This window comes from Streptomyces sp. NPDC018045 (assembly GCF_044327445.1).
Classification (GTDB): domain Bacteria; phylum Actinomycetota; class Actinomycetes; order Streptomycetales; family Streptomycetaceae; genus Streptomyces.
In genome coordinates this window covers 1-46,772 of sequence record NZ_JBIRFL010000039.1, presented here as the reverse complement: position 1 = coordinate 46,772, position 46,772 = coordinate 1, and the positions used below count along the sequence as shown (strand labels likewise).

Genomic DNA, 46,772 nt, shown 5'->3' with positions numbered 1-46,772 from the left:
GGGGGGTGGGTGGGGTTAGGCCTGGGCCCCGGCGAGTGCCTGGATCGCCCCACCCTGGGGTGATCCAGGCACTCGCCGGGGCCCTGAGAGTCACCAGGACAGGGCCGCTGCCGACCGGGCACTGTCACTGATCGGTGTGTCAGAGCCGTCCAGCTACCCCGAAGGGCCTGCCATGGTGGCAGCCGTTCAGCAAAGCCCCGAGGCGGTCGAGCCCCCTCTCGATCTGTTGCGGTGTCACCTGGCTGTACGATAGGCGTATCTGGTTCAGGCCGCCACCGTCACCGTAGAAATAGGCCATCGGCGTCCACAGCAGTCCGTGTTCACGAGCGGAGTGTTCCAGGACTTCGTCGGTCGCCTCGAACGGAACAGTGAGGGTGAGGAAGAATCCTCCGTCAGGGCTGTTCCAACTGACTTCATTACCCTCCCCGAAGCGGCGGGAAAGCCCTTCCAGCATCAGCTGGCGATTGCGGTCGTAGAGTGCAATCTCCCGGTGATTCCTGGCACGCAGACTCAACCCGTGATCCAACAAGGATCCGCCGACAACGGCTTGGGCGATCGGTGACGTGTTGACCGTGAGCATGCTCTTGAGCACCGAGAGGTGATCGGCAAGCAGGCCCGTGGCGCCGTCGGGCCCGGAGGAGGTCAGCTGGTCTGCGACGACATAGCCAACACGGGCCCCCGCGATCGACGTCTTTGCGAACGACCCCAGTTGGATGACGGTCCGACCGGTGTCCAGCGACTTCAGCGAGGGAGCCAGAGTCGGTCCCGCGTAGACGCTGTACGCACTGTCCTCGAGTACCAGCAACCCATGCTGTGACGCCCTGGTGAGCAGGGCGCGGCGGGTACGGGCGTCCATGCTGATACCTGTCGGGTTTGCCGAGTCCGGGATCACGTACAGAGCCCTGGGACGAAGTCCGTCGTGGCGTGCCGTCGCCACTTGCCGGTCCAGATCATCGAGGTCGATGCCGAGCGGTCCGCTGCGCACGGGCCACACGGGCATTTCCGAGAGACGAGCGGCACCAGCAAGGCCAACATAGGTCGGCGACACTGCGAGAACAATGTCCTCGGACGTTGCTTTGAGCGCCCGTAGGGCCAGGAACAGTGCCTCCTGGCAACCGGCGGTGATGACAATCGACTGGATGGGCACCTCGATGCACTGATCCTTTGCCAGGTGACCGCACACCAGTTCGGCGATGATGCCCTTGGTCGGGCCGTACTGAAGCAGCGCTCGCCGGACTTCATCAGGCCTCATGCCCCTGTCGTCCCGCAGATAGGTGGTGTATCGGTCGAGGTAGAGATGGACGTCCTCTGTGTCGAAGAACGCCTCGGTCGGGCGTCCTGCCGCGAAGGAAATCGCCTTCGGGTACCGCTCAGCGATCTCATTGAGGAAGTTCATCGAATTCATCGCCGGATCGCACAACGAACCGTGCAGATCGACCAGGAGCAGGTCGGGTGTCTGGGGCGTCGGCATCAGGTATCACTCCCGTACGAACGAGGAATCTGCACCGTACGCAGTTGGCGTGCGGCCTGTGCGGTCGGGCAGCCCGCCAGCTGCATGGCGTGACGGAGCTCGGTGCCAAAGAGCCCGAGGACTTCCCGGCACCCCTGCTCGCCGTCCACGGCCAGGCCCCAGATCATCGGCCGACCGAGCAGCACCGCACGGGCGCCGAGCGCGAGAAGCGTGAGCGTGTCGGAGCCGCTTCGCACGCCGCTGTCGGCGAGAACCTGACAGTGGTCCGCCTTCATGGCGGCGAGCCGCTTCACGATGCGCGGAAGCGCGACGGCGGTCGGCACGGCGCCGTCGAGCTGGCGTCCGCCGTGGTTGGACACCACCACCGCGCTCGCCCCCGTTTCGGCGGCGAGCGCGGCGTCTTCGGGGTCCAGGACGCCTTTGACCACCAGGGGAAGGCGTGTCTGCTGCCGCAGCCACGCGAGATCCGCCCAGGTGACGGACTGGGAGAAGGTGACGGAGGTGTGCACGGCGACAGCCGACGCGCCCGCCGTACGCCGGTGGGCCAGGGGAGGCCCCGTCTCGTCGAGAAGCACGGCACGCACGGAGGGCGGCAGGGCGAAGGCGTTCCTGGCGTCCCGCAAACGCCGTCCCATGACGGGCACATCCACCGTGACCACGAGTGCGTGACAGCCGGCTTCCTCGGCCCTGCGGACCAGTCGCAGGACCCTGCCCCGGTCCTTGAGCCAGTACAGCTGAAACCACAACTCGGCCCCTGTCTCGCTCAGTTCGTCGAGTGATGTGCTGCTCAGGGTGCTGACGATGAACGGCACGCCGGCCGCCGCGGCCGCGCGCGCGGCCGCGCCTTCGCCCGCTGGGTGGAAGAGCCGCTGGTAGGCCACCGGCGCCACGGCCACCGGAAGGGCGGAAGGCCTGCCGAGCAGCGAGGCCGCGGTGTCACAGAGCGCTACATCGGTGAGCACGCGAGGGACGACGGCGGTCTGGTCGAGCGCCACGCGGTTGGCTGCCAGCGTTCGCTCCCGCTCGGCGCCCCCGGCGAGCCAGTCCCAGACCTCACCGTCCAGAGCGTTACGCGCCCGCCCTTCGAAGTCGGCTACGGAAAGGGCCTCCGACGGCGTGCACAAGGCGTGCTGGGCAGCCGAGGTCATCGGGCCGCCGCTTCGAGAGCCCGCTGGTGTTCGACCGCTTCATACAGCGCGCGAATGTTGTTGCTGCCGAAAGTGCGCGCCCCGAGCCGTTCGATCACCTCGAAGAAGAGCGTGTTACGCGGGTGTTCGGAAGCGGTGAAGATCTGGAAGAGCTGACCGTCGTGGTCTTCGTCCACAAGGATGTTCCCTTCCCGCAGCTGGTCCACCGAGTGGATCCGAGGGGTGAGCCGCTCGGCCAGCAGCGCGTAGTACGACGTGGGGGTCGTGAGGAACGCCGTGCCCGCCGCCTTCATGTCGCGTACGGACCGAACGATGTCGTCCGAGGTGAAGGCGATGTGCTGGACGCCTGCGCCCCCGTGGCGTATCAGGAACGCCTCGATCTGCCCGGCTTCGGCCTGCGGCGCCGGCTCGATCAAGGTGAGGGTGAGGCTGTGCGACACGTTCTGTACCACGCCGGAGTTCATCCCCATCGGGCCGACGCTGATGTTCTCCTCGAAGACCACGTTCATGCCGAACACGTCGGTGTAGTAGTGGACGCAGTCGGCGAGCTGCCCCTCCGGTAGGCACACGGCGAAGTGGTCGACCTCCTTCAGCCCGGCGAAGCCGACGTCCCGCAGCGCGCTGCCGACATGTTCGTCACGCTCCACGAGCCGGTGGGTCACGTTCCCGAAGGCGACCACGGCGGCGGTGGTGCGGCCATCGTCCTCGGTGGGCTCCTGCGCCGAGACCGCCCCGCGGATCATGAGGTGTGAGTACACCGAGGGGACATCCGTCACACCTAGGGCGACGGAGGCGACGCCGTCTCCATGGACCTCGGTGAACGCCCGGGCAGGATGCTCCGCCGTAAGGGCCTGGACGACACGGAACCTGATGCGGCCCTGGCGCAGCATCGCGAAGAGATGGTCGCCGCCGCTGCTGCGCGTGACGGGCACGGCGACGTGGAATCCGTAGCCCTCGACGAAACGGCTGACGGCTTCGGTGATGTCCTCGACGTGGAATTCGACGTGATCGAGCGAGGCATCGGCGATCGGCGACGACTGGGTCGTGAGCCCAGCGAAAGAAGAAGTCATGAGGTAGTGCTCCACTTACTGTGTCGAAAGGTTCCCTCGGCCTGCGGCGTGAGGGAGGTGAATCTCCGGAGAATGCTTCCGGCGCGGCGCCTAGTGCGGCGACAAGTTCGAGCGGTCGGTCTTTCCGTTCGGAGTCAGCGGCAACTCGTCGAGGAGGACGATGACGCCGGGGACCATGTACGCCGGGAGTTCCGCGGAGATCATCCGGTGCACGTCGTCGTCGGACAGGGCACTGCCCGCATCCAAGACGATGTAGGCGACCAAGTCCTTGCCGCCGTGCGGATCCGGTGTGGCGACGACGGCGGCCCGGCTCACTCCGGGCAGGCGGACGAAGGCCGACTCGGCTTCGCCGAGTTCCACCCGGTACCCACGGATCTTGACCTGGTTGTCTTGGCGACCGAGGAATGCGAGCCGGCCGCCGGGATCGATCCGCACCATGTCGCCGGTGCGGTACATACGACTGCCGGGAGGACCGTACGGGTCGGGGAGGAAGCGTTCAGCCGTCAAACCTGGCTTTCCGAGATATCCGCGGGCCACGCCGCTGCCGCCGATGAACAGTTCGCCGGATGCCCCGTCCGGCACCGCCTCAAGACGTTCGTCCAGGACGTGGATCCGCACCCCCTCGCGGGGCGTCCCCAACGGCAGCGGACCGTCCGCGTGCCGGGCCTCGGTCAGCACGCAGTGCGTCGCGAACAAAGTGGTCTCCGTCGGCCCGTACAGATGCCGGACGCGAGTTGCGGGGCAGCTCTCCAGCACACGGCGGACACCGCTGGGCGCCACCACGTCGCCTCCGGTGAGAACTTCGCGCACGGAGGAGAAGCACTCGGGCAACTGGTCGGCGACGGCTCCGAAGAAGCCCGCTGTCAGGTGAACTGCGGTCACGGAGTGCTGCTCCAGAAGTTCGTACAGGCGCGGCCCGTCGAGGGGCTCGGGCGGAGCTACGACGATCCTGCCGCCGTTCAGCAGGGGAATCCACAACTCGTACGTCGAGATGTCGAAGGCGTACGGGGCGTGGAACAGGACGGACCGGTGGGCGCCATCGGCCCAGCAGCTGTCCGTGGCGAAGTCGACCACCGAGCGGTGCGTCACGGCGACACCTTTCGGTGTGCCGGTCGAGCCGGAAGTGTGGATGACGTACGCCAGTGCCGTACCGTCACTCGGAACGCCGGGTGCCGTCTCCGGCTCGGCGGCCAGTCCACTTGCGGGGTCGTCGACCACGACCACCTGGGCTTCGTGTGCGAAGCCGAGCTCTTGGGAAGCCCTGTCCACCAAGACGACAGAGGCGGCCGAATCGTCCATGACCAGCGCCATGCGGTTGACGGGATAGCCGGAGTGGAGGGGCACGTATGCGGCGCCGGCCTTCAGCACGGCCAGTAGTGAGACGATGAGGTCGGCGGAACGCTCTTGAAGCACGGCGACCCGCGACTCAGGATGTACGCCAAGGCCGAGCAGCCGGTGAGCGAGCTGGTTGGCGCGGCGATCCAGATCCGCATAGGTGAGCCGGCGGCCCCGGAATTCCACCGCAACGGCGTCGGGGAACCGAGCCGCCCAGGCGGCGAAGCAATCGTGCACGGAGAGTGGCCCCGTCGGGGGATTGGCTGCGACCGTCGGACGTATGTCCTTCCAGACGCGGTCGACGAACGCCACGCATTCGTCCGGCGTGCCGTGCGCACCGACGGCGTGCCAGCCGGCCGGGACGGTGCGTTCGGCGGGCCACAGCGCATGCTGACCTGCAGCGTTGACGACGACCGTGTGGTGAGTTCCTGCCGCCATGCCGGTACTCCTCCTGGTATGGGAATTGCGGTGGTGGAAGTAGAGAAGCGATGCTGCGCGGGGCGGGGTCAGCCGCCGGCCGGTGGCTTGTCGAATGTCACCAGTGACCGCAAGTCCGATACGCACTGGGTCAGGAACCGACGCGCGGTCGCTTCGTGCCACAGATCGGTGGCGTAGGCGAGCTCCAGCCGGTAGGTGCCGCTCGGCGCCCGGTGTACGTACAGGCCGAGGTCGAAGAGGGACCAGCGGACGCGGGGCGTGACGGCCCTGGACTGGTGCGCGCCGAACGAGGTGCGGGACGCTGCCTGGGTCACATCGTTGAACCAGACCTGGAACAGGGGGTTACGGGCCAGATCACGCGGAGCGCCGACTGCGGCGACGATCTCGTCGAAGGGGACGGAGCTGTGTTCCACCGCGGACAGTAGCGCGTCGGCCACCGTTTCCACGAGTTCCGCGTCCAAAGGGCCGGCCGGTACCCGAAGGCGCAGGGGTACCGTGCGCATGAAGAATCCGACGGTCTCCTGGGCATCCTCGCTCTCACGGCCCGAGACAGGAACGCCGATCACGACATCGGATTGCTGCCCCCACCGCGCGAGGACGTGCGCGTAGGACGCCAGAACCGGCATGGCCGGGCTAACCCTCCTCGCCTTGCCGAGCTGTCTCAACTGCCGTGAAACGTCGTCCGGAAGCTCTTCGGTGACAGCCGCGCCCCGGAAAGAGGGACGTTCGGGCCGAGCGGCCTGAAAGGGCAGCCGGAATTCCGAAGCCGCACCCGACAGGGTGGAGCGCCAGAAAGCGAGAGACCGCGCGCGGTGCCCGGGGTCGTCTTCGATGGCGGCTATGAGGTCACCGTACTGGATCGGTTGAAGCACCTCGCCGCTTGCCTGGCGGGCCCCGCTCTCCACGGCGTAATGCTCGCCCAGTGCGTCCCACATCAGATCCAACGAGGCCATGTCGGAGATCAGATGGTCCATGACCAGCACCACAGCGAATCGTTCGGCGCCGGTCTCCGTCAGCAGGCCCAGTACCGCGCGCGGGAGCTGGCCGGAGTCGAAGGGGAGGTCTGCGAGGTCACCTGCGAAGGAGCTGACCTGCTCGTCCCAGCCGTTGCCGGCGGGCGGCACCGTGCGATGCCGGAAAGTCCCCGGCGACGGTGTCATATCGTCGTGAACGCACTGATACAGGCCACCGCCGTCGTCCTCGACCGTCGTCCGCAGGACTTCGTACTGCGTGACGAGCCGGTGCCACGCCTTCTCCAGGGCCGTCGGGTCGACCCCTCCCCGGCAGTCGAGGGCGCCGATGACGTTGTAGGCAGGGGAGTCCGGGAAGATCAGCTGGGTCATCCAGATACGGCGCTGATCCGGCGACAGTGCGGCCCGCGAGGGGTCGGGGCGGCGCGCCACCGCGGCGCGCGCGTGCGGCGCTCCGGCGGGCAGGTGCCGACGCAACTCCGTCAAGGAAATGTCGTCACGGAGGAAGGCGGTCAGGGGGATGCGTACTCCCCAGCGGCGCGCGATGCTTCCCGACAGCCGAATCGCTGCCAGACTGTGCCCACCGGCCTGCAGGAAGCCGACGTCAGCTCCGGGCGGAGGGGCGCCCAATGCCTCGACCCAGCAACGCACCAGATCGTCAGCGGGCACGTCCTCGACGGGCGTCAAGGCGTGCAACGGCACCTTGCGCATCAGCTCCAGCGGGTCGGCTGCCCCGTCGGCGTTGCGGGGAACCTGCTCCAGGAAGTGGAAGAACCCGGGCAACGGCTCGGCGGGAAGTTCCGCACGAAGGGCACACAGCAGTGCCTCCGGCCGCAGGAGGGCGCCGGCTGGGGGATCGGCGTCGGGCACGACGCAGGCGATCATTTCGGCCTTTCCCCGGAGCCGGAGCGGGACGACAACGGCGTCCCGCACGCCGGGGTGGGCTCTGAGGCACTTCTCGATGCGGCCGCGCTCCGTGGGGCCGGCGGAAACCGGAGATGCATGCTTGTCGCCGTTCATCGGATAACACTCCATTGCTGTTGTTGAGGAGCCCACCTCATCCGGCGGTCCCGGCCAGCGCCGGAACCGCTCCGGTCGCCTTCTGCCGCCACCATGCGCGGCCTTCCTCCGGCAGCAGGTGCAGCGGGTCGTAATAGCGGAACTCGTCGCCGCGCTCGCCGGCCCAGGACGAGATGCCCGTCGTCTCGTCGTAGCGGCGGTACTGGTGGACCCAGCGTTTACCAAGCAGCGGTACGTCACAGACAATCCGGGGCGTGGCGAAGCCGGGCAGGTAGCCCATGATTCGATCCTGTAGGTCGACCGCCTGCCGCAGGCTCGTACGCCAGTGCTCCGCGGCCGGAATCATGTCGCACAGATACATGTAGTACGGCGTGATGCCGGCGCGGTCCAGCAGACCGAAACTCAGATCGAGGACGGCGTCCCGCGAGTCGTTCACCCCGGCCAGGAGCACCGCCTGGTTCCGCACGTCGCGCAGGCCCGCGTTCAACAGGGCGTGGGATGCCTCGGCGACCAGGCGTGAGACGGACTGGGCCGCGTTGGCATGGGTGTGCAGCGCCAAGGACACGTGCCGCTCCCGGGCCAGGCGCGCCAGGCGCTCCACTCCGCGCAGCACCTGCGGTTGTAGCCAGTGCTGCGGCATGCCCACCAGGGACTTGGAGGCCAGCCGTATGTCCTTGACCGAATCGATGGCGATGCAATCGGCCACGAACTGTTCCAGACGCGGCCAGGGCACGTTGGCGACATCCCCACCGGAGACGACGACATCGCGGATGCGGGGGTTGCTGCGGAGCTCCTGGAGCATCCGTGTAAGCCTGAGGCCGGAACGCTCGGCGAAGGGCCGCTTCTCGACCTGCTGCGTCGAGGCACCTACCAGGTCCATGCGGGTGCAGTGTCCGCAGTACTGCGGACATGTGCTGGTCAGTTCGGCGAGCACCTTCGTCGGATAGCGGTGGGTCATGCCCTCCACCACCCACATCTTCGCCTCGTGCAGGGAGTCGCGCTGAGCCATGGGGTGCGACATCCGCTCCTTCACCCGGTCCGAACTGAGGACCAGCATGTAGCGCCGCACGGGATCGGTGCGGAAACGCTCCCGGAACTCCGGTGAGTGTGGCGCAAGGTCCGGAACCATGGTGTTCAGCATGTGGGGGGTGATGCGCAGCGGCATCGTCGCATTCAGCTCCTGGTCTTCGGTGATTTCCCGATAGATGCCGTCGCTCAGAAGGCCGCCCAGGACCTCGTGGAGCCGCTTGACACTGAACACCGTGTTGGCGCGCTGCCAACGGGCGGAACGCCACTGGGACGTGTCCACATCGCGCCACCCGGGGAACCGGGTCCAGTCCGGCTCGAAGGCTTCGGTCGAGCAGTACTCGTATTCCTTCATGCTGATTCTCCGTACTGTGCTCGGCGCGGCTCCCCGGTCCCGGCCCAGGTCCGGGCCTGCGAGACGGCACGCATGACGGCGCCGGGCCCGTCGTCGATCAGGTTGTGTCCCCCTGACACGCGGACCAGCGCGAACGGTGCTGTGGTGCACTGCTGCCACGCCGCCACGTCCTCGGCCGCCACGGCCTCGTCCTGTTCGCCCAGGAGGGCGAGGACCGGGCAGTCGAGCCGGGGCAGGCTGCTGACATGCGTTTCGATGGCCTCGTAGTCGGCACGCAGGGCCGGCAGGACGAGTTCGCGCAACTCCGGGTCGTCCATCACCTCGGCGGGCAGGTACCCGTCGTCGGCGACCCGGCGCAGGAACGCGTCGTCGGGCCATGTCCATGCCATCGATACGGGGATCCGGTCGGGTGCCTCGTGCGCGGAGACAACCAGGGCGGTGACGGCCTCCACGGGAAGGACGCCGCAGACCTCGTAGGCGATGATCGCCCCGGCGCAGTGGCCGTAGAGCAGGGGCGGCGGCCGGCCGGCCGAGTCGGACTCGATCTGCAGGCAGAGGTCTGCCGCGATCACGTCGATGTCGCGTAGCGGCTCCAGATGGGCCAGCTTCTCCCGCCCCGGCAGCCTGACCGCGACGATGCGCAGGTCGGGAGGCGCGGTATCGGCAAACCCTCGCACGGCGGCCGCACCGCTGCCGCCGGGAGGGAAGACGTAGAGCGTGGCTCGTGCCTCCGCGTTAGCCACCGGCACCAGCCATGCAGTGGTGTCCTCGTCGTCAGCCATGGATCAGCTCCCGCAGCCGGGCCCGGTCCACCTTGCCGTTGGACGTCAGCGGTACGACCTCAAGGGGGACGATCTTCGTCGGGATCATGTACGCGGGCAGGACCCGCGACAGCTCCCGGTGCAGACGTGCGGTGTCGGGCTCCGCGTCCGGTACGTAGCACAAGGCCAGGTCGAGGGCGCCGGCCACCCGGAAAGTGACGGGGACCGCGTCCTTGACGCCGTCGGCCCGCAGGGCGGCCGCCTGGATCTCCCCCAGTTCGATCCGGTAACCGCGGACCTTGACCTGGTCGTCGGTCCGACCGAGGAACTGCAGCTGTCCTTCGGGTAGCCAGCGCGCCCGGTCGCCGGTGCGGTACATCCGGGACCCGGGTTCACCGAACGGATCCGGCAGGAACTTGGACGCCGTCAGATCGGGAGATCCCGCGTATCCACGTGCCAGGCAGACCCCGGCGATGTAGAGGTCGCCCTCGACGCCGGCGTCACATAGGTGCAGGCCCTCGTCGAGCACGACGTACCGGGCGTTGGCCATGGCGGTGCCGTAGGGGATGCTCGGCCAGTCCCGCCCGACCGTGCCGACGCGGTACGAGTTCGACCACACGGTGCACTCGGTGGCACCGCCCAGGGAAAAGACGGTGCAGCCGGGAAAGGGTTCGCGCAGAAGGCCCGGCAGGGGCACCGGAATCCAGTCGCCGCTCAGCAGTACGGTCGTCAACCGGTCGCTCACGGGGCCGGCTTCGAGCTCCATGAAGGGAACCAGCATTTGCAGAGCGGCGGGAGCGGAGTCCCAGACCGTGATCGGCTCGTCTCGCAGGATGTCGATGAGCGTCTGCGGTTCGTCGAGCTCATGGGCTCCGGCCACCCGTACGTGGCCACCCAGCGCGAGCATGCCTATGGTGTCGAACACCGAGAGGTCGAAGCAGAACGAGGTGGTGAACAGCAGGGTGTCCGCGGCGCCGATGCCGATGTGGTCGCGCATCCAGGTCACCAGGTTCACCAGGGAGCGGTGGCGCACCTCGACGGCCTTCGGGGCTCCGGTCGAGCCTGAGGTGTAGATGGCGTAGGCGAGCGAGTCCGGCCCGCCGGGCAGCAGACGCGCGGGCGGTACGGCAGTGCCGAACGTCCACAAGGTCCGCTCTCGCGGCGCCGGCGGAGCGGTGTCATCACGCGCGATCTCAAGCACCGCGTCATAACGGTCGATGAGCGGGGCCGGACCGGCGGCGCGCCGGTGGATCTGCACGGTGTGGATCCCGGGGATCAACTCGGGCAGCCTGGACAGGAGAGCGGGCGGGATGGCCAGCAGCCCGCCCGGCCCCTCGGCCGCGTCCGGGACGAGGTCGGCGAGCACGATGTGGCCCTCGGGGTGCATGGCGGCGACGATCGAGCCGATCGTGTCGAGGAAGTACTCGATGCCGGGGAAGAACTGGACGGCGCTCGCCAGGAGCACGAGGTCCCGGTCGCCCAGGACACCGGTGCCGACCTGGTCGGCGGTCGCGACCTCACTGGTCACTGGGTGTCCGGACGCCCGCAGAGACCGGACCGCCCGGGACACGCTGGCGGGGGACGGGTCGACGCAGAGCGTGCTCTCCACCGATCCGGCGAGGCGCTGCACCAGTGTGCCGATGCCGCAGCCCAGGTCCGCGAGCCGGGTGGCCGGGGAGGCGAGCGACCCGACCAGGTCTGTCACATGTCCGACGTACCACTGCAGGTCTTCGTGTGCGAAGTTCTCGTCGCCGCGGACCACGAAGCCGTTGGCGGCCAGCAGGTCGTCCTCCTCGGCCAAGGAGTCGAAGAGGTCCACCACGGCCTGTTCGTGCCCTTCGGCGGGGGTCTCGCCCTCGGGGCAGACGACGCCCGGATGTGTGGACACGGCCCAGCGGACCGCCTGTACCACGGGCAGCGCCTCCCGGTCGCAGGCGACTGTGACCACATCCATCCGGTCCATCAGCTCGACCAGGCGGGCGGCGGGCCAACGCGGATCGAGCGGGACATACTGGCCGCCGGCCTTGAGAATCGCCACGATCAGTGCCACGCCCTCGCAGCTCCGGCCGCACACCAGGGCGACGCAGTCACCCGCCCGTACACCGTCCGCCCTCAGGAGGGCGGCCGCCGCGGTGCTCCACTCGTCGAGTTTCCGGTAGCTCCAGGTACGGCCGTCCGGCCCCGTGAGAGCGGAAGCGTCGGGGCGCTCGGCGACGTTGCCCAGGAAGAGGTCAAGGACGGTGAGGTGGCCGGGGAACGGTCGCTGTGTCCGGTTCAGTTCCAGCTGCCAGAGGCTCACTGCACTGCCTCCGCGGCGGCGATGCGTTCCGAGACCGTGGCCGCCACTCCGGCGACGGTGGGAGCGGCGAAGAAGGCACGCAGGGGCACACGGACACCGCCCGCCCGCTTCGAGACCTCCGCCGTCACCTTTGCGGCGAGCAGGGAATTTCCGCCGACCGCGAAGAAGTCGTCTTCATCGCCGAAGGACTCGTGCCCGAGAACCTGCTGCCATGCTTGACGGACGGTTTCGCGGGTGACGACGGTATGCCGGGTGTCGGTGTTCACGGTTCTCCAGTAGGTGTTGACGAGAGCGACGACGCGCTCGGGCTGGTCGAAGACGAAGGTGTGCTCGCCGGGGAGTGCCGAGAACCGGAAGGGGCCGTGTGTGAAGCGGGACCAGCCCAGTACCTCGGAAGCGGGCGCGACGGCGTCCTGTTCGCCGTGCAGCACCGTGATGGGCACCTGGCAGCCGGGTTGCGGTGCCGCCTCGTACTCCTCGGCTGCTGTGAAGTCCGCTCGCATGACGGGAAGAAGGAGCTGCGTCAGGTCGTCATCGGCGAACACTCGGCGGGCCTCGGGCGTGAGGCGGGAGACGGCCGCGCGCAGCTCATCGTCGGGCAGGTTCATAAAGCCGAGTTCCGCGGTGGGCCGGTCCGGGGCGCGGGACCCGGCGAGGAAGAGGTGGACGGCCGGCTGGTCCGCGGGCAGCTGCACCGCTGCCTCATAGGCCACGAGGGCTCCCAAGCTGAAGCCGAAGAACGCGGTGGCCGCCGGCCGGGTGGGCAACTGCGCGAGCACCTCCGCGGCCAGTTCCTCGACCGAAGCCAGCGGCGGCTCGTCCAGGGAACGGCGCTTGCCGGGAAGCTCGGGTGTGATCAGCTCCATGCCGGTCGGCAGAAGCGGGGCCCAGCTGCGGAACACGTCAGCGTCCATGCCGGCGCCCGGAAGGCAGACGAGCCGTCGCGGCGGTGCCGCAGTCATGACCGCCACTCCGCCGGCGTCTCGTCGGTGACCAGGATCTCCAGGGCCGGATCGAGTGCGCCCAGCCCTTCGTGCAGCGCCTGCGTGAGCACCGCGGTCAGGCGCTGCGTGGCCCGTGGAGGCAGAGCGGGCGTGATCGCGTCGCAGGCATGTAGCCGGGGCAGTGTCCAGCCACACCGCCGGGAACACGATTCGGGGGACCAGGCGATGTCGAAGGTGCCTTCGCTGCTGTCGTCAGCGAAACGCACCGCGAGCGTTCCTCTGGACTCGGCAGCGGCCCGGCGCAGGACGCCCGGGTCTACCGCGTGCGGCGCGGTCACGAGCCGGGCGTTGGGTACGCCGATAAACCGGAACGGACCGACGCCGAGCCTGATCCGCTCGTCCAAGGCAGGCCCGTCGAGGGCGGCCGCATCCCGGGCGGTTGCGGTCGGCGCGGGTACGGTCGGGCAGCCGAAGTGCAGCACGGCATCGAAGCGGAACCGCGTCATCTCGGTGGCTGCAGTTCCGAGCCGGGGGCTGGTGTCGACGGCCGTCACACCGGGAATGCGCTGCGCGAGCCGTTCGCACCAGCCCGGGTGCAGTGCGAGCTCGGTCACGTTGTGCAGGATGTCCTGTGCGACCCGGTCGAGTTCGGCGGGGTCCGCGTCGGGACGGTGCAGCCGTGCACGCTCCGCGGCGAGCCTCGGTTCGAGCCCCGCGTGCCGGAGGTCTCCCAGCACCACGTGTCCGCCCGGCGCCATACGCGGGGCGAGGTGGGCCAGCACCTCGGTCAGGTAGCGGGTCGAGGGGAAGTACTGGCATACGGAGTTGAGCACCACCAGATCAAAGGTCTCGTTGAGTTCGTGCGTGATTCCCAGTGCGTCGCCGACCCGGTACTCGACCACGCCGGACATCGGGAGGACGTTGCGCAGGTTTTGCACGGCGGACTCCGAGACGTCCGTCGCGACATAGCGTTCGACGTCTTCGAGCGCCAGCACCGAGCGGGCAATCAGCCCCGTGCCACTGCCGATCTCCAGGACACGGCCATGTGGCAGGGGCGTGATCCGCTCGACCGTGGCTTGTACCCAGTTCTTCATGTCCTGCGGACCGACCGGCTCGCCGGTGGTCGAGTCGACCCAGCCGGCCAACCGGTCACCGGGCTCATCAGCGTACATTTCGTCGAAGATCAGCTGCCAGGCTTCCAGCACGCCGTCCTGGTCCGCGGTGGACTGCTCGGCGAAGTCGGGTACGACGACCAGAGTGGTGTCCCTGCGCATCGGGTGCACCCAGGCGCTGTGCACCAGCGGATGCCGGCTGAGGACCTCGGCGCACTGCTCGGGCGCCGGTAGGGCGCGCAGCGCCGTTAGGCAGCCTTCTTCGGTGTCCGGCGCCCCTATGGGCTCCCAGCCAGCAGGAAGGGGAACATGGGTCGGCCAGACGGCCTTCTCCCGCCGTCGGTTGACGACGGTGCGGTGGGTGGGAAGCGTGGTCACAATTGCCTTTCCTCGGGGTCACGGACGGGAGCGACAGGAACGGCTCAGCCTCTGCAGGTACTCCAAGCACGCGGTACCGAGGCCGGTAATCGTGCTCTCGTCGTGGCGCAGGCTTCCGTAGGTGAGAGAGATCCGCAGGGCGTCATCGACGACCAGGGCGTCGATCTCAAGATCATGCCGCCGGGCCATGTCCGGGTGTCGCGCCCCTTCGGGCGCGACATCGTCGTAGGCGAACAATTCGGACTCGTTGTGGCGTGCGGAGCTCATGGAACCCATGTAGCTGAAGGCCACCGCGCGCTCGCGCCAGCCGAGGCCGCGGCTCGCCTCCGCCAACAGCCCGTAGCCCAGGCCGTTTCCGGGCAGCTGCGCGTAGCGGTCCGCCAGGCGGTTCAGCCCCTGGATGCCTTCCACAACCGCCCCAGTGGGCAGGGCGAAGGGGTAGATGGAGGTGAGCCAGCCGACGGTCCGTGAGGGGTCCACTTCGGTGAACAGGTCTTCCCGGCCGTGGCCTTCCAGGTCGATGACGAGCCCCCGCGAGCCGATACGTGATCCCAGCGCCCAGCCCGCAGCTGCCAGCAGAGCGGTGAACAGACTCTGCCCGGGGCGGCCGGGGAGCAGCCGGCGCAACGCCCTCACGCCGTCAGGTGGGAGACGGAAGACGGCGGTGCGCTGGTGGCGCACCGTGTTCGGCGCGTCCGGGTGGTCGACAGGAAAGTCCGTTGGGCAGGCACTTTCCACGTCGCGCCAGTAGGGGAGTTCAGCCGCGAGTTCGGCGCTGTCGTGCGCGTGGTGGCGCAGCGCCTCGGCCCACTCCTGGACTGTCGCCGTGACAGGGGGCAGCTCGATACGACGCCGCTCGACCAGGCTCCGGTAGGCCGCCGCGATGTCCTCCAGGACCACCTGCATGCCGGCAACGTCCATGACCAAGTGGCTGGCGGCGATGAGGAGCTTGGTGCCACCATCGGGCATGCGGAACAGAACGCAGCGGATCAGTGGCCCGTCGCCGAAAACGCGCAGGGACTGCTGGACATCGAGAGCGATCTCCTCCAGCGTGTCGCGCGCCTGCTGTGCGCTCGGCCGGTCGGTGAGGTCTTGCACGGCCAGCGGTACGTGGCCGGGCCCGTCGAGGTAGTGCTGCTGCACAGTCCCGTCGCCGGCCTTGCGAAACCGGATGCGGCTGGCATCGTGGCGCTTGAGCGTGACGGCGACCGCACGCCGCATCGCATGGACGTCCAGTTCACCGGGATGGGTGCACAGAACGGTGAAGTTGTAGTGAGCGTCGTCGCGCTGGCCGGCGAAGAACCAGGACTGGATGGGCAACAGCGGCATCGTTCCGGTCGGCCGCGGCCGTACCCGCGGTGCTTCCGGAGCCGGCGGGGTTTGCGCCGAGGCGCTGCCGGCCAGGGCACGGAGCGTCTGGTGGGCGAACAGGTCGCGGACCCTGACTTCGACGCCCGCAGCCCGGGCGCGGTTGGCCAGGTGGAGTGCCAGGATGGAGTCGCCGCCCACTTCGAAGAAGTTGTCCTGGTCAGCGATGGGCCGGCCGAGCAGTGCGGTCCATACGGCCCGCAGCCGTTCGAGCACATCCGCGTCGGGCTCGGGGGCGCCCGCACCGGCGGCCGAGACCGAGCCGGCCGGTATCGCTGGCGTCCGCACCCAGTCCTCGACCAGGTCGAGGTCCTCGACCTTGGCCTCGGTGTCTGTGGTCATCGCCGTGAGAGTGCGTCGGAAGTTCTCGACGAGCAGCTCCACCGATCCCTCGTCCCAGAGGTCGGTGCTGAAGTCGGCGGTGCAGTGCAGGCCGTCGTCCTCGTAGTGGATGCTCATTGCGAGGTCCAGTGCGCTGCCCTCGGCGAGGGTGGTGAACGGCTCCGTGCGGACGCCGGTCAGGGCGAAGCCGGAGTCCTCGGCGGTGCGGGGCTGCAGCGCGAGCGCGTGCTGGAACAATGGGTGACGGTTGACCTGCCGGCGCGGGCGCACCAGTTCGACGACGCGCTGCAACGGCAACTTCTGATGCCGGTAGCCGTCGAGTGCGGTCTTCTTCACGGCGCTCAGCAGTTCGCCGAGGGTCTGCCCGGGCGCACAGTCCGACCGGTAGGCGATGTCATTGACGAACAGGCCGATCAGGCCCTGAGCGTCCGGATCGTGTCGGCCGGATGTCGCCGCACCGACACAGAAGTCGGTCTGGCCGGAGGCGCGCCACAGCGTCGCCTCGAAGGCGGCGAGCAGCGCCATGTACACCGTGCAGCGCTGTCGTCGGGCCGCCTGCTCCAGAGCGGCGGTGAGGTCGGGGCCGAGTGGTGCCCAGACGCGGCCGGCGTTCCCGGACAGCAGCGGGGGGCGCGGCCGGTCGGTGGGCAGGGGCAAGTCAGGCGCGTGCGGCGTCAGGTGGCGAGTCCAGTACTCCTCTTCCTTGACGAACGCGCGTTCCGCGATCTGCTGCCGTTCACGGGCGGCGATGTCCCCGACCTGAGCAGTCAGGGGCTCGAGACGGGGCGTGGTGTCGGCTGCAGCGCAGTCGTAGAGGGTGCTCAGCTCCCGGGTCAGAACACCTCGGGACCAGCCGTCGAACGCGATGTGGTGGATACTCAGAAGCAGCACATGGTCGTCGTCGGCGATGCGCAGCAAGCAGCCTCGTATCCACGCCTGTTCGAGATCGAAGGGTTGCTCCGCCTCTTGGCGCGCCCGCTCCTCGGCCACCTCCAGGGCGCGCTCGGTGCCCAGCTGCCGCAGGTCCTCGACGAGCAGGTCCAGCGGCTCCGAATTCACTTCCTGGAAGTATGCACCGCCCACGCACACCACTCGGGAGCGCAACACAGCATGGCGCATCACTAGATGTGTGTAGGCGGTGCACAGGGCGCTTACGTCGAGCGGGCCGCGGAAGCGGACATTGACGGGGAAGAGGTAGCCGTTGTTGGACTCGGTCACCTCGCGGACGAACAGCAGCTGCTCCTGAGCCAGGGACAAGGGCCGGCGTCCGGCGGGGCGCGTGGGAGATCCGATGGCGCCGAGCTGGAGCGTCACAGCGCACCTCCGGTGACTCGTGCGACTTCGCTTTCACCGAGGCCCTTGGCCAAAAGGGCTTCGCGCAGTAGCCGGTCCACGCGATCTGTGCCGGCGCCCGTGCCCGACGGGTCGTCGTCGAGCGAGTCCAAGAGGTCCCGCAGCTGCGTGTAGGCGGCCTTGGTCCGCCGGCGCTGCTCCGGTGACTGGTCGAGGCAAGGTGTGCCGATGACCAAGCGCATGGCGCGCAGGGTGTAGTCGCGCACACTGGCGCAGCCGGGCTTCCCGGCGAGCAGGGCTACGCCGTCGGGGTCGGTGACGGCGTACGCCTGCACTCCGGGCCACATGGACCGGGTCAGGTCGCGCAGCACCGTCTTCGGGCCGCACTCCAAGACCAGGTCCGGGTGCACGGCGCGGACACCAGAGGTGACCGCCACCCAGTCCACACAACTGGTCAGTGTCGCCGACAGGTTGCCGCGCACTTGGTCTGCCGTATCGAGCCGTTCACCGGTGAGGGTGGAGAGTACGGGCACGAGCGGTGCCGTCACCGGTGTGTCGGCCGCGGCCTGCACCATTCGGTCCGCGGCGTAAGTCCCCAGCGGGCAGTGCACCGGCGTACCGATGCCCAAGGCTTTGACGGTGGCACCGATCGCCTGGAGTGGTTCGCGCACGGCCTCGAGGCCGGCGGCCGTACCGCTGACGACGGACTGGTCGGGCATGTTCCGGTTGGCCAGCCAGACCTCGCCGCTTGGTGAATTGTCGCAGGCCTCGCGCACCTGATCGCCCGAAGGCCCGAAGACCAGCCAGGCGTCGCCGTCCGGGCACTCGCTCATCCAAGTGCCGCGCAGCCGCGCAAGACGCACCGCGTCGGTAGTGCTCAGGGCGCCCGCGGCGGCGAGCGCGGTGATCTCTCCCAGGCTGTGGCCGGCCATTACGCACGGTTCCACGCCGCACTTGGCGGCCGCCGCCCATGCGGCGAGACCGTAGGCCACCAGTAGTGGCTGGACGATGTCGTGCCTGGCCGACAAGACCCCCAGGCGCTCCCCTGCGGCGATCAGGTCGTACCCCAGCTCGGCCGCCGCCTCGTCGTACACGTCCCTGCACGCCTGGTGGCTGCGGTAGAGGTCCTTGCCGAGGTGCGCGCGCTGGAACCCCTGTCCGGGGAAGAGAACGGCGGTTCTCATGCGCCGCCCCCACGCGTCAGCAGTTCGGCAGCGGCGTCGGCCGATACCTCGCCGCGTTCGACCCGGGCGAGCAATGCGTCGACGTCGTCGGCCTGTGTCTCGGGTTCTGCTTCGGCAACTGCGGGGGCACCGTCGGTCATGAGCGTCACCAGGGCTTCGTAGGCGGGGTACGCGTACACGTCCGCGACGGTGATGCGTTGCTCGCCCGCGGACTTGGAGAGGAGGTGGACGAAGCGCAGCACGCTGAGCGATGAACCGCCTGCGGCGAAGAAGTGGTCGTTCCCGGACGGCCGAGTGCCGAGCGCACCCTGCCATGCCTCGCGTACGGCCTCCGCGGGATCCACCCCGACGGACGGCTGCCCGGGGGCGGCGTGGACGTCTGTCGTCGCCCCGTTCTTCTGGTGGGCCGCGGCCTTCGCCTCTTCCCACAGGGCGTCCGACAGCGGAATCCGGAGCACGGGGCGCAGATAGTGCGCCTCCGCGAGGTCCAAGCGCATGACGATGTCGAGACCGTGCGGAGCGTCGAGGAACCGGGTGAGAGCCGCGTGGAAGTCCGCGTGGTCGATGGGCGGTATCGGTGTGCGGGCACCGGAGCCGGAACGGTCGTGGAGGATCAGCGGCCAGTTGACGGTGTACGTTGGCAGCCCGCGCCGGGTGAAGTAGGGCGCCGCGCTGTCCAGGAACTGGTTGACCGCGGCGCATTCGCCAGCGCCCTTGGTGCCGCTCATCGAGGAGATCGAGGAGAAGAGGACGAGGTGGCCGGCGCCGGCCTTGCGCAGCGCCTCGCTGAGCAGCCAGGTGCCCACCACACGGTTCTCGATGCCGGTGCGGAAGTCGTCGGCGTCCAGGTCGCGGATCCACAGGTGGAAGAGCTGTTTGGTCAGCATGTAGCCACCGTCGACGCGTCCGTATTCCGTGGTGATGTGCTCGAAGGTGCTCGCCACTGCCGCGGGGTCGGTGATGTCGCACGTCAGGTCGATCACCGAGCAGCCCCGGGCCTCGGCCTGCTCGATCGCTTCGAGGCGTACGCGCCACGGACCGCTGTCCGAGGTCTTCAGAATGGGCCACTGCCGGCGTGCGGGCAGTCCTGTGCGGGACAGGAGGACCACCGTTCCCGCGCCACGCTCGGCGAGCGCGCGGGTCAGCTGCGGACCGAGGTTGCCGGTGCCGCCTGCGATCACGTACAGCCCCCCGGGGCGGAATGCCAGCGGTTTGGCGTCCGTGGGGCGGGTCTCCTGCCGCTGTACGGTCCGTGCGAGACGCTCGCCCGCCCGGTACGCGATCTGCGACTGGGCTTGCGAGGGAGATACCGTGAGTTCCTCGACGACGTGCCGGGCCACCTCGTCGGGATCGGCCGCGTCGTGGTCGATACACAGCTCACGGATGTGCGGTATCTCCTGCGACACGACCCGGAGCAGGCCGAACTGGGTAGTGCGCTCGGGGCGGTGGCCAGCCGGGTCGCCCACCGGATGGGCCTCGCGGGTGAGTGAGGCGACCGTGATGTGGTGGTCGAACTCAAGGTCGGCGAGGCTCTTGGCCAGCGCGTACAGGGAGAGAACTCCGCTGCGCTGGCTCTCCCGGACGGAGTCGAGATCCGTCGCTGTGGTGCCGGCACCACAGTCGGCCGCGAAGACGATGCCAGTGAGTGATGCGGTACGGGCTTCGCCGAGCGCCTGCCACAGGGCGCGGTAGCCGGCCGGATCGTCCAAGGGGGCGCGGAACCGGTTCGGGGCCTCCCAGTCGCACAGGGGGCCGGGCCGTAGCTGGACCACCTCGTCGCTTGCCTTGGCGAGGCGGATGCACAAGGCCTCCATGAGCCCTGGGGCGTCCCCGATCACCAAGACGGTGCCGTGGGTCACCGTGTCCTCGGGAAGCGGGCAGTGGTTCCAGACCGGTTCGAAGAACAGATCACTGACGTCGTGTGCGGACTCGACCCCGTGCGGCCAGATGCGCCGAGGGGCGAACGGCGCCGTGGGCAGCAGCGCCGCGGGAGCAGTGCCGGTGAGGGCCCGGTAGTCGCCGGAGACGTCGGCTCCGTCAAGGAAGTCGCGTACCAGGCCGCGCAGGCGGTCGGGCAGGCGGTGGACCTCGTCGATGCTGCGAGCGGTGGCGTCGGAGTGGTCCGCGATGAAGATGCCATCGGCGTAGAAGGTGTCCGGTACCTGCTCGAAGTCGCGGACAACGGTGAGTCGTTGGAGTTTGGCCGCGAGTTCGTCGTGCGTGGTGGCGAGGACGGCGAGGCGGACCGGGCCGTGGGAGCGACGCGAGAAGGCGGCGGCGGCCGCCTCGGGCGTCAGGCCAGCCGGCAGATCACTGGCCAGCCGGTTCACCAGGCCCCACAGGGACCAGCGGCTCGACGCGCTGAGCAGGACGGGCACCGGCTCGTCGTGGCAGTCGGCTCCCCCGTGACGCGGCTGGTACTCCTCAAGAATCACATGTGCGTTGGTGCCGCTGATACCCAGCGAGGAGACACCGGCGCGGCGTGGGCCGTCGGAGTCCCAGGTGCGGGCGGTGGTGTCGAGTCTGAAAGGACTGGTTTCCCAGGTGACGTCGGGGGCCGGTGTCGTGAGTGAGGCCAGTGGGGGCAGTGCTCGGTGCTGGATGCGCAACAGGGCCGACAGGAGTCCGGCCAGGCCGGAGGCGTCTTTGAGGTGGCCGAGGACCGTCTTCACGGAGCCCAGGCTGCAGAAACCACTGAGGCCGGAGTCCTGGCGGAACGAGTCCGTGAGGGCGTCCAGTTCGACCTGGTCGCCGAGGACGGTTCCGGCGCCGTGGCCCTCCAGGTAGCCGATGTCGGATGCGCTCAGCCCGGCCTCCGCGAGTGCCTGGCGTACCACGGCGGAGTGCGCGGCGGGGCTGGGGGCGGCCATGCCGTTGGTGGTGCCGTCGCTGGCGACGGCCGAGCCGACGATGCCGGCCGCGATGGGGTTGCCGTCGCGCTCGGCGTCGTCGCGTCGCTTGAGGATGATGGCGAGGCCGCCCTCACCCCAGACCGTGCCGTCTGCGGCGCCGTCGTAGGCGTTGCACAGGTGACGCGGGCTCAGGGGGAAACTCGTCGAGTTCGCGAACCGGAACGGCAGCATGTTGAGGCTGAGCCCAGCCACGATGGCCATGTCGCATTCGCCCAGTTGTAGGGCGCGGCGTGCCAGGTGCACGGCGACCAACGAGGATGAGCAGGTGGTGTCGACATTCATGACCGGACCGCTCAGGTCGTACGTGTACGCGATGCGGTAGGCGACATTGGCGGGAATTCCGGAGAGGAACGTGCGGTCATCGGGGTCGTCGAAGAGGTTGGCGTAGGGGAAGGCGCTGTCGGGCTGATGTGCGAGGAAGACACCGGTGCGTGAACCGCGCAGCTCGTCCTCGGTGATGCAGGACGCCTGCACGGCTTCCGTGGAGAGTTCGAGCAGCATGCGTTCCACGGGCCCGAGCAGCCCCGCCTCGAAATCGGTCATCCCGAACGCCGCCGGCTCGAACTCCTCGATACCGGTCAGCCACCCGCCGTGGGCCCGGTCGTCGCTCTCCAGGCTGTCGCGTAGGTGCCCGTATTCGTCGTGCAGCCGCTGCGTGGCGTTGAGGACCAGGTCGAGGCGCTGGGAAGGGAAGACAGAGGTGACAGGCCGGGCGTTGCACAGCAGCCGCCACATGTCCTCGGGCGTCTTCGCGCCGGGCAGACGCACCGCGCTGCCCAGAACCGCGACCTCGGGAAGGCTTTGCCGGGACGAGCCGAGCGCGTCGAGCAGTTCCTCCGCCAGGTTGGGATCGATGGTTCCTTGTGCCACGAGACGCAGCACTTTTTCGTCAGCGGTCATGACGCATCCTTCTGGATGAGTTCGGCGAGGTCGGAAAGGCAGTCGGCGGCGAGGATGTCGGCCATGGACAGCTCCACGGCGTAGCGCTGCTGCAGCGCCGACTGGATTTGCAGAGCGGCCAGCGAGCTGCCACCGAGGGCGAGGAACGAGTCCTCAGCCGTCACATCGTCGTAGCCGAGGACCTCTTGAACGAGTGAGATGCAGATCTGTAGGACGGTGACGTCGTCCCCGAGGCGTTCGACGCCGGACTGTGGCGGGGCGGCCGGGGTGGCGTTCGGGGGAGTGGGCCGGGCGGCCGGCCAGAAGCGGGTTGGGGCGAAGGGGTAACCAGGGGCGGTCACGAGCCGCGGCTGGAGGCCCTCGAAAAGTGCCGCCGTGTCCAGGGCCCCGCCCCGCACCCAGTCCAGGCCGATCCGCCGCCGGCGGTTCGGGGTGGCCTCCGCGTGCGTCGCGGCGGTCAGCACACCGGGGATCTCGGCCCACTTCTCCCGGTCGAGATCTGCGAGCTGACCGCACACAGCGCGGAATTCGTCCAGCGTCGAGGCGAGCACCGCGACGCGGTGGGTGAAGTGCTCCCGGCCGATCGCCAGGGACCAGGCGAGGTCGGCCAAAGGGGTGCCGACGGTGCGGCTTGCGCCGTGGATACGCAGCAGTTCGGTGAGGCGCTCCGGTGTGCGCGCGGAGAGTGGAAGGAGAAGCGGTCCTGAGGCGGACGCTGTCGGTTGTGGCTGAGCCGGCGGCGACTCCACCAGAACGTGGGCGTTGGTGCCGTTGAAGCCGAAGCAGCTCACTCCCGCCCGCAGCGGTGCGCCGGTCTCCTTGCGCAGCGGCCAGGGCTCGGTCGGTACGAACACCGCGCTGCCGAGGAAATCGATGTGCCTGCTGGGCTCGGTCAGATTGACTGTCGGGGGCACTTCTTGGTGCTCTAGGACCAGCATGGTCTTGACCAGGCCTGCGAGCCCTGCGGCGCCGTCGAGCAGGTGGCCGATGTTCCCCTTGAGGGTGCCGAAGGCGATCTGCTGTACATCGGAGCTGACTGCGCCCACGGCGTCGTTGACGGCCTTGATCTCGATAGGATCGCCGAGCGCCGTGCCTGTGCCGTGCGCTTCGATGTAATCGATGTCCGCGGGGCTCCAGCCCGCCCTGCGCCAGGCCTCCCGCAGCAGCAGCGCCTGCGCTGCGGGGTTCGGGGCGGTGAGCATCGCGGACGTGCCGTCGTTGTTGACGCTGCTCGCCGTGATGACGGCGCGTATCCGGTCGCGGTCGCGCACGGCTGCCTTAAAAGGCTTGAGCAACAGAGCGATGACGCCTTCGCCGCGGCCGACGCCGTCTGCCGCGGTGTCGAAAGGCTGGGATTTGCCCGCGGGCGACATGATGCCCGAGGCGTCGGCGAGGCGGGAGTCACGGATCACCGGGAAGCTGAGGATGTTCGCACCGCCGACGAGGGCCATATCGCAGTCGCCACTGCGCAGCGCCTGGCACGCGAGGTGGAGCGCCACCAGGGACGACGAGCACGTGCAGCTGACGTTGAACGCAGGGCCCCGCAGGTCCAGCCAGTGCGAGAGCCGGCTCAGCCCGAAGGAGCCGATGCGCCCGGGAACGTCGGCAGGCGAGGTGAGCGGGGCGACGTGCTGGTAGTCGCCGTCCGGGACCGACCCGAAAGCACCCGTTCGCGACCCGCGGATCCTGCCCGCCCAGCCCGCGTCCTCCAGGCAGTGGTAGGCCACTTGGAGGAAACGCCGCTGCATCGGGTCCATTCCGCGGGCGTCCGCCGGGGTGATGGAGAAGAACTCGTTGTCGAAGTGGTCGATGTCGTCAAGCCAACCGCCCGTCAGGAAATGGGGGTTCGTGCCCGGTTCGATGACTGGAGCGCACAACTCCTGTCGGGGCCCGGGGAGGCCGCCCACGCGGTCCCTACCGTGGATCAGGACGTCCCAGAAGTTCTCGTAGCAGTCCGCGCCCGGGAGCGTGGCGGCCACGCCGATCACGGCGATCGGTGCGTCGGCCGACGGTTCGGTGCGTTGCTGCAAAGCCCCGACCAGCGTGCGAGCCTCGGCCCGGTCGAGGGCACCCTGGCCGAGCAACGACAGAACTTTGTTGACGAGTTGGGTCATCGGACGTCCTCACGCATGCTCGTACGGGATGGCGGCTTCGGTGCGGGCGAGGTCCCTGAGCAACTGGCCCGGCCGTGTGCTCTGGTCGAGGTAGAAGTGCCCGCCGGGAAAGACGGCGACGTCGGCGGTCGGTGCGCCGGTCCGCTCGGCCCAGACCTCGGCCGTGTCCCGGACGACCGTCTCGTCGCTGTCGCCATACCAGAGGCTGTAGGGCACGTTGCGGCGGGACAGGACGGGGCGCGGGCGGTAGCTGTCGACGAGGATCATGTCGTCGCCCAGCGTCGCCAGCGCCGCGTCCAGCAGATGGGGGGAGCGGAAGACCTCGGCGGGCGTGCCGCCGTGCCGCTGCATCTCCTCGGTCAGTTCGCTCCGGTCCCGGCGAGTGGGGGCCCCGGAGGCCGGTGGCCGCGTCCCCGCGCGCAGCGAGCAGGAGGACAGTACGACCCGCCGCGGCCGGGCCCGGCCGGCCGACTCGTTCGACAGCCCCACCTCATGGGCGAAGGCGCCGCCGAGGCTGTGACCGAAGAGGATGTGCGGGCCAGCGGTGTATTCGCTGGTGTTCTCCAGGCAGTCGTGCAGAGCCCTGTCGAAATCTTCCGCTGGACGCTCCGTGCTCCGAATTCCTCGGCCAGGTAATTCGATGATACGGGCCCTGATGTGCTCCGGCAGATCAATGACGAGAGGAACCAAGGAGAGGGCGGACCCGCCGGCGTGATGAAACAGAACGAGGGTCAGGGCACGGGCATCCGGGTTGACGGTTATTCCTGCACTGTCGAATATCATGCCGGAACTCTTGTTCCTCATGAAGTGTGAATCCTTTCCAGCACCTCTTCGACGGATGCGTTTCCCTGGGCCAGCGCCTGCAGCATCTCCCGACGCTCCGGGGCGCTGCCGGCCCGCTGCCCCCCACCGTGCGGCTCGGCGCGTAGGTGCAGCGCGGACGCGAAGGTGTCGATCGTCGGCCAGCGGAACAGGTCCGCGACAGAGAACTCGTACTCCGGCCCCAACGTTTCGCGCAGCAGTTCGGCCAGCGTGATGACGAGGAGAGAAGTGCCGCCCTGGTCGAAAAATGTGGATCCGGTGGCGACCGGTCGCCCGAGTACGGACTCCCAGCAGTAACGGATGCGTCCCGGGAGGTCTTCCGGAATCTCCGAAAAATTCTCGTTCTGCTGATTCTGCACCTTCATCGCTCTTCTGTCGAGCTTTCCGTTGGGTAGTCGAGGAAGCGCTTGGCTGAGATGGAACCTCACTGGGACAATGGCCGCGGGAATGTACGCGAGCAGCTCCGAACGTACGAATGCCTCGGTCATTTCCGCGGGGGATGCCACGAAGGCTGCCAGTTCGGTCACGCTGGACCGCTCGAAAGGGGAGACGTAGGCCTCGGCGACCCCGGGAACACGTAGCAGGGCGTTCTCGACGTCACCGAGCTCCACGCGATGGCCCCGAACCTTCACCCGGGAGTCGGACCGGCCGTGGAAGTGCATCAGGCCATCGGCGTCCAGCGAGACCTGATCGCCCGTACGGAAGCCCTCGCCGGCGAAGCCGCCCTCGGCGACCGGCCCGTCCGCACCGACATAGCCGAGGCCCACTCCGGGGCTGTCGATCACCAACTCGCCCACGACGCCCCGGGGGAGCACCCGACCGGTCTCCGGGTGCACGACACGGACGGCTGTGCCGGGCAGTGGTGCGCCGAGAGGACACAGGCCGTCCTCCAGGCCCGGCGTGCGCATCAGCGCGGCACAGTCGTAGACCACCGACTCGATCATGCACTCGGTCAGGCCGTACCCGTTGACGAGCCGGGTCCCGGCAGGGACGAGCCGGCTCAGTTCCCGTGCTTCCTCCATGCGGAAGGTGTCCGAACCGACCACGGCCACCCGAAGGCCGCACTTTCGCCTTCCCAGGGCGCGCATCAGGGCGCGCATCAGGGTCGGCGTGGTTTCGGCGAAGGAGATGTCCTGCTCCACGACCGTGCGGGCCAGGAACTCGGGATCGGAGCGGCGCTGCTGCGGGCAGATGACGAGCGTCCCACCCGATTCGAGCGCTTTCAGCAGATCGCCCAGGAAGACGTCCCCCTCCCAGCTGCCGATTTGCAGCACCCGGTGCGGCTCGTTCAGACCGTAGTAGGCGGACCAGCCGTCCAGCAGAGGACGCAGTCCCCCTGCCGGCAGAGCGGAGAGTTTGGGTGTGCCGGTGCTGCCCGAGGTGGCTACGAAATATGCCACCGCGTCTGCCGCGAGGACCGTGCGGGCCGGGGCGTCCTTCGCGGAGCTGGCGGGCACCGAGGCGGTGTCCAGCACCGTCTGGGGCAGCAGGGCGCCGAGAACCGACTCACGACGGGGCCTCGGCAGTTCGCGGTCGACGGCACACCAAGCCGCTCCGGCCAGCCAGGCTCCCAGAATGCAGGTGGCCGTCGCAGCATCACGGCCGCCCACCAGGGCGATACGGTCGCCGGGGCGAACACCGTGGTCGTCCTTGAGGTGCCGGGCGACGGCGAAGGCTCCCGCGCGCAGTTCGCCGTAGGTCAGAGCGCCGTGCTCGTCGGTGACCGCGTGCCGGTCGTCCGGTGCCGAGGTGAGCAGTCGCAGCACGTCCCAGTCCGCCGGCTCGGCCTTGCGCCCCGCGACACTGCCGGCCTCCTCCAGTGACACAGGCGACCACCACGACGAGCCCACCGCGGGGGCCCGAGCGACGGGGCTATCGCACTCCAGCAGACGTCGTGCCTGCTCACGGCCGGTGATCAGCGCCAGCGCAAATCCGCGCTCGGCGGTGCTCCAGAGGGCTTCCTCGACCATCAGAGCATCGGTACCGTGACCGGCGCGTCGGGCGGTGAGCCGGTCACGACACCAGGCGGCGGCCGGTTCGGCGCCGCGCAGGTCCGCTCGCGGACTGTAGGTGAACACCGGGCCGACGGCCGTGTCGCACGTCGGCCCCGACGCTTCGGGAACGCCGTGCAGCAGGGCCGCACCCATCCGCTGGGCCTGGTGGTAGCTGGTCGCACCGTCGAGCCGGTGCAGCAACACCACATCTCTTCCTGCAGGAGAGGTTGCGCCGTCGTCGGTGAGCTTGTTCTCACGCATCAATTCATCGCTTCCGGGTGGCCATTGGTCGCTCGTTCACAGGTGACATCCGCCGGTGCCGACGGCGGCCGCACGGCGCGTATCGATCATGTCCATGAGGTCCTCCAACGGGGAACGGCCTTCCATGACGGTGAAGAACTCCTTCTCCAACCCGCAGGCCACCACCTGGCGCAGCAACTCCCGTCGCTGCTCGGTCAGCTGAAGTGAGGCCATGGAGGCAGCGGCCGTGCCGTGGGCCATGAGGACGTCACACTGGTCGGCCCAGCACTGCTCCAGCGCCTTGTCGAGAAGCCCGGGGTCGTGCAGGGTGTCGCTCACCACTTCGCCGACCGCCGCAGCCTGGGCGAACGCGTCGCTCATTCCCAGAGCGGTGATGCTGTCCTTGTGGTGGGCCGCATCCCCCAGCAGCGACCATCCGGGCCCCGACGCCCGCCGCAGAAAGTTCTGCTGGTCGCCGGTGCCGGTGAAGCCCTCGGCCTCGCCGCCTGTCTTCGCCAGGTGGGCGCATACCTCAGGGAAGGCCGCGAGCGCCGCAGCATAGTGGCGGCGGGCGTCCCTGCGCACCTCGGGAAAGCGGGACTGCGGGAAGTAGGCGGCGATAACTGCTTGGTCGCCGGCGGTCGGGATGTGCGAGACGTATACGCCGTCGTCCTCGAACAGCCGGACCGTGTGGTCGATCGCGGGGTGCAGTGCGTAGTAGACGCAGCTTGCCGGGGCCGCCCGGTGCAGATCGGCGGTGCCCGCGAGGCGGGCCACGGTCGACCGCATGCCGTCCGCCCCGATCACCAGGGAGCAACGGACCTCGACGGAGGCTGCCGAACCCGCCACACGGTAGCGCAACCCGCAGACGCGTCCGTCCGCCTCGACCAGTTCGTGGACCCGGGCACGGTCATGGAACTCGACTCCGTAGGAGAGGGCGCCCTCCACGAGGATCCGGTCGAGGTCCGTACGGGCGGGAGCGCACCCGAACTCGTCTGCGTCGCCCAGCGCGCCGCGCAGGACGGTGTCACCGGCCCGGTAGACGATGTCGCGCAACGGGGGGCAACCGGTGCCCAGCGCGTCCGGGACGAACCCCCACTCCCGCAGCAGTGAAACGCCTTGAGGCTGGAGGAACAGGGTCGACATGGTCCCGGAGGGGAACGCCGCCGCGTCGAGCATCAGCACCGAAAGACCGGACTGGGCCAGCAGGAAGGAGACGGAGGCGCCGGCACAGCGTGCGCCCACCACCACAATGTCGTAGTGCTTCGCTGTGGTCATCCGGCCCTCCGAACGTCCACCGTGGGGGAGCCCGCCATGCCGAGCAGCAGGTCCACGTACTCCGTGGTGAGCCGGTCGGCAAAGGAGGCGTCGAAATCCTGGGACGACACGTCGAACTCCAGGCGGATCGAGCCGCCGGCTTCCTCGACCATCGCGAGACCCAGCGGAGTCTCGGAGTTGCCGGCTGTCAGGGCGGCCCTCGGTGCGGGCCGTCCGGCCCAGGACAGAACGGCTTCGTGGTTGTGGGTGAACATCACCTGGTACAGCGGATCGGTCTCCAGGGACCGCCCAGGCCGTACCTCCCGCGCGAGCCGTAGCAGCGGGACGTGACGGTGGCGAAGACAGAACAGAAAGCGTCGTCGCACCGTGCGCAGGGCCTCGGCCGGGTCGCCGTCCAGCGCTGGTACATGCACCGGCACGGTGTTCATCACCAGACCCACCAGCGTTTCCTTGTCATGGGTCTCTCGGCTCGATACCGGCACGCCGAGCACCAGCTCACGCACGCCGCCCACGCGTTGCAGCAGCATGGCCCAGCAGGTCATCAGCACGATGTTGGTGCTCATGTGCTGCGCCTGGGCGAAAGCCCGGACGTGTCCGGACCGGTCCGGGTCGAGGCGGACGGTTCGACTGTGTGTGGCGAATCCTCCGGCGCCCGACGACGTGCGCAACGGATAGCGGGCGCCCCCAGCCGCGAGGGTCTCCCGCCAGAAGGCGATCGCGGCATCCCAGGAGCCGTCACTGGCCGCCGCGCGTTCGGCGGCTGCGACCTGGCTGTAGGTGACCGGCAGCGGCTGGGGTTCCCATGCGCGGCCCGATGTGTACGCGGCGATGGCGTCGCTGAGCTCGTCGGAGACGACGCCGAGGCTCGGGCCGTCCAGTGTCACGTGATGCGCGCCGAGAAGCAGGAGGTGCGCGTCCTCACGCCATGACACGAGGGCGACGCGCAACTGCGGTGCGCGGGTGAGGTCGAACGGTTTGAGCGCCAGGGACTCGACGAGCTCCATGGCCGAGGCCCGGCAGTCGGCGTGGGCGGTCAGCAGCTCTGCTTCCGCGTGGTCGTGGACCCGCGCGGCCGGCCGGCCGCCAACAGCGTGGTAGCTGGTACGGAGCACCTCGTGGCGTGCGACGACGTCCTCTGCCGCGCGGAGCAGCGCTCCGGGGGCGACGGGCTGGTCGATCTCGTAGCACACGGCGACGTTCACCAACGGTTCCTCCGGGTGGAGCTGTTCGAAGGTCCAGAACTGCTCTTCACCTGATGTGAGGTCACGGGCCCGGCTCATGCGTCAGCATCCTTTCGTGGCACCGCGAGCATCCTCAGCTCGCACGTGCGCGCCCGGCCCTCACCGTCCCGCAGCCATAGCTGGGAGGGGTCGGGCAGCATTTCGCTCAGGGAGATCTCGCCGTTCACATCGCCGGTCTGCCGGACGGCCTTCGCCAGCGCGTTGACGTAGACGATGCTGGTGAAGTCGACGTGGACCGGCTTGTCGTCGATCGGGACCACGTAGAAGGCTCGTTCCGGCAGACCTGTGTCACGGCGCCAGGCACGCGCGGCGAGGAAGCGTTCTCGTTCGTCGCGGACCCGGGACCAGGCCAGATCTCGGGCGGTGAACCGCCAGGCGCGGCGGGCGACGACGAGCGTGCCGATCTGCACCCTGGGGCGTCGCGCCATGGCAGGTATCATGGCGAACGCGTTCACGGAGGAGGCCGAGAGGAATTCGCCCAACACCTGAGTGAGCGGGCCGAATGTACGCCCGGCCCCGTCGTGGACGAGCAATCGCCCGTCGGTGCCGGGCCGCACGTACAGGTCGGCGGCCGGCCACACCGGTCCAGGGGCATCGATCGACGGCCGATGCATTGTCCAGTACCGGAATTCCGGAGAGAGCAATGCCGAGGGAGGAGCGAGCCGGGAGCTCACGGCATGCCATTCCTTCGCGGGAATCGCATAGATCCGCTCGTCGCCCAGTTCGTCGGCCGCTGCTTTGCGCAACGCCTGCGGGTCGTCGTGCTGCTCGACGAACACCCTGCCCTCAAGGGAGTTGAGCGCCACGTGGATCTCGCCCATCACCGCGACGAAATCACCACGGTTGACGGCCTCGACGCTCTCGGCGGCGATCAGCAGGTCAGGGGAGTGATAGCGCCCCGTGGCCCACGGCGCTGCCCCGTCGGTCGCGAACGCACGCAAAGCCGCGTCCTTGACGGCGTCCACGGACAGGACGACGTCGTCACCACCGTCCTGCACCCCGAGGATCTCGCTCCAGCGTCGCTGGAATTCGGAGATCGCCCGCCGCACGGGATCGGGCAGTGCGCGCAGGGAGTGGAAGAAGTAGGGCGTGGCCAGGCTGAGCAGGGCCGTGAGCGGCACCTCGGACTGCTCGGCCTGCGCGCTGCGGCGCTCGTACAGCGCAGTGAAAAGCTGTTCGTACTCCCCGGCGATCCGGTGCACGAGCCAGGCCGCGGACTGCAGCAGCAGGCTTAGCGGCTCACCGACGGCCCGCCGGAACTCTTCGCCGAGCCACACCCGCGTCGACCCCACGGTGTCCTCGTACACGAGAGTGCGGCCGGCGTACGTCTGCCCCTCCCTGCGTTGTTCACGCTCGCCGGTGATCTCGGTGAAGAGGGCACCGAGATCCCGTAGCGCCTCGTACAGGGCCTCCGGGTCCCCGGCACTACGCTGCACCCGGCCCGCCGCCTCCAGATACCGCTCCAGGACGCGGGCCGGCTTCTCCCGAACCGAAGGGTCCTTGACAGCGCCGATGCGGGCGGCGAGTGACTCCTCGGGGCGGGTTTCGACCGGTCCCGTCCAGTCCAGGTGCAATACGCCGTCCTCGGCGAGTGCCGACAGCGCGGACCATGCCGTCTCCCGGTCGCCGAGATCCGGATACTCCGACCACGCCAGCTCCTCAGCGATGTCGCCGACGGTGCGGACACCGTCCACGAGATCGAGAAGCGCTTCCTGTTCCGGTGTGAGCAGCAGAACCGGACGACCGGACCGTCGGACCTGGCCGCCCAGCCGATGGTGGGCAGGGTTGGGACGGGGCACCGTCCACGCCCGGAGCTCGGGCGAATCCCCGAGGGCGGCGGCAATCGCATCGACGGCCCAGCTCTCGTGGTACAGCGTGCGGTGGTCCAGCTCCCGCTGGTGCACGTCGACGCCGATCGCCTCGTCGAGGTCTTCCCGCCAGTGGGCCCAGCTCACCGGACCGAAGTAGCCGATGGTGTCGTTCTTGAGGCAGTAACGCTGGAGGTAGGCGGCGACTGTGGCCTCGTGGTTGCGGCCCTTCACGTTGCGCCGCTCACCGCGCGCCGTTTTGTCCAGACACTCCGTCAGCAGGCGTGGATTCTGCCAGGCCACGGCCTCTCGGAAGTTTCGGTCGGCGGCGATTTGCTGCAGCGCCCCCGTCATACGGGCCGCTGCCGACGCGAACGTATCCAGATACGCCCGACGCGCTTCCGGGTCTGTCGAGCCGATGGCGGCATCGGCCGCGGCGGCCAATTCGGGTGAACCCAGACGGTCGGTCAGTTCCGCGGGGAAGCCCGCACTGCGCAGGGCCACGTCCGACCAGGCGCTCCAGCCGTTGGCCAGGGGAATATCGCGCACCACGGTCAGCCCTTCTTCCCGGCGTCGACGACCTCGGCGAGCCCGGCGAGCGTGGGGCTGTCGAACACCACGTCCAGGTCGAGGTCGAACCCGAATTCATCCTGGATGCGGTCCATCAACTCCACCGCGGTGAGCGAGTTGCCGCCCAGGTCGAAGAAGTCCGCGCCGGCGGGGAACGAACTCTCACCGAGCAACTCCTGCCAAAGCGCCTTCAAGCGCTCGAAGGTGCTGAGACCCGCCGGACGATCCTGGGGCGACGCGGCCCCGGCGGCCCCGGCGGCCTCCGGCACCGACGGGAGCACGTCGGCCACGACCTTCGCCGCGGCGGGGTGGCCGTCAACGTACTGGTGCAGGGAGACCTGCCCCTGGAGCCCGGAGGTGAGCACGGTGCGCACTAGCGCCGCTGCCAGCTCGACGGGGATGCCGCGCACGGGCGGCATCGGGGAGGGGACCGAGGAAGGCGGCCTGTTCTCCACCCGGAGGTCGGCTTCGGCCACGCGGAGCATGGTGAAGCCGCGTACCCGTACCGCTACGCGGCCCTCTGCATCGGCAATGTCGACATCGGCGACGAGTGTGCTGCCGGTCGCCCCGGTCCTCCGGATCCACGCGTACGCCCGTTCCGGTATCGGTGCGTAGCGGGTGATCGTGCGGTAGCGGAACGGCAGGTGGGAGGCGTCCGTGCGAGGATCGTGGACCGATGCGGTGGCACAGTCGAGGAGCACCGGGTGCAGGGTGAAGCCTGCCGCCTGCTCGACGTACTCCTCGGGCACCTGCAGGTTTAACAGTTTTTCGCTGCCGTGCTCGCCGTCGGCCCACAGTGCGGTGGCGGCCCGCCAGTGCGGGCCGAAGGTGACCATGCCGCTGCCCTCGTCCCCGACGCCCTCGGGAATCGCAGTGGTGATACGGCTGCGCAGCCCGGCGACGTCCAGCGGCTGCGGGCGGGGCCCAGGATATTCCGGTACGAGGCCGCAGGCGTATGTGACAGTGGAGTCGTCGGCAGGCGTCACCCGGAACGCCAGGCCACCGGCCGTGTCACTGCGCAGCTCGACGGTCACCGTGCACGGCTCGGGAACGGCCAGCGGGGCGTTGAACACCACGTCCCGCAGCTCGAACGGGCCGTCGTCGTCCCTGTACTGCATCACGGTGCGCATGACCAGGTCGAGTGTCCCGGTCGCCGGCATGACGGGGACTCCGTGGATGCGGTGCTCGTCCAGGATCGACCCCGGGAGCGTCTCGAGACGCACGTCGGTGGTGTGGACGACGACGTCGCGCTCCTGTCGGCCTTGCTCCGTGCGCAGCAGATTGGCTGCCATCCCGATATCGCGCCACGCGGGCCAGTTGACGCTTACCGAGCGTTCGGCCGGGGTGCCCCTGCGCACCAGCGCGTCCATCACGGCATTGGCGACGGCGTAGTCTCCGCCGCCGGGCTGGCCGCCCAGCGCGCTGCGGCTGGAGAAGGCGATGAATGCCTTCGGAGCCGGCACTTCCTTGAGAGCTTCGAGGAGGTTGACGGTACCTGCCACTTTCGGTCCGAGGGCCGCCGCCGTACGGTCCGCGTCGGTCAGGACCGCGATTCCGGAACCCGCCGAACCCGCGAGATGGACGACGGCGCGGATCTCGCCGAAGTCGCCGCGCACTTCAGCGACGGTGGCCCGCACCGCCTCACGGTCCGTGATGTCGCAGGCAAGGCCGATCAGCCGGGCACCCTGCTCGCGTGCGGCCAGATGGGCGTCGGTGAGCGGGCGCGCGGTCCGCCCGAGCAGGACGAGGGTCGCCTGCGGGTCAAGCAGGGAGATCTGCTGCGCCACCACGCCGGCCAGCGCCCCGTAGCCGCCGGTGAGGAGGTAGGTGCCACCGGCGCGCCAGGTGTTCGCCGAACATTCGGGCTCGTCAAGGGGGAGCTCTGCCGGCGTCCACACCAGGTCACCACGCAGGGCGAGTACGGTCACCTCACCGTTCACGACCCTGACGTGGCGCAGGATGCGGGCGCCAGGGGCGGTGACGGGTGCGTCGATCAGGCAGGCGCCGCTGACGGCGCCTTCGGCGAGCAGGGTCCGTACGAGCGGTGCCAGCGCGGCTCGCCCCGCGGTCACGGTCTCCTGGCCGCTCACATCGGCTGCGCCGGAAGTGAGGACCACCAACTCAGGGGCTCGGGCCGCTTTGTGGACGAAGAACGACCGGACCGCGGCCACGATGCTGCGGTAGCTGTTCGTCAGCTCCTCGTCGAGACTGCCCTCGGAGCTGGTGAAGGTCAGGGCGTGGACAAGACGGTGGATACCTCGCCCCTCCGCGTGAAGATCGGTGTGCAACTGCCCCAGATCGGCGGTCAGGTGGTCTCTCCGTACGACACGGACGCCGTTCGCGAGCACCTGGTGCCGGTCCGAGACGCGGATTACGACATCGCCGTCCCCGGCCAGCGCATCCGCCAGCGGCGCCGCCTCGGGAGTGTCCGCGACGAGTACCGCGGTCACACCGTCCGGCAACGCCGCGGCGGGGGAGTGCGGGCTCGTGGCCGCGACCTTCCAGTGCGGCAGCAGCCAAGGGCCGGTTGGCTGCGCTGGGCCCGCGGGCGCCGCGGCAGCCGGCCGTTCCTGTGTGGCCGTGGGCTTCGGCCAGCAGAGCCTGCGCTGGTAGGCGTAGCCCGGCAGCGGAGCCCGGACGACGTCGCCCAGTGGGTCGAGGATGTCCCAGCCGACGGTGTGCCCTTTCGCCCACAACACCGTCGCTGCTCGGAGCAGCGCGGTGCGGACGGAGGGCCGCTGGCCGCCCTCACCGGGGAGCGAGGCGACAGCACGCTCCTTGCCGAGCGGATGCTGGCGGACCGCGGCCGTGAGCGTTCGCCCCGCGCCTGTCTCCAAGAGCAGGCAGGCGCCGGCGAGGGCCGCCTCGGCGGCCTTGCCGAAGTCGGGTGCGCGCACCGCGAGACGAGCCCAGTGGTCGGCCTGCCCGAGCGCGCTCATGGGAGCTGCCGCGCCGAGCGAGCTCGCGTAGAAGGTGACGCCGGGCCGGGTGGTAAGCGAATGCCCCCGCAGCGCTGCGAACACCGCGTCCGGAACGGCGTGCGCCGCAGGCGTGCCCCAGGTGGAAACCGTGCCTTCCGACCGCGAGCGCACCCCCCGGCGGCGCAATTCCTCGGCCAGCGCGGCGATGCGCTCCGCGGCGCCCGCGACGGACAGCTGCTGCCTGCTGTGCACTGCGGTGATGCCGACGCCGTCCGTCAGCAGGGAACCGATTTCGTCGGGCGCGGCGGCGACCAGCAAGGACTCCAGCGCGGCGCAGTCGGCGAGGACGTGTGTCTGGGCGGCGACCACGGCGATGCCGGCGTCGAGAGTGAGGATGCCACAGACCACGGCGGCGGTGACCTCACCCACGCCGTGACCGAGTACGGCGTCGGATTCCACGCCGCAGGTCTGCCAGAGGGCGGCGGTGGCGTACGCGATCGCGAACGTCAGTGGCAGGTCGAGCGCAGGGTGCGGCAACGACCCCTGCTCGGCCTGCCTCAGCAAGCCCGCCAGGTCGATACCGTGCCGGTCGAAGTGGCGGCAGCAAGAGTCGAAGGCGGCGTCGAACGCCGGGTGGACGTCGGTCAGGCCCTGCCACCGGTCCTCGCCCCGGCCGCCGGTGGCGGGGAAGAGGGAGACCAAGCCCACGCGATGTCCCGTGTCGCCGTGCTGCACAGCGGGTGAGCCGTCGGCGAGGGCCACGTCGAGGGGCACTTCGGCAGGGTTGACCAGCACCGCGCCACGGAAGTCGTACGGCTGATCGTGGACTGATCGCAGTGACGCGGCCACGTGCGTCGGCGCGTCGTCGTGCCGGATGGTCCAGTTCCTCAGCCGCCGTTGGTACGCCTCACGAGCAGATGCGTCGGCGGCGGACCAGAGCAGGACGACCGGTCGCGTGGTTTCCCCTGCACGTACCGAGACGGGGGCTCGTTCCACGATGGCATGGGCGTTGGTGCCGCCCATGCCGAACGAACTGACGCCCGCGACTGACAGCGATCCCGTGTCCTCCCGCTCCCCGGCCACGTAAAAGGGGGAGTCTTCCAAGCCCAGCTTCGGATTGACGCTGTGAAAGGAGCCGCTTGCCGCGATGATGCCGTTCTCAAGGCAGAGCACGGTCTTGATCAGGGAGGTGACACCCGAGGCGTGCCCGAGGTGCCCGATGTTGCCTTTCACCGACCCGAGGGCGCAGCTCGCCCCGCCCGTCGAGCCGAGCGTGGTGAAGGCCTTGACGAGGCTCGCGACCTCAATGGGGTCGCCCAGGTACGTTCCGGTGGCGTGGGCTTCCACCATGCGTATGTCGGCTGGCGCGACGTCGGCGCGGAGCATGGCCTCGCTGATCACGGCGGCCTGGCCGAGCACACTGGGAGCGGTGAACCCGACCTTGGAGTCTCCGTCGTTGTTGACGGCGGAACCCCGGATGACGGCCCGGACCGGGTCGCGGTGGGCGAGCGCGTCGTCGAGGCGCTTGAGAACGACCACCCCACCCCCGGAGCCGAAGACCGTGCCGGTGGCATCGGCATCGAAGGGACGGCACATTCCGTCGCGGCTCAGAGGCCCACCCTCGTCCCACATGTAGCCGGACCCGAGCGGAAGTTCGATGTCCGCGCCTCCGGCGAGGGCCACCTCGCACTCACCGGACAGCAAGGCTTGGGCGGCTTGGTGAACGGCGACGAGGGAGCTCGAACAGGCGGTTTGCACGGTGACCGCGGGGCCGCGCAGACCCAATTTGTAGGACACCAGTGTGGCCAGGTAGTCGAGGTTGTTCCCCGTCCCGACGGCCATCCCGCGGGTACTGCGCCAATGGAAGTCCGAGCTGCGCCGGAGCAGGTCCGCGTAATGGTCGGTGCCCGCCGACCCGAAGACCCCCACGTCCCAGGAGCCGCCAGGGCGCAGACCCGCGTTGAGCAGGGCGTCGTGGCAGCACTCCAGGAAGAGCCGGAACTGCGGGTCGCAGGTCTCGGCTTCGCGTTGGGTCATGTCGAAGAAACCGGGATCGAACATGTCCAGGTCGCCGGCGGTCGCCACGACCGGTATGTAGGCCGGATCGTCGACGCGTTCCCCCGCCGCCCCGGCCGCTCGGAGCTGATCGTCGGTCATCCGCTCGATCGAAACCGTGCCGGAGGAAATGTTGTGCCAGAACTCGTCGATATCGCAGGCGCCGGGAAATCTTCCGGACAGCCCGATGACAGCGATCAGATCGGAATCAGCCACGGCTATTCTTCTCCAGCTCTTCGTATAGACGCTCACGGCGGCTTGTGGACGATGCCTTGGCGTGGCGGTCCGTCCCCAGGCGCCTGGGAGCTTCCGTGGACCGGTGGCCGGAGGTCAGCGACTTGGTCAGCTCTGCGGTGTTGGGATGGGCGAACAGGTCGATGACGGGAAAACGGCGGCGCAACGCCGTCTGGAGCGAGGCGTGCAGCCGCACCAGCTGGAGCGAGGTGAGCCCGCCGTCGAAGAAGTTCCGGCCCGGCGGGAGAGAGAGCCCAGTCTGCTGACGGATCATGTCGAGGATCACCTGCTCGACCGGATCGGCCTCCGGTCGGGCGTCGGCGCCGGCGTCCCGCCCGAGAAGGCGTCCGGGCCCGACGACCTTGTGGTTCACGCTCATCCGGAAGTTCTCGACCAGCAGGATCCGGGCCGGGACGACATGCGAGGGAAGGCGTGCACGCAGCCAGTTTCGGAGGCTGCTCTCCAGTGTTCCGAAGGCATCGGAACGAAGGTCGTGATCGGGGCACACCGCCAAAGTGAGTGCCTCGGGTTCGTCACCGTACGACCACGGGCCGGCCCACACCGCACGGCAGTCCTCGTGCTCCAGAGCCGCGTTCTCGATCTCCTCGGGCGCGACGCGGTGACCATCGACCGAGACTCGGCGGTCACTGCGCCCGGTGAGATGGATCAGACCCCGCTCGACTCGTCGCCCCATGTCACCGGTGTGCACAGGGCCCGTTCCGGGGGACCCTTGCCCCAGCCCCAGGTGCGGGCCGTCGATGACGAGTTCGCCCAGCTCCCCGACCGGTGCAGGGCGGCCGTCCCGGGCCAGTACACGGACCCGGGTCCTGCCGAACCGGTCGCCGATCGGCACCCGGTCGGTGTCCGAGAGACCGTCGAGCACCGTGTCGTCCACTCGGCAGGCCGAGGCGATCTGGGCGTACTCGGTGCACCCGTACGCGTTGTACACCTCGGCGCCTCCGAGCCCCTGCAGCGCCCTCACCGTGCCCGCACGCAGCGCGTCGCCCCCGCTGATGACCAGTCGGAGATCAGGCAACCCGTCCCCTGCGCTGCCGGCGACGATCAGCTCCAGCAGGCCGGGGGCAGCGTGCAACACGGTGACGCGTGCGTCTCGCAGGAACCGGTACAGAGCGCGGGGTTCGGCCATCGCCTCAGGCGGCGGCACGGCCACGCGGGCCCCGCACAGGAGGGGAACGAGGCCGTCACGCAGCACAGGGTCGTGACCGATGCCGCTCACCAGGGCGAAGCGGTCCTCGGAAGACGGGCGATAGGCTTCGAGGTAGTCCTCCAAGGCCCCGAACAGCGCTGTAGCGGAGACCGCGACGGTCTTGGGGACGCCGGTGGAGCCCGAGGTGAAGAGGACGTGCTGGGCGCTCTGGGGTACCGCCGTGGTTCTCCCGCTCCGGCCCTCGGAGGCGGCTGAGACCCTGCAGGCCGCGTCGGTTACGTCGATGCGGTGGGCGGCGCCCAGCAGCGCCGCCCGTTCGGTGCGCACTTGGGCCGGCAGAGCACGGTCGACGATTCCGGTCACGGTGCCCCGCTGCCAGCAGGCAAGGAGAAGCGGGAGGAACGAAACACACCGCTCGGCCTCGACGAGCACGGTGCTCGCGGGGTGCACTCCCTGTTGATCGAGCCACGCTGAGAACTCGGCGACACGTTCGGCGAGTTGGCCTCGGTCGAGCACGCCCGAGGGCGTGTCGACGGCAGGTGTCCCTGGGGCTCCCGTCAGGAGGCTGAGTGCGGTGAGCCGAGTCGGAGCCGGCGCGGCACTCGCCGCGACGGGCGTACTCCGAGTTGTCGATTCATCGACTGAATTGGACATGGATGCCCCTTCGCATACGGGAGACTGGGCGCCCGCCTAAGGCGCTTCTGATGGGGCTACCGGGGAGCCCACTGGCGCTCTGTGAGATTCCTCGTGAGGTGCCGATGGAATCGTTAGGGGCGCTTGTGACAGCCGTCGGACAGCTTCAAGAGCCGTCAGAAACCGCCTAGTGGTCGGCGGCAGTGTCGAGCTCGCGCTCCGCAGGGGCGCCGGGGGCGACTTCCACGGGGGCCGTGCTCCCGCGACGGTCGGGCTTGAGCGCGAGGTAGAGCGCGATCGCAGGGCTGAGGACGACCGCGGACACCGCCAGGGCGGCGGTAACGCCCAGTTTGCTGCCGACGGCACCGATGGAGGGCCCGCCCGTTACCTGACCGAAGGCGTCGATCTGGCTGTTCAGGGAGAGCCCCGTCGCACGGGCACGGGAGTCCAGGTTCCGGTTCATCCAAGCCATCTGGACGGGGAAGGCGAGATCCCGGGCACCGTTGCGCAGCCACAGGCCCGCGAGAGCGAGCCCGATGATCGGGCTGACACCGAGAAGAACGATGCCCGCCACTTGAGCTGCCATCATCAGGGCCATCAGCCGGTTCGGGTGCCGGTTGTTCATCGTCCGCGGGATGACCCGATTCACGGTGAGCGAGACGACGAGGGAGATGGCCGTACCGACCAGGGTGAAGACGGTGAACCACACGGTGGGGCCGTCGAGGCCGGCGATGGAGGGCAGAGTGAAGTCGCTGAGAATGCGGTCCACCCAGAGGCGGTCCACGGCCTCGCTGGCCAGCCCGACGAAGAGGCTCACCAATGCCATCGTGAGCAGGACGCGGTTGGAGCGGATCGCCGCGATGCCAGTCTTGACCTGCGCGAACATGGCGGAGAACGTCTCGCGGTCCTCAAGCGGTGTCGGTTTGAAACCGTTCTCGGGCATGAAGAACGCGAGGAACAGGGCGACGGCGAGGAAGGTGACTCCCGCCACCAGCAGTGGCAGGCCGAGGTAGCGGAGCCCGAGAAGGCAGGCCGCCAGGGTACCGACGATGGTGAAGACGAGGTCGATCTGCCGGCCCTGGGTGAAGACGGGCTGTGCGTTGTCCGGGCCGATCTCGTCGGCCAGCCAGGCCTGGCCCGAACCGGACATGAAGGTGAAACCGACACCCCATATGAAGGAACAGGTGACAGCTGCCCAGAATTCCGGTACCAGCCCCTGGAGGACGAAGGCGAACCCGGAGAGCGAAGCGCCGATGATCAAGGAAAGGCGCCGTGAATAGCGGTCGGCCACTACGCCTGTTGGAACTTCACACAGGAAGACCGTTGCTTCGAGCACGGTTCCTACCAGGACCAGTTGGAAGGGTGACAGGCCGACGACGCTTGCTTGGTAGACGATCTGTAGGGTTCCCACCAGCGCGTACGCGAATCCCAGAAGGGCTACGTAAATGCGGAAGGTTCGGATCGCGTTCGTCATGAGCGGGGTCCTCTGATGCGTTCGTGGCTAGTCATACTTCACATGTCGGGGAGAGTCGAGTGATGTTCCCTAAGGGACGACGACAGAGTGTGGCGTGTAACGGCATAACAGTTCGACCTTCGTTAGAATGCCTATGCCTGCGCACCTTATGGGCGGCGTCGAGCGCCCTTTCGCCCGCCGACCTCCATGGAACTGCCGCCTGCACTCCGGAAGGCAGTGTAGGAGTTACCGCCGCTTCTGAAGGGGGGCGTGAGTTTCCGGCCCTACCTCGGCAAGTTCCGCACTCGGTATGGTTGGGCGGTTCTGGCTCCGGGCAGCGCTGTCGAGCGGCCGAACTGGCATACGTGATGGCCGTGGCAGCTTTCCAAGGCGCCAGGCTGCCAGTCAATCGCCGACGCAGTCACCGACTGGGACTTGCCGTGTGAACTAACTCCTCTCGGGCGCGCGTCCACGATTTTCCGTGATGCGTCAGCCGAATGCTCCCCGCAGCCGAACAGGTGATGCATGAAGCGTGGAAAGGGCTAAAGGGTGTCGCTGACCGAGAAGCCCGTTCAGAAAGGCTGTTAGGTACCTTCTGTGCGCGACAGGAAAGATGAACTCCCCGTTTTCGAGTCGATGTGCCGCTCCGCTACCTCCGGGAGGAGATCAGACACGCCTGGGGCCACAGAAGATGTTTGGGAAGATTGCAGATTTACCTGTCACCGTCGGAAGGTGCTTGTCAGCTTCTTTGATCCGTCGCGCCCGGGACTTCGATTACGGAAGCTACATGACGTGTCGCCCGCAATCAAGGGTCGACTTTGTTGCCAAACTTCGAGTGTGCTGTCCCCCCTGAACCAGGGTGAATCCCGTATGGTTGAAGGTTGTCCCATAATGGCTGGTCACAAGCGAGATGATCTTGGTGTAGCTGGTGTGATCACGGCATCGGTGCCATCCTGGGTAGGCCCGTTCTCTGGGCTGAGTCCGCGTTGCTTCGGCAAGTTGGTGACGGCTGTGCGTCGCGAGACCGCGAGCAAAGTTCGACGAGGGCGGTCTTGGGGTCTATCGCTCGAAGATCGAATTCTCCTGGACACGGCCTACTGGCGCACGGGCGTGACGCTGCGCCAGCTGGCCCCGCTGTTCGACATCTCCAGGTCCGAAGCTGACCGGGGCATCGACCACCTTGGGCCGCTTCTTGCGCTGCGGACGCGCGAGCGCTTCCCTTGAGGACACCGTCCTCATCGTGGACGGGGCTTTGGTGCCCACGCGCGACCGCATGATCGCGGAGCAGTCGAAGAACTATCGTTACTCCACCGCCCACCAGGTCATCATCCACGCTGGCACCCGCCTGGTCGTCGTGGCCGGCCAGCCCGTTCCGGGCAACCGTCACGACTCCCGCGGCTGGGAGGAGTCCGGCGCCAAGGCCGCCGTCGGCAGGACGATGACCATCGCCGACGGCGGCCGAGGGACTGGACTGGTCATTCCGCACCGTCGCCGCAAGGGTGAAGAACTCCCGGCTTGGAAGGAAGAACATAATCGGTCGCACAAGAAGGTCAGGGGCCGCGTTGAGCACACCTTCGCGCGCCTGAAGGGCTGGAAGATCCTGCGCGACTGCCGACTCAAAGGCGACGGCGTCCACCACGCAATGCTCGGCATCGCCCGCCTGTATAACCTCGTCGTCGCCGGATAGCCGGCGTCCAGCATGGTCCATGATGCTCATGCGAACCTGGTAGAGGGGCGGCAGTGATACGGGTGCTGACATGGAACGTGTGGTGGCGTTTTGGCCCGTGGGAGGGACGGCGGAAGGCCATCCTCACAGTGGTGAGAGATCTCCAGCCCGATATCATCGGCCTTCAGGAGGCGTGGGCCTACGGCGGGGAGAATCTAGCGGAATCGCTCGCGTCCCACCTCGACATGCACTGGACCTGGGCAGCATCCCGCGCGCCGGAGCGGTGACAAAGACGCATCGGGGACTCAACGATGGAGACCGGCAACGCCGTCTTGAGTCGCTGGCCCATCGCGGAGCACGACAGGATGGAGTTGCCAGCCCGCGAGCACGACGATGACGGCCATCTGATCCTCTACGCACGTATCGCCCCCCCCACACACACCAGGTGCCGTTCTTCACCATCCACCTCAGCTCGGCCATCGATGCCTCCGCAGTATGCTGTCAACAGGTCGTAGTGCTCGCTAAGACAGTGTCCTTTGTGGTGAGGTGGGTATCCCCTGGGTATGGGGCGGGGTACGTGGAGTTGGATTGTTCTGGATGGTTTGTGGGAGATTGCCAGATCGCTGATCCCGCCGGACCGGGTGCGGCCGCAGGGCGGCGGAACGCCGAACACGCCTGATGAGACGCTGTTCGCGGCCATCGTCTATGTGCTGGTCAGCGGTTGTGCCTGGCGGGCTCTGCCACCGTGCTTCGGCATCTCGAAATCCACCGCCCACCGCCGGTTCCTGATCTGGTCGAGGGCCGGTGTCTGGGGCCGGCTGCATGAAGCCGTCCTGCATCAACTCGACGACGCCGGCCTGGTTGACGTCTCCCGCGTGGTCCTCGACTCCGCGCACGTGCGCGCGAAAAAGGGGGCGACCTCACAGGGCCGAGCCCCGTGGACCGGGGCAAGCCGGGTTCCAAGATGCACCTCCTGTCGGACGCGAACCGACTGCCCCTGGCCGTCGGCGTATCGGCCGCCAACACCCACGACGCCCAGGCACTGAAACCGATGGTCCTGGGCCCCCAGACGCGGCGCGACCCGCACCGCGGCCGGTGGTTCAAGCCCCAGCGCCTGCACGCCGACAAGGCATACGACATCCCTCACCTGCGGAAATGGTTGCGGGGCAAGCACATCTGTGTGCGGATCGCGCGCAAGTGATGAGGATCCTTGAAAACGGGTCTGGTTGACATCTCGGGACGGTCACGATCGCCATCCGTAGCGATCACGGTCTGGGGCGGGCATGACCTGGTCATGCGGGACTTGTCCGTGGTGAAGCAGGCGCTCCTGCCGAAGGCGGCTGGACTGGTGCTCGACCGGTTCACCGAGTCGGAAGGGCTGGTGGTGGTCGAAGCCCATTGCGCCGTCGGCGAGTTGGCGTGCCCGGCCTGCTCGGCCGTCTCCCGGCGGGTGCACAGCCGGTACGCGCGGCGGCTCGTGGAGTTCCCCGTCGGCGGGCGCCGGGTGGTGGTGAAGCTGACGGTACGGCGGTTCTTCTGCGACTCCGCCGGCTGCGACCGTCATACGTTCGCCGAGCAGGTAGAGGGAATGACCACGCGATATGCCCGTGCCGGGCCCGGGGTGAAGGTGCTGTGGCGGGCCGTCGCGCTCGCACTGGGCGGGAGGCCCGGCGTCCGGCTGTGCCGCGTCCTGGGGGTGCCGGCCGGACGCGGGCGGCTGCTCGGGCTGCTGCACGCGCCACCGGTGCCGGCCCGCAGCCCAAGGGTGCTCGGCATCGACGACTTCGCCTTCCGGCGCTCGCGGACCTACGGGACGATCTTGCTGGACGTGGAGTCATCCACGGTCGTCGACATGCTGCCGCACCGGACCAGCGAAACTCTGGCGGCCTGGCTGACCACGCATCCGGGTGCGGAGATCGTGTGCCGGGACCGCGACAGCGGATACAGCCGGGCAGTGCGCGAGGCAGCGCCGGACGCGACCGAAGTCGCCGATCGCTTCCACCTGCTCCAGAATCTGGCGGCCGCAGTGGAGAAGACCTGCCACCAGCACCGCTCCTGCCTGCGAAAACACGCCGAGGACGGGGCCGGGCGGATCCGGCCGCAGCCTCTGCTGCCGGACCTTCCACCGCTGGAGCTGCCCCGCACCCAGCTGATCGAACGCACCCGCCACCGCTACGAGGACGTCCACCGGCTCGTCGACGCGGGCTGGACGATCAGCGCCATCGCCCGGCGGCTGCACCTGGACCGCAAGACCGTGCGCCGCTTCCGCGACGCCGACCTCGACCAACTGCTGGCCACCGCCCACCACCGGCGCCCATCCGGCGTGCTGGAACCGTTCAAGCCCTACCTCAACACCCGCTTCACCGAGGCAGGAGGCCAGGTCAGCGGCAGCCGCCTATACCTTGAAATCCGCGCCCAGGGCTACCAGGGGAGTCGCGTGAGCGTCCGCAGGCACCTCGCCGCCCTGCGCGCGGGCACCGCCGAACCCGTCCGCGTCGACATGCCCAGCCCGCACAAGATCACCGGCTGGATCACGCGGCCCCGTGACGCCCTCACCGACCGCCAAGAGGAACAACTGCTGCAAGTCCGCCTCGCCTGACCGGATATCACCCGGGCCTGTGACCTCGCCCGGACATTCGCCGACTTGGTCCGCCAGCGGCACGGCCACCTGCTCATGGACTGGATCCGCCAGGCCGAACAGGACGCCCCCGCCCCGATGCGAGGCTTTCCCGGGTTCCTGCGCCAGGATCTCGACGCCGTCACCGCCGGCCTCACCCTCGCCTACAGCTCCGGTGTTGTCGAAGGCCACATCAACCGTTTAAGACGATCAAGCGGCAGATGTACAGCCGCGGTTCGTTCCAGCTCCTCCGCACCCGCGTCCTGCTGCGATCGTGACCGTCCCGAGATGTCGACCAGACCCGATTTCAAAGAGCGTCATCACAAGGGCATCGAACCCAGCCGGCGACTGGGACGACACCGCTGGGTCATCGAACGCGCCCTGTCCTGGCTGTCCGGCTACCGCAGACTCAGTCCCCGCTACGAGCGAGAATCCCGCAACTGCTTGGCCCTCCTCGGCCTCGCCGCAGCCCTGATCTGCTACAAGCGCCTCCAACGACTCACCACATAGGACACCGACTTACGAGTTGGTGCGTGATAGCGGGTGGGACGTGTCTGCCTTGCTCAGCACGTTGCTCAGGCAATATTGCGGTCGGAGACAAGGCTGGAGATGGCTCGGTAGGTGTCGGGCAGGCGGTCGCGGCGATGGGTCCAGCGCGTCAACTGTTTCCAGCGTTTGTGATCGGCGAGGGCGTGTTCAACGGTGATCCGTTGTGAGGAGTGGTCGTGCCGTTGGCGTGCTCGGGCTTCGACAAAGGGCGCTATGGCTCCCGGTCGCAGTTTGCGCGGCGGGGTGAGGGCTCGCCTCGGGTGGTCCCGTCCGAGGCCGAGGTAGCCGTCGTCGAGGAAGACCTGGACGAGGTTGAAGTGGTCCAAGCATCTACTGATCCCGGCCGTGCGGGCGGCGGTCACATCATGCATCCGCCCTGGCCTGAGGGCATCGGTCCACAGAGTTCGGCCCTGGTGGTCGGCGATGACGGTGGTCTTCATCGTGTTCTGCTTCTTCTTGCCCGACACGAACGCCCGCCGTCCGCCCCGACCCGCGGCAGGCCGGCGGACTTGCACCTCGGTGGCGTCCAAACGCAGCTGAACACCTTCCGCCTGGGCATAGGCGAACACGTCCTCCAGAGTGCGCAGCCGCAGATCAGGGCGGTCTGGTACGGCGAACCCACGCTCGGCGAGCAGACAGCGGACCTCACCGACAGCCCGAGTGACGGTCGAGCGGTCCACTCCGTAGAGCAGGGCCAAAACCGAGTGCGGCAGATCGTGGCGAAGATGAATCAGTGTGGCCACCAGCCGGTCCACGAAGACCAGCCGGTGCCGGGCACCAGCACCCGGCGCACGCTTCCGCTCGCCACCCCTCACCCGGAACCGATGCCCTTCGACACCGGCCACCCAGGGCCCGGTCAACTCAGCTACCAACGACGCCAGATGCTCTGTCGGGATGCCAGTGAACAGCGGATGCGCCAACACCGAACGATCAGTCGAACCCCTCACCAACAGAGCATGCCCACCCACAATCACGCACCAACTCGTTAGAGGGCGTCTGGTTCGCGTAGTTCGTGAGTGATTGCGTTTTATGTGTATCGCCAGGTGGGGGTGGTTTCGTCGGTTGCTCGTTTGGCGAGGTTG

At 68.6% G+C, this 46,772-nt stretch carries 25 protein-coding genes and 5 pseudogenes; 5 read left to right on the top strand and 25 right to left on the bottom strand.

The window, feature by feature from the left end; translation table 11 throughout:
* Positions 1-139 precede the first annotated feature (139 nt).
* From ACH4EB_RS36505 to ACH4EB_RS36390, 24 genes and pseudogenes are all read right to left on the bottom strand, one after another.
* On the bottom strand, positions 140-1,471 hold the full coding sequence (locus tag ACH4EB_RS36505; RefSeq protein WP_398352717.1) for a PLP-dependent aminotransferase family protein: 1,332 nt from the start codon (positions 1,469-1,471) through the stop codon (positions 140-142).
* Positions 1,471-2,619, bottom strand: coding sequence for an alpha-hydroxy-acid oxidizing protein (locus ACH4EB_RS36500; RefSeq protein ID WP_398352716.1), 1,149 nt, complete (start codon positions 2,617-2,619; stop codon positions 1,471-1,473). The genes ACH4EB_RS36505 and ACH4EB_RS36500 overlap by 1 nt, the downstream gene beginning before the upstream one ends.
* Positions 2,616-3,689 (bottom strand): 4-hydroxyphenylpyruvate dioxygenase, encoded by a 1,074-nt coding sequence (gene hppD / locus ACH4EB_RS36495; RefSeq protein WP_398352714.1) that lies wholly within the window; start codon positions 3,687-3,689, stop codon positions 2,616-2,618. Before hppD ends, ACH4EB_RS36500 begins: the two co-directional genes overlap by 4 nt.
* Before the next feature lie 90 nt (positions 3,690-3,779).
* Positions 3,780-5,624, bottom strand: coding sequence for an amino acid adenylation domain-containing protein (locus tag ACH4EB_RS36490; protein WP_398352713.1), 1,845 nt, complete (start codon positions 5,622-5,624; stop codon positions 3,780-3,782).
* Positions 5,531-7,144 carry a condensation domain-containing protein gene (locus ACH4EB_RS36485; protein ID WP_398352720.1) on the bottom strand — a complete coding sequence of 538 codons (1,614 nt, stop codon included), beginning with the start codon at positions 7,142-7,144 and terminating at the stop codon, positions 5,531-5,533. The genes ACH4EB_RS36490 and ACH4EB_RS36485 overlap by 94 nt, the downstream gene beginning before the upstream one ends.
* 33 nt (positions 7,145-7,177) lie before the next feature.
* Positions 7,178-7,453 (bottom strand): annotated as a pseudogene (locus tag ACH4EB_RS36480) (hypothetical protein); the annotation flags it as partial.
* A gap of 37 nt (positions 7,454-7,490) precedes the next feature.
* Positions 7,491-8,834 carry a KamA family radical SAM protein gene (locus tag ACH4EB_RS36475; protein WP_398352712.1) on the bottom strand — a complete coding sequence of 448 codons (1,344 nt, stop codon included), beginning with the start codon at positions 8,832-8,834 and terminating at the stop codon, positions 7,491-7,493.
* On the bottom strand, positions 8,831-9,616 hold the full coding sequence (locus tag ACH4EB_RS36470) for a thioesterase II family protein (RefSeq protein WP_398352711.1): 786 nt from the start codon (positions 9,614-9,616) through the stop codon (positions 8,831-8,833). Before ACH4EB_RS36470 ends, ACH4EB_RS36475 begins: the two co-directional genes overlap by 4 nt.
* Positions 9,609-11,894, bottom strand: coding sequence for an AMP-binding protein (locus ACH4EB_RS36465; protein ID WP_398352710.1), 2,286 nt, complete (start codon positions 11,892-11,894; stop codon positions 9,609-9,611). The genes ACH4EB_RS36470 and ACH4EB_RS36465 overlap by 8 nt, the downstream gene beginning before the upstream one ends.
* Positions 11,891-12,856, bottom strand: coding sequence for an alpha/beta fold hydrolase (locus ACH4EB_RS36460; protein ID WP_398352709.1), 966 nt, complete (start codon positions 12,854-12,856; stop codon positions 11,891-11,893). The genes ACH4EB_RS36465 and ACH4EB_RS36460 overlap by 4 nt, the downstream gene beginning before the upstream one ends.
* A complete protein-coding gene (locus ACH4EB_RS36455; RefSeq protein WP_398352719.1) occupies positions 12,853-14,112 on the bottom strand; it encodes a class I SAM-dependent methyltransferase in 1,260 nt (419 codons plus the stop codon). The genes ACH4EB_RS36460 and ACH4EB_RS36455 overlap by 4 nt, the downstream gene beginning before the upstream one ends.
* A 96-nt stretch (positions 14,113-14,208) precedes the next feature.
* Positions 14,209-14,328, bottom strand: a pseudogene (locus ACH4EB_RS36450) (MbtH family NRPS accessory protein); the annotation flags it as partial.
* Positions 14,329-14,346: 18 nt separating this feature from the next.
* Positions 14,347-17,352, bottom strand: coding sequence for a condensation domain-containing protein (locus ACH4EB_RS36445; protein ID WP_398352708.1), 3,006 nt, complete (start codon positions 17,350-17,352; stop codon positions 14,347-14,349).
* Positions 17,349-18,515, bottom strand: a complete 1,167-nt coding sequence (locus tag ACH4EB_RS36440; RefSeq protein ID WP_398352706.1) for an ACP S-malonyltransferase — start codon at positions 18,513-18,515, stop codon at positions 17,349-17,351. The genes ACH4EB_RS36445 and ACH4EB_RS36440 overlap by 4 nt, the downstream gene beginning before the upstream one ends.
* Positions 18,512-22,327, bottom strand: coding sequence for a beta-ketoacyl synthase N-terminal-like domain-containing protein (locus tag ACH4EB_RS36435; RefSeq protein ID WP_398352704.1), 3,816 nt, complete (start codon positions 22,325-22,327; stop codon positions 18,512-18,514). The genes ACH4EB_RS36440 and ACH4EB_RS36435 overlap by 4 nt, the downstream gene beginning before the upstream one ends.
* Entirely contained in the window at positions 22,324-24,441 is a 2,118-nt protein-coding gene (locus ACH4EB_RS36430; protein WP_398352703.1) for a beta-ketoacyl synthase N-terminal-like domain-containing protein, read from the bottom strand. Before ACH4EB_RS36430 ends, ACH4EB_RS36435 begins: the two co-directional genes overlap by 4 nt.
* Before the next feature lie 9 nt (positions 24,442-24,450).
* Positions 24,451-25,245, bottom strand: coding sequence for a thioesterase II family protein (locus tag ACH4EB_RS36425; RefSeq protein ID WP_398352702.1), 795 nt, complete (start codon positions 25,243-25,245; stop codon positions 24,451-24,453).
* Entirely contained in the window at positions 25,242-27,518 is a 2,277-nt protein-coding gene (locus ACH4EB_RS36420) for a non-ribosomal peptide synthetase (protein WP_398352700.1), read from the bottom strand. Before ACH4EB_RS36420 ends, ACH4EB_RS36425 begins: the two co-directional genes overlap by 4 nt.
* A 36-nt stretch (positions 27,519-27,554) precedes the next feature.
* Complete coding sequence (locus tag ACH4EB_RS36415) at positions 27,555-28,775, bottom strand: FAD-dependent oxidoreductase (RefSeq protein ID WP_398352698.1); 1,221 nt, start codon at positions 28,773-28,775, stop codon at positions 27,555-27,557.
* A complete protein-coding gene (locus ACH4EB_RS36410) occupies positions 28,772-30,055 on the bottom strand; it encodes a condensation domain-containing protein (RefSeq protein ID WP_398352697.1) in 1,284 nt (427 codons plus the stop codon). The genes ACH4EB_RS36415 and ACH4EB_RS36410 overlap by 4 nt, the downstream gene beginning before the upstream one ends.
* A complete protein-coding gene (locus ACH4EB_RS36405) occupies positions 30,052-32,376 on the bottom strand; it encodes a lantibiotic dehydratase (RefSeq protein WP_398352696.1) in 2,325 nt (774 codons plus the stop codon). The genes ACH4EB_RS36410 and ACH4EB_RS36405 overlap by 4 nt, the downstream gene beginning before the upstream one ends.
* 2 nt (positions 32,377-32,378) lie before the next feature.
* Positions 32,379-37,586 carry an SDR family oxidoreductase gene (locus tag ACH4EB_RS36400; RefSeq protein WP_398352694.1) on the bottom strand — a complete coding sequence of 1,736 codons (5,208 nt, stop codon included), beginning with the start codon at positions 37,584-37,586 and terminating at the stop codon, positions 32,379-32,381.
* Positions 37,579-39,426, bottom strand: a complete 1,848-nt coding sequence (locus ACH4EB_RS36395; RefSeq protein WP_398352693.1) for an AMP-binding protein — start codon at positions 39,424-39,426, stop codon at positions 37,579-37,581. Before ACH4EB_RS36395 ends, ACH4EB_RS36400 begins: the two co-directional genes overlap by 8 nt.
* A gap of 166 nt (positions 39,427-39,592) precedes the next feature.
* Positions 39,593-40,879 (bottom strand): MFS transporter, encoded by a 1,287-nt coding sequence (locus tag ACH4EB_RS36390; RefSeq protein ID WP_398352692.1) that lies wholly within the window; start codon positions 40,877-40,879, stop codon positions 39,593-39,595.
* 870 nt (positions 40,880-41,749) lie between these two features.
* On the opposite strand from ACH4EB_RS36390, the pseudogene ACH4EB_RS36385 reads away from it, so the two are divergent.
* The 5 genes and pseudogenes from ACH4EB_RS36385 to ACH4EB_RS36365 form a co-directional block, all read left to right on the top strand.
* Positions 41,750-42,545 (top strand): annotated as a pseudogene (locus tag ACH4EB_RS36385) (transposase).
* 53 nt (positions 42,546-42,598) lie between these two features.
* Positions 42,599-42,811 (top strand): endonuclease/exonuclease/phosphatase family protein, encoded by a 213-nt coding sequence (locus ACH4EB_RS36380; RefSeq protein ID WP_398352690.1) that lies wholly within the window; start codon positions 42,599-42,601, stop codon positions 42,809-42,811.
* 276 nt (positions 42,812-43,087) lie between these two features.
* Positions 43,088-43,722 (top strand): annotated as a pseudogene (locus tag ACH4EB_RS36375) (IS5 family transposase); the annotation flags it as partial.
* Positions 43,723-43,818: 96 nt separating this feature from the next.
* Positions 43,819-45,123, top strand: coding sequence for an ISL3 family transposase (locus tag ACH4EB_RS36370; protein WP_398352688.1), 1,305 nt, complete (start codon positions 43,819-43,821; stop codon positions 45,121-45,123).
* 342 nt (positions 45,124-45,465) lie between these two features.
* Positions 45,466-45,651 (top strand): annotated as a pseudogene (locus ACH4EB_RS36365) (transposase); the annotation flags it as partial.
* Positions 45,652-45,716: 65 nt separating this feature from the next.
* Here ACH4EB_RS36365 and ACH4EB_RS36360 read toward each other — a convergent pair.
* The gene (locus ACH4EB_RS36360) at positions 45,717-46,610 is read right to left on the bottom strand and encodes a transposase family protein (RefSeq protein WP_398352686.1); all 894 of its coding nucleotides are present in this window, start codon (positions 46,608-46,610) and stop codon (positions 45,717-45,719) included.
* Between the last annotated feature and the right edge of the window lie 162 nt (positions 46,611-46,772).

What these genes read in the sequence shown, in the direction of transcription:
- ACH4EB_RS36505 (WP_398352717.1), bottom strand. Translation starts at nt 1,471, where the DNA reads ATGCCGACGCCCCAGACACCCGACCTGCTCCTGGTCGATCTGCACGGT.
- ACH4EB_RS36500 (WP_398352716.1), bottom strand. Translation starts at nt 2,619, where the DNA reads ATGACCTCGGCTGCCCAGCACGCCTTGTGCACGCCGTCGGAGGCCCTT.
- hppD (WP_398352714.1), bottom strand. Translation starts at nt 3,689, where the DNA reads ATGACTTCTTCTTTCGCTGGGCTCACGACCCAGTCGTCGCCGATCGCC.
- ACH4EB_RS36485 (WP_398352720.1), bottom strand. Translation starts at nt 7,144, where the DNA reads ATGCGCAAGGTGCCGTTGCACGCCTTGACGCCCGTCGAGGACGTGCCC.
- ACH4EB_RS36475 (WP_398352712.1), bottom strand. Translation starts at nt 8,834, where the DNA reads ATGAAGGAATACGAGTACTGCTCGACCGAAGCCTTCGAGCCGGACTGG.
- ACH4EB_RS36470 (WP_398352711.1), bottom strand. Translation starts at nt 9,616, where the DNA reads ATGGCTGACGACGAGGACACCACTGCATGGCTGGTGCCGGTGGCTAAC.
- ACH4EB_RS36460 (WP_398352709.1), bottom strand. Translation starts at nt 12,856, where the DNA reads ATGACTGCGGCACCGCCGCGACGGCTCGTCTGCCTTCCGGGCGCCGGC.
- ACH4EB_RS36455 (WP_398352719.1), bottom strand. Translation starts at nt 14,112, where the DNA reads ATGCGCAGGGACACCACTCTGGTCGTCGTACCCGACTTCGCCGAGCAG.
- ACH4EB_RS36440 (WP_398352706.1), bottom strand. Translation starts at nt 18,515, where the DNA reads ATGAGAACCGCCGTTCTCTTCCCCGGACAGGGGTTCCAGCGCGCGCAC.
- ACH4EB_RS36435 (WP_398352704.1), bottom strand. Translation starts at nt 22,327, where the DNA reads ATGACCGCTGACGAAAAAGTGCTGCGTCTCGTGGCACAAGGAACCATC.
- ACH4EB_RS36430 (WP_398352703.1), bottom strand. Translation starts at nt 24,441, where the DNA reads ATGACCCAACTCGTCAACAAAGTTCTGTCGTTGCTCGGCCAGGGTGCC.
- ACH4EB_RS36425 (WP_398352702.1), bottom strand. Translation starts at nt 25,245, where the DNA reads ATGAGGAACAAGAGTTCCGGCATGATATTCGACAGTGCAGGAATAACC.
- ACH4EB_RS36420 (WP_398352700.1), bottom strand. Translation starts at nt 27,518, where the DNA reads ATGCGTGAGAACAAGCTCACCGACGACGGCGCAACCTCTCCTGCAGGA.
- ACH4EB_RS36415 (WP_398352698.1), bottom strand. Translation starts at nt 28,775, where the DNA reads ATGACCACAGCGAAGCACTACGACATTGTGGTGGTGGGCGCACGCTGT.
- ACH4EB_RS36410 (WP_398352697.1), bottom strand. Translation starts at nt 30,055, where the DNA reads ATGAGCCGGGCCCGTGACCTCACATCAGGTGAAGAGCAGTTCTGGACC.
- ACH4EB_RS36395 (WP_398352693.1), bottom strand. Translation starts at nt 39,426, where the DNA reads ATGTCCAATTCAGTCGATGAATCGACAACTCGGAGTACGCCCGTCGCG.
- ACH4EB_RS36390 (WP_398352692.1), bottom strand. Translation starts at nt 40,879, where the DNA reads ATGACGAACGCGATCCGAACCTTCCGCATTTACGTAGCCCTTCTGGGA.
- ACH4EB_RS36370 (WP_398352688.1), top strand. Translation starts at nt 43,819, where the DNA reads ATGCGGGACTTGTCCGTGGTGAAGCAGGCGCTCCTGCCGAAGGCGGCT.